This window comes from Modestobacter sp. SYSU DS0904 (genome assembly GCF_054051115.1).
Genome location: NZ_JBJHAQ010000015.1, coordinates 1 through 57,418 on the forward strand (window position 1 = coordinate 1; position 57,418 = coordinate 57,418).

The following is a 57,418-nucleotide window of genomic DNA, read 5'->3' on the forward strand; positions in this document are numbered from 1 at the left end:
GCCGAAGTGGCCACTTCGGCGCCCCTACGAGGGCCGGAGCCACCGCTCCGGTCCCCGGGGCCGCGCGCCCCAGGCGGTCAGTGGTGCGCGTTCTCCGTGTGGGTGAGGTCGCCGTAGTCGTCGGGGAGCTGGTCGAGCACGTGCAGGTACTCGGCACCAACCGCCTCACGAAGTCCGGCGGTGACCGCGCGGGCGTGCTGCCGCGCCTGCTCCGGCGTGCAGCCCTGGCCCTCGGCGTCGGCGACCCGGCGGTAGAACTCGGTCAGGTCGAAGCGCTCGACCGAACCGTCGGTGGGCATCGCCGAGGACAGCTCCGGCGGTAGCTGGGCGGCCAGGTCCTTCGCCTCGGTGGAGAGCCGCTGCCCCAGCACGGTGAGCGTGGCCCGGACAGCCTGCTCGGCGTGCTCGTGGTCGGGGATCCGGGCGGACTGCTGTACCGCGGACACGAACTCGTGCGCCTTCATCTGTTCCTCCCGTCGGATGCTCGGCCCGGCCGCGTCGAGGCGGCAGGGCCTCCTCGCGTCGTCGTCCGCTCGGGGCGTTACCCCTCGCGGCCGCGGGGCCTAACGTCGCGATGGACGGTTCCGGGCCGAATCGCCCTCAGGCGGCCTGCGCGAGGCGGCTGACGGTCGGCCAGCCGGGCGGGAGCGCCCGGGTCGCCTCGCCGCCACGGACGGCGAGGAAGGGGCGGGTCAGCCGCTCCTTCTCGATCCGGTCCCAGGCGGTGAGCAGCTCGGCCACCCAGCGGGCCAGGGTGAGCGCATCGCTGGCCAGCGGATCGCCGGCGGTCTCGCGCCGCGGCCGGGTCGGGATCCGCGGCCAGCGCGGGGTGACCAGGCTCCGCTTGGACGACGGCAGCGACGCGACGTGCGCGGCGAAGGCGGCGTCCAGCGTGCTGGTCTCCGCGACGATCGCGACGGCCAGGGCGGCGGCGTCGGCGCCGGGACCGAACCGCAGCGAGGCCTTCTCGGTGGGCACCAGGATCCGGCCCACGAGCAGCCGAGCGATCCGGTCGTCGTCCGTGGGCAGCACCCAGGCGCCGGCCATCGTCGACTCGAGCCCCTCGCCGACGTTGACGTGCCAGCCGACCACCCGGTCCTCGACCGGCTGGTCGATGACGACGATCCCGCGCATCCCGTACTCCTGACTCCAGTGACACCCGTGTTGCTGCGCAGCATCGAGGACGTTGCCGACAGAAACCGCCGGAACTGGGCGCCGTTGCGGAGTCGTCACACCATCCGTCCCGCGGGTCTCACGCGGCCCGCTGGAGTTGCGATCACTCGCAGGCGACCCCGTCCTCGTCGCGGTCGAACTTGTCCTGCCACCCCGGCTGACCGCGGTAGATCGGGTCCGCGCCGGCGGCCTTCACCTCGGTGCAGTTCGCGTAGAACGGGCCGACCGGAGCAGGCGCGGGTGCAGGTGCGGGAGCAGGGGCCGGCGCGGGAGCGGGAGCCGGTGCAGGTGCAGGTGCGGGTGCCGACCGGGGGGCGGGAGCCGGGGACGGCGCCGAAGCGGCCACTTCGGCGACGACGCCGCCGGGCAGCGGCTCGGCTGGGCAGGAGCTCAGCACGGTGGCGATGGCGTTGCGCTCGGCCTGCGTCATCCAGAGCGCGTAGCTGACCTTCACCGCGACCTGCCGGGCGACGTACGCGCAGCGGTAGCCCTTGTTCGGCGGCAGCCAGGTCGCGGCGTCGGCGTCGCCCTTCTGCATGTTCAGCGGGCCGTCGACGGCGAGCAGGTTCAGCGGGTCGTTGGCGAAGGTGGTGCGGCGGGCGGCGTCCCAGCCCTGGGCGCCGGTCTGCCAGCTGTTGGAGAGGGCGACGACGTGGTCGACCTGCACGTCGCTGCTGGTGTCCTGACCGCGCTGGAACGCGATGGTCGTCGCGGAGTACGGGTCGGCGAGGGAGCCGGTGAGCACGACGCAGTTGCGGGTGCCGGGCTTGAACGTCTCCCCGGTCAGGTCGCGGGCGAGGACGTCGTTGCGGGTGTCGCAGCCGTTGCCGTCGGTGTCGACCCAACCGGAGCCGAACGCGTCCCGGTCGTAGCCGGTCTTCGGTGCGCGCCCCTTGACCTCGACGGCGGCCAGTGCGGCGAGCGCGGTGGTGGGCGGAGCGGCGGTGATCGCGGTGCTGGCATCGGCGTCGGTGAGCAGCCCGGTGGTGGTCTCCCGGGCGTTGGCGGCCTCCTCGGTCTCGGCCTGCGCGAGTGACGCCTCGGCGGCGGCGATGGCGGCCTCGTCGTCGGCTGCGCTGGTCGTCGCCGGGGCGGAGGTGGCGGTGGAGTCGGCGCTGGCCGGCTGGGACTGCGTCGTCGGCAGCGAGACCGCACCCGCAGCGAGGACGGCGACGCCGGCCGCGGCGACTCCGGCCCCCATGGCGCGCGAGGCGATGTGCGCCCAACGCGCGCGGCCGACGAGGACGGCGGCGAGGCCGACCACCAGGACGGCGAGGCCGGCCATGACCAGCGCGCCGGAGAACCCACCGGAGGCGGCACCGACGATGACGAAGAGCAGCGCGACAGCGGCGACGGCGCCACGGACGGCGGTCAGCCGGTTCGGGCGGGGCTCCGCGGGGGCGAGCACAGGGGCCGTCGGCTCGGGGACGGACGGCGCAGTCGGGGCGGCCGGGAGCTCCGTCGTCGGCGGGGCAGCGGGCTCGCCAGCCGCGGCGGCGCGGAAGCCCTCGAGCACCTCGGCAGGGTCGGCGGCGGCGAACGGGAACTGGACGTCGCGGGGGCGGACGACGGCGCCCGGCATCCCGGAGGCGAGGTCCCGGACGCCCGCGCCGGCGGCGGTGAGGCGCAGCGCGTCGGCGTAGAGGGTGACCGAGCGCCCGGCCGGAGCCTCGTAGACCAGACGCAGGTAGCGGGCCGCGCCGGTCGGCTCGGCGACGGTGAAGCCGAGGTCGATCGCCTGCTGCACCACCGGCCGGACGGGGGTACCCGGGGTGCGCTTCTCCCAGGTCTGGAGGAGTTCTTCGATGGCTGACTCGGACCGTGACGACATGCTCAGACCCCCGTGGATGCGCTGTGCACCCATCCTGGGTGGGCTGATGTGCCCGCTCCGGCAGGACAGGCCGGGACGGCCCCGTCCGTCCCACCCACCCCAGCCCGCTCGCCGTGGGCGGGACACGTCCGCAACTGCACTCGGCTCAGCCCGTGCCGTCGAACCAGGCACCTCCCGCGCCTGGTGGCGACGCCTGTCGGGCGTTCCCGCGGGAACGCCCGACAGGTTCGGGGACCCAGATCCAGTCAGCTGGCTCTCCCGTCAGGGGCAGCTCTCCTCACGCTTCACGACGCCGAAGTTGATGACACCCTCGACGTCCCCGATCACCCGCTCCCCCGGTGCGATGTTCTGCGTGCAGACGATCCAGTTGGAGTCCACCGCCTGCATCCGCGACCCACGGAGGTCGTGCGAGATGCTGTAGAAGACCCCGTTCGTCTGCACCGTGTTCTGAGCCGTCTGCAGGTCCATGCCGACGAGTGCAGGCATGGCGAAGTCGACGACCGGCGCAGTGTCCACGCTCGGCGTCGGTGCGGACTGCACCTGGACCGGCGCCGCCTCAGGGGTGGGCGCGACCGGAGCCGGCGCCGTCTCGGTGACGACGACGGTTGTGGTCGCCGAAGCGGCCGTCGCTGCATCGGCGTTCTCGCCCGACCCGTCACCCACGGCAGCGCCCATGCCGAACGCGACGACCACAGCCACCACAACCCACGGCCACCGGCGCTTCGACTTCGGCTGCTCAGGCTGCTGGTCAGATCCGAAGGGCACGTCCGGGGGCATGGGTGGGACAGCGGCCGGCGAACTGAATGCCTGAGCTTCCGAATTCTGCTGTGGCGCACCGTAGCTGGGCACCGACGGTCGCGGGCTGCTGTCGTGCGGCTGACCTTGCGGCGACGGTGTGCCGAGAGGCGGCTGAGTCATGTCTCTCCCCGTGGATGTGTCCAGCCGATCCTTGAACGGTCGGCCCGACGTGTGAACCGGAACCCTCACACGACCCACTTCGCACGCCGCTCATTGCGGCCCCCAACCGTTCTCACTCCGCCCGCCAGCCCCTACAGCCACTCGGCGACCTGGGACTTCCGACGCCGAGCTTCTCGTGGTCGGCGATGACTTCCCATCCGCCGTCGAGTCACATCCTCACCACGGCCGTCCGCGCCGAGGCGGAGGGAAGGTGCGACATGAGCGAAGCGACGACCGCGCTCGACGAACGGTTCACCGCGCAGCTGGCGAGGAGCCCGGCGGACGGCGGGTGGACCTACCTGGTGTGGCCGGACTCGGTCGCGTTCTTCGGCACCCGCGGTCTGGTGACTGTGGCCGGGACGATCGACGGGCACCCGTTCCGGAGTTCGTTCATGGCCCTCGGCGATGGCCGGCACAAGCTGCCGGTCAAGGCCGAGCTGCGCGAGGTGATCGGCAAGCAGGCCGGCGGCACCGTCGAGGTGCACCTGACCGAGCGGATCACCACGGCTCACCCCGTCGGTTCCCGGGCCCACGCGACGAGCAGCTGAACTGCTCACCCCGGTCGGCCGTCCGACAGGCCGAGCGACCCCGTCACTCATGTCGTGACGGGGCCGCTCGGTCGTTGCCTGCTCGGGGCTACTCCTTGGCGAAGTGGCTCACGCAGGCGCCCTGGTTGCGGAAGACCGGGTCGGTGCTGGTCGCCCAGCCACCCTCCTTGCAGTCGTTCTTGCCGCTCAGCCGCACGTCCGGCTCGAAGTCGTAGGTGACGGCGACGCCCGTGCTGGTGGCGATGTGCAGCGCGTCGGCGGCCCCGACGACGCCGGCGTTGTACGAGCCCTGGTTGAAGCCGATGCTGCCGTTGTAGTCCGCACCCGCCGGCGGATTGGCGGGCAGGAGGCTGACCGGGTCGTCCTCCTGGATGACCGCGTTCGGGTAGAGCTCGAGCAGGCCGTCGATGGTGCACGGGGTGGCCTGCCGGCACTCGCTGATCTGGCCGCTCCACCACTGCGACTGCCCGTCGTGCCAGGCGTCCCAGGTCTGCCACTCACCGGCGCGGATGGCGGCGTTGCCGTAGAACGCGTCGTCCTGGTACGGCTCGTAGACCAGGTACGCGTCGACGTCCCCGTCGTCGTCCCGGTCGAGCCGGATGTTGAGCGCGGGCAGCCCGACGTTCGGGGTCGGCGCCTGGACCTGGTAGGTCGAGTAACCGAGCTCGGTGATGTCGCGGAGGTAGGTGCCGTCGTGGGCGTCGGTGAACAGCTGCACCTTCGCCGGGTTGCTCGGCGTCGCGAGGACGACGGCGCCCGCACCGAGGGCTCCGCCATAGGAGGTGGTCCAGGTGAGCGAGCCGTCGGGCCGGGTGTCGGCCGTGTGCCAGTCAGCACCCAGGTCCGACGGGTGCACCTGCTCGATCATCGGGGCCGCGGAGGCCGTTCCGGTGGACATCAGCACGGCAGCGGCGGCCGCTGCCGTGGTCATCGTGATGCGTCGAGCGTTCATCGTCGAACCGTCTCTCCTGGGGTGGCGCCGTGAGTGGGCCGGTGCAGCGAACCAGCCGGCGCTCACCCAGTCCAGCACCCTCGGGATCGCAGGGTCCTGCTACGCGGACACCAGCGGCAGCGACTCCCAGAAGACGGCTTCACCGATGACCCGGACCCCGAGCGCCCGGGCCTTCCGCGCCTTGCCCGACTGCGAGTCCGGGTCGGCGCAGACGAGCACGTCGGTCTTCCCGGACACCGAGCTCATCGGCTGCAGCCCGGCCGCCCGGGCGGCGTCCTCGAACTCCGACCGCGGTCGGGACATCTCCCCGGTGAAGACGATCCGGTCCCCGGCCGACAGCCCGGCGGGCTGCCGCGGCACGGCGACCCGGGCGCCGGAACGCACCATGGTCAGGGCCACGTCGACGTCGCCGGGCTGCAGCCCGAGGAGGACGGCGACCCGGTCGAGGTCGTGCCGCTCGGCGTCGGTGACGACGTCGTCGGCCAGCGCCACGGTCGCCAGCGCATCCAGGTAGAGCCGGTGCGCGGCCTGCACGTGCGCGGCGCCGCAGCCCAACTCCCCGGCCAGCGCGATGAGCTGCGTGGCCTCCCCGACGCTGACCAGCCGGTCCTCGAGCACCTGGTCCAGCACGGTCAGGTAGGGGGCCATGGTCATCGGGGCGCCGGTGATCTCGGGCAGCGCGGAGACCAGGGTCGCCAAGTAGCCGTCCCGCTCGCGCAGGCTCGCCGCGGCGGCGGACCGGGTGACGCTGCGACACGGGTCGACGAACGGACGGCGGCTGACCGCGACGTCGGTGACCAGCGCACGCCAGTCCCCCGCCGCCACGGACCGGGACCCCAGGTAGCTGCCGTCGAGGTCGAAGTCCACGGCGAGTGCGGCATCCAGCAGCGCGAGCTCGCCCAGCGTCTCGCGGAGCCGGGTGAGCGCGACGGCGGTGGCGCGGGCGTCCGCGAGGGCGGCGTGCGCCTGGTCGTTGGCGATGGAGAAGGCGTCGCAGATCGAGGCCAGCGACCGGAGCGACCGGTCGAACCGACCGGCCAGGCGCATGGTGCACAGCGCCGGCGACAGCTCGATCGGGAAGCCGGCGCGGCCGAACTCCCGGCCGAGGAAGCGCAGATCGAACAGGGCGTTGTGCGCGACGACGACCCGGCCGGAGAGCAGGGTGCCCAGGTAGGGCGCGATCTCGGCGAAGGTCGGTGCGCCGATGACGTCGGCGGCCCGGATCCCGTGCACCGACGTCGGCCCGATGTCCCGGCCAGGGTCGACGAGGGTGGCGAACTCGTGCTCGACCGCCCCGGCATCGTCGAGCAGGACGACGCCGACCTCGACCACCCGGTCGACGCTGGGCAGGACGCCGGTGGTCTCCAGGTCGACGACCGCGACGCTCACGCGCCTCGCTCCCCGCGCACGCTGATCAACCCTGCTCGCATTCCGAACCCCCGTTCTCGACGACGAGGGGCACGCTGCCACGCGGAACCCGTCCGGCCGTTGTTCCGCCGGGGTGTCGCCCTCACCGGCCACGAGCACCACAGCCGCCCCACCCGCGGGGAACGCTGCCCTCCGTCTCCCACCCCGGCGGACGTGCCGAGCGGGTCCTTCGACGGCTGGGTCACGCCTGGCCCCGGACGCCTGGTGACCACCGCCGCGCCTCCTGGCTCCGGCGGCCGGTCCCGCGTCCGGCTGACATGCTCGTCCGGTGACCACGACCGCGGTCGCTTTCAGCGACGTCAACGACCTGGTCGACGCGCTCGCCTGGCCACTGGTCGTCCTGATCCTGGTCCTGGTCTTCCGTCGCCCGCTGAGTGATCTGCTGAGCCGTGACCACGTCGAGGCGACGTTGCCCGGCGGCCTGAGCTTCGTCGCCCGCGATCCGCAAGCTGCGACCGACGCCCTCGTCGGCGCATCGGCAGGAAAGGGCATGGACGTGGACGAGGCATCGGCCCAGCGGGAGATCGAGGCTGCGACCACGGATCTGGTCAGCTTTCGCCGGCGCCCGCGGTTGCTCTGGGTCGATGAGCGCCCGAGTGACAACCGCTGTGAAGTCCAGGCGTTCGAGGCGCTCGGCTTCTCCGTCGAACTGGCCACGTCCACGGCCGAGGGCGTGGCGAAGGTGGCGCTGCACGGTCCGTTCGACGCGATCATCTCCGACATGGGTCGCCCGGCCGATGCACGTGGGGGATACACCCTGCTGGACTCACTCCGCCAAGCCGGCGACGCAACTCCGTACGTCATCTACTCCGGCTCGGACCGGCCCGAGCACTATGACGAGGCGGTGCGCCACGGCGCGGTGGGCTCGACCAACAACCCGGCAGAGCTGATCCGGCTCGTACGGCGCGCCATTCGCAGCACCGCGACCTCTCCCCCGGCACCGCGGAGCCGCAACGAGTCAGCGAGCCGTCACCCCGATCACCGAGGCCCGTGACCTCCACCGAGCCACTTTGCTGAACTGCTTCGCCAGAGTGGCCACTTCGGCGAACCGAGGGGCATCGGAGCCCAGCAAGACTCGGCGACGGCGACGAAGACCCGCGGGACCACTCCCCCAGCGCCGATCTCTGGGGCGCCGGAGCCCGGCTGCCGCGGCGCCTGCCCGGAGTGAGCCGCTACCGGCGCCGGGTGAGCCGGTCGTAGCGGCCCCGCAGTTCGTCGGTCCCGGCGACGTCGAACGCCTCAACCTCGATGCGGGTGACGGCACCGACTGAGGCCGCGCACGGCCGGTACCGCCACGAGACACCGGTCGGGGGCAGAATTCGGCCATGTCGACGTCCCGCGTGTCGAGCCCGTCGCTGACCTCCATTGCGGATCCGACCGCGGCGACGTCGGTCGACAAGGCCCTCCGCCTGCTGCAACTGGTCGCGGAGCACCGGGTCCTCCGCGTCGCCGAGGCCGCTGAGCTCCTCGACGTCGCCCGCTCCACCGCGCACCGACTGCTCGCCGCACTGCGCCGGCGCGGCTTCGTGGTCCAGGACCGGCCCAACGGCGCCTACCGGCCCGGACCGGCCCTCTACGAGATCGGGCTGGCCGCCGTCAGCCAGATCGACATCCGCCTGCTCGCCCGTCCCGTCCTGGAACAGCTACGCGAGCAGACCGAGGAGACGGTCAGCCTCGCGGTGCTGGAGGGCACGACCGTCCGCTTCCTGGACTGCGCCGAGAGCCATCGCTCCGTCCGCGTCGGCAACCGGACCGGCGTGGTCCGCGCCGCGCACGCCTCGGCGGTCGGGAAGGCGATCCTGGCCGGCCTCTCCGATGCCGAGCTCGAGCGCCGGTACCCGGACGAGCGACTGCCCACCACGACCATGCCCCCGGCGGTGGCCGACCTGGCGGGCCTCCGGGGCACGCTGAGCGAGATCCGAACCCAGGGCTACGCCCTGAACTGGGAGGAGAGCGTCGAGGGCGTCTGCGCGATCGCGGTGGCCCTGCGGGACACCGTCGGCCAGCCGCTGGCCGGTCTCGGCGTGGTCGCGCCCACCAGCCGGATGGGCAGCCCGGACGGGCTCCGCAGGTTCGTGCCCGCCCTCCGGGAGGCGGCGACCGTGATCGAGGCGCGGCTGGGCGAGCCGTCCTGAACCAGGTGGCGGGACTGCACTCCGGTCAGGTCGTGGCGCTCCCCCGGACGGTGGCGAGCACGGCGTCTGCGCGCGGGCACTCGTTCCCCACCCAGGCGACGAACTGATCGGGGCGCACGAGCACCAGGTCGGCCCCGTAGCGCTCGACGACGTCCGCGCCGACGTCGACGACGCGCAACGGGACGGCTGCCCGCTCCGCCGCCGCGATCAGGTCACCCCCCTTCCCGGCGGCACGCAGCAGCACGAACCCGCCACCGATCAAGCGGTCGAACAGGTCGACGTCCGTGCCCTCCGGCTGCGCCGCCAGGTGGTGCCCCGGTCGAGCGCGCGTCTCGTGCCGCCCCCGGGCGCTGGGCCGCTCACCTCCGCTCCCCACGATGACCGGTGAGCCCTCGTAGTGCGGTTCGAACGACCCGACCTCCATCGCGGCGGCCTCCGCGCGCCCCGCCCACGCGGTCTCGAACGCCTGACGATCGACCGCTGGGTCGTGGGTGGCCAGGAAGTCCCGGTCGACCTGGATGGAGCGGGCGATGAAGTCGTCCCGGGTCGAGGCGAAGACCGGGCGCCGCTCCAGGTCGTAGGAGTCGAGCAACCCGGGCCCACCCCAGCCCTGCACCGTGGCGGCGAGCTTCCAGGCGAGGTTCGCGGCGTCCTCGAAGCCGGTGTTGATGCCGTAGCCGCCGTAGGGAGGGTGGCTGTGCGCGGCGTCGCCGGCCACGAAGAGCCGATGGTTCCGGTAGCGGTCGGCCAGGGCGAACCTCATGTCCCAGAAGCCGACGTGCTCCACCTCCACGTCGAACTCGTCCCCGACCGCCCTCCAGAGCAGCGGCCGGAAGTCGGTGTCGGCGTCCGCGCGTTCGACGGGGGCGTGGAAGAACCACGTCCCGCGGGCGTCCACCCGCCCGAGGAACTGCCAGTAGCCCTCGAGGTCCGGGTGCAGGACGTTGAAGAAGGACGTGCCGGGGTGGCGCGCGACCAGCTCGTCCAGCCGTCGCGAGCGGAAGACGAGCAGGACCATCAGCTGCTCGTGGTCCGTGCCGTCCTGAGTGATCCCCGCCGCCTCCCGGAACACCGATCGGCTGCCGTCGCAGCCCACCGCATGGTCGGCGTCGACCTCCAGCACCTCGCCGGACCCGCTCCGAGCGACCACGTGCACCCCGTCCTCGTGCTGGTCCACCTCCGCCACGCGCCACCCGAGGTGGACCGAGACGGCGGGCAGCTCGGCGACCCGCTCCCGCAGCACCCGCTCGGTGGCGTACTGCGGAAGGCGCTCATTGTCGGCCGCGTAGAACCGGCGGACGGCGCTGCGCCGCAGCCACTCGTAGGAGTACTGCCCGAGCAGCGAGCCGTAGGCGGTGAGGCCCCGGGCCCCGGAGTCCGTCGGGACGGTGCGGCCCGCCCGGACCCGGTCCTCGACCCCCCAGGCGCGCATGTGCTCCATCGTCCGCTGGGTGAGGTTCTGCCCCTTGGGCACCGGTTGGGGCTGCGGCCGACGTTCGATCAGGGCGCACCGGACGCCGAGCTGTCCGAGGGCGATCGCCAGTCCGGTCCCCACCGGGCCGCCGCCGACGACGGCGACCTGGGCCCGGATCCGCCGGTCGGTCACACCGGCGAGGCGGCGCGCAGGCCGAAGACCCGTTCGGCGTTGGTCTGGAAGAGCATCCGCTTGGTCTCCGCGTCGACGTCGAGGCGGTCATGGGTGCGGACCTCCTCGACGTCGTACTCGTAGGGGTAGTCCATCGCGTACATGACGCGGTCGGCACCGAGCACCTGCTGGCAGAACCGGATGGCCGGCTCCCAGGCCATCCCGCTGGTCGTGATGTAGACGTTCTCGCGCATGTACTCGCTGATCGTCCGCTGCGTCGGCTTCATCGACTCGTACCGCTCCGCGCGGACGGAGGCGGCGTGCATGTGGTCGAGGCGGAAGAGCCAGAACGGCAGTGCCTCACCCGCGTGGCCGACCACGATGCGCAGCCGCGGGAACCGGTCGAACACCCCGGCGGTCATGATCCGCAGCAGGTGCAGGCCGGTGTCCACCCCGAAGCCGTAGATGGCGCCGTCGAGCCCGGCCTCCTGGAACGGCTGGAGCATGTTCGCCGGCAGACCGGTCGGGTGGATGTAGATCGGGACGTCGAGGTCCTCCGCGGCCTCGAAGATCGGCCAGAACTCCGGGTCGGACAGGTACCGGCCCTGAGTGTGGCCGTTGATGACCCCGCCGTGCAGGCCGAGTTGGGTCACGCCCCGGCGCAGCTCCTCGGCGGCCGCCGCGGGGTCCTGCGGAGCCACCGCCGCCAGGCCGCTGAACCGATCGGGGTGGCGGCGGCAGGCGTCGGCCAGCTCGTCGTTGCTGGCGGCGGCCAGCGCCACGCCCTCGGCACGGTCGAGCCACTGCACCCCGGGGGCGGTCAGCAGCAGCAGCGCCCGGTCGATGCCGGCGGCGTCCATGTCGGCGAGGCGCTGCTCCCCGAGGTCGAGCAGCCGCCGCTTGATGGTCCGGGGGCGCTCGGCCTGGCTGGTCGTGTAGAAGCCGGCCAGCCCGGCGAAGCCGGGATCGACGTCGGGCCGCTGCATCGTCCGCGCCCAGGCGTCGAACAGGTCCTGGGTGGCGAAGGCCTCCTCCGTGGCGATCCGGAGGTAGCCCTGGTGGCCACCGGTCGTGGGGGTGGCGGGGTCGGTGGTCATCGGTGCTCCTCGAGGAGAAGGGGAACGGGCTGGCGGTCGTACCGAGCCGGTCACCGGCGCAGCAGGTGCGCCACCACCCGTGCGGATCCGGACGGACCAGCGCCGTCCGGGAGTGACGGCGGTCTCACCACGGACAGGACCCTAGAGCCTGTACCGCTGGGTGGGCAGATCCCGCGAACAAGTTCTGTAGTACGGAATCCAGTGACCCGACCGGCTCGAGTTCCCGCTCGCCGGTGTCCGCACACCCAGACAGCACCGCAATGCACAGGCCACAGAACAGCAGCTTTGTTCGACAAGACGGAATTGTGGCGATCACGAGTCCACACACATGGACATCCAGAAAATCAGGGCCATAGTGTGGCCTAGGTCTCGCTGGCTCCCGGCCAGCCAGGAAGCCCCCTCCGGGGCTGTCCGTGGCAGCAGTCCCGACAACCCGCCCGACCGCCGTCCACGCGACCCTCACGACACCCAACGGAGGACTGAGTGCGTACAGGTCTGAAGGTCACCGCACTGGCCGCGGTTGTGGCCATGTCCGCCGCCTGCGGCAGCGACGACGGGGGCGGTTCCCCGTCGGCAGCCGGGGGCGGTGACGCCGACAGCGGCGAACTGACCGAGGTCACCGTGAACATCGTCCCGTTCTCGCCGAACGCCGTGCTCTTCATGGCGATGGAGAAGGGCATGTTCGAGGAGCAGGGCCTCGAGGTGAACATCGAGCGGGCGGCCTCGCCGATCCCGGTCGTCGCCTCGCTCGTGGCCGGCCAGGCGCAGTTCGGGTTCGTCACCACCCCCGTGCTCATCAACGCCAGCCGCGAGGGCACCGACATCAAGTGCGTCTCCCCCATCGACGGGCAGGTCAGCCCCGACCGTGACTCCAGCGCCCTCGTCGCGGCCGCGGACAGCGGCATCGACTCCCTCGACGACCTGTCCGGGAAGTCGGTGGCCGTCGTCCAGCTGGCCAGCATCAACCTGATCGGGGCCAAGAAGCTGATCGAGGACGCCGGCGCCACGGGGACCGAGTACGTGGCGCTTCCGTTCCCGCAGATGCCCCAGGCCCTCGCCGACGGGCGCGTCGACGCGGCGGTGATCACCTCGCCGTACGTGGAGCAGGCCCTCGACGCCGGTGCCGTGCCGCTCGCCAGCCCCAGCTCCGAGCTGTTCCCCGAGGGCACCATCTACTGCTACGCCGCCACCGCCGCCTACCTGGAGGAGAACCCCGAGGTGGCCGAGCGCTTCCAGGCCGCCATGGAGGAGGCGATCGTCTACGCCGGCGAGCACGAGGACGAGGCGAAGGCGACGCTCGTGGAGTACCTCGAGCTGACCGAGGAGCAGGCGCAGGCGCAGGTCATCCCGTCCAACTACGTGCCGGAGATCAACCTGGACTCCATCGCCGAGATCCAGGACCTGATGCAGGAGCAGGGGTCGATCGACAGCACCGTCGACCCGCAGAACCTGGTCTGGCAGCCGTAGGCCCAGCACCCGCACGTCGACGGGCTGGGGCGGGTTCCGAACACCCGCCCCGGCCCGTCCCCTCCCCGCACGAACCCCCCCGCCGACGACACAGGGACACCACCATGGAGCAGACGCCCACCGGCACCGTCCTGACCGAGGCCGACGACGCACTCCGGCAGGAGGCCAGCGTCCTGGTCGCCGGGCAGCGGCTCGCCTCGGACTTCCAGGACGTCGTCAACCCCGCGCGTCTCCACGAGGTCGTCGGCCAGGTGGCCAGGGGCAACGCCGAGCACGTCGACCGCGCCGTGGCCGCAGCCGCCGCCGCCTTCCCCACCTGGTCACGGATGACTGCCCACGAGCGCGCCGAGCAGCTGGCGTCCGCCGCCGCCGCGATCACCGCTGCCGCGGGCCCCCTCGCCGAGCTCCTGACCCGCGAGCAGGGCAAGGTGCTGTGGGAGTCACGGGTCGACGTCGGCGGCGCCGCGCACATCCTCGGGTACTACACCGGACTCGCCGACCGGCTGGCCGAGGACCAGGTGTTCCGCTCCGACGCCCGCGGGACCATCTGGTCCGGGCGCCGCCCGATGGGGGTCACCGGGGTGATCGTGCCCTGGAACAGTCCGGTCTACCTGGCCTTCCTCGGCATCGCCCCCGCCCTGCTGGCCGGGAACACGGTGGTCGTCAAGCCGTCGGAGCTGGCGCCGCTCACGCTGAGCGCTGTCCTCTCGGTCCTGGCCGAGAACCTGCCCGAGGGCGTGGTGAACGTGGTGCCCGGTGGTGGCGAGGCCGGCGCCGCGATCGCCGCCCACCACGGCATCCGGAAGGTCTTCTTCACCGGGAGCACCGCCACCGGCCAGCAGGTCATGCGCGCGGCGGCCGGCAACCTGAAGAACATCAGCCTGGAGCTCGGGGGCAACGACCCGGCCATCGTGCTGGAGAGCGCGGTGGTGGACGACCGGCTGGTCGACGAGCTCGTGCAGAGCGTCTTCACCGCCAGCGGGCAGATCTGCTTCAACGTCAAGCGGATCTACGTGCACCGGTCGCACCACGACGAGTTCGTCGCCCGGTACACCGCCGCCGTCGACCGGCTGGTGGTGGGCGACGGCCTCGACCCGCGCAGCACGATGGGGCCGGTCAACAACCGGCCGCAGTTCGAGCGGGTCACGGCCCTGCTGGAGCGCACCCGCGCCGAGGGGGCCACCGTGACCACCCTGGGCACCGCGCTGGACCCGGCCGGCTGGGAGGACGGCTACTTCCTCCTGCCCAGTGTCGTCACCGACGTCCGCCCCGGCGCCGAGCTGGTCACCTGCGAGCAGTTCGGCCCGGTGGTCCCCGTCCTGCCCTTCGACTCCGACGACGAGGTCGTCGACCTGGCGAACGACACCGAGTTCGGCCTCGCCGCGTCGGTCTGGAGCGAGGACCGGGAGCACGCGCTGCGGGTGGCCCGCCGGCTCGAGTCGGGCAGCGTCTTCCTCAACGTGCACCGCATCGGCGCATCGGACGTCTCCATGCCCTTCGGCGGCTTCAAGGGCAGCGGCATCGGTCGCGGCCACGGCATCACCGCGCTGGAGGCCTGCACCGAGCTGCAGACGATCGCCGACCACGTCGATGTCTCGGGGTTCCCCGGCCCCAACCGCTGACCTGCCCGATCCCCGACCACAGAGAGGACGGACCCGCATGCTCCCGCACGGGTTCCCGGACGTCCCCGGAGGACCGACGTGAACGTCGTCGACACCGGTTGGTTCCGCGCGCTCGCCCGGGTCGCGGTGGTCGCACTGGTGCTCGCGGGCTGGCAGGCCCTGAGCGTCACAGGGACGCTCGACGCCTCCTCGTTCCCCAGCATGACCGCCACGATGGCCGAGCTCGGCCGCCAGCTGACCGAGTCCGACCTCTGGCTGGCCGTCTGGGAGACCATCCGCGGCTGGGGCCTGGGCCTGCTGATCGGCTGCTCGCTGGCCATCGTCGTCGGCACGCTGCTGGGCCTGAACCGCTTCGCCTACCTGAGCGTCATCCCGGTCATCGAGTTCCTCAAGACCGTCCCGGTGATCGCGATCCTGCCCCTGGCGATCGTCGTCTGGGGCGCCACCCTGGAGATGAAGGTCTTCCTGGTCGCCTTCGGGGTGTTCTGGCCGCTGGCGATCCAGACCCTCTACGGCGTCCGTGCGGTGGACCCCGTGGTGCGCGACACGGCCGCCGTCCTCCGGGTGCGCGGGTGGCGGAAGTTCACCACCGTGACGCTGCCCAGCGCCGCCCCGTTCATCGCGACCGGCCTGCGCGTCGCGGCCGCGGTCGGCCTGATCCTGACCATCATCGCGGAGCTCATCGGCGGCGCGGAGGGCCTGGGGCTCAGCATCCTCACGTCCGTGAACGCCGGTCCCTCCCGGCTCCCGGCGACGTACGCGTTCATCCTCCTCACCGGCGTGGCCGGTGTCCTGGTGACCGGGGCGTTCGCCTACCTCGAGCAGCGCCTCCTGCACTGGCACGAGAGCCAGCGCAACGCGGCGTCGAAGGCGGCCTGACATGACCACACCCCCGGGCCCCGACGCCCCCACCCGCTCCCGGGCGGGCGTGACCGACTCCGCCGACGTGCCCTCGACGGCCGACCCCGTCGCGGCGGCCGGCACCACCCCCTCGCAACAGTTCACCGCCCGTTCGGCGAGGCGCTCCCGCAACTCCCTGAAGCGGCTGGCGAGCATCTGGCGGCTGTGGTTCTTCGCCCTGCTCCTCGTGCTGTGGTGGGTGCTGTCGGCGGACAGCACGTCGACGTTCTTCCCGCCGCTGCGCAACATCGTCCAGAGCCTGTGGGACACCTGGATCGTCGGGGAGGCGCGCAGCGACCTGTACTCCAGCCTCCGGCACTTCGCGGCCGGCTACACGCTCGCCGGCCTGCTGGGCGTCGGCATCGGGGCGCTGCTGTGGAAGTTCCACCGGGTCGGGCACGCGGTCAGCCCGGTCCTCTACTTCGTCTACGTGATCCCGACCGCGGCCCTGCTGCCCGCCATCGTGGCGATCATGGGCATCGGCTCGACGATGAAGATCACCATCGTCGTGCTCGCGGCGATCTGGCCGACGATGCTCAACACCCTCGACGGCATGCGCGGCATCGACCCGGTCAAGCTGGACACCGCCAAGGTCCTGCACATGCCGCCGTTCACCACGGTGCGCACCGTGGTGCTCCCTGGCGCCATGCCGCAGATCATGGCCGGGCTGCGGCACAGCCTGCAGATCGCCGTGATCATGATGGTGGTCAGCGAGCTCATCGCCTCCACCGAGGGCATCGGCTTCTTCATCCTCGAGGCGCAGCAGCGGTTCGCCATCACCACGATGTGGACCGGGATCATCGTCCTGGCCATCGTCGGGAGCGCCCTGACCTTCCTGTTCATCGCCGTCGAGCGCGTCGTCCTGGCCTGGTACATCGGCGCCCGCGCCGTCGAGCAGAAGGGTTGACCCCGTTGTCCCACCCCACCCGCGACCCCGTCGAGCCCGTCACCCGGGACGAGCCGGTGCTGTCGGTCCGCCAGCTCCGCAAGGCCTACAACGTGGGCAAGCCCGACGAGAAGCTGGCCATCGAGGACGTCACGTTCGACGTCGCCAAGGGCGAGTTCGTCTGCGTCGTCGGCCCCAGCGGCGCCGGCAAGACCACCCTGCTGCGCTGTCTCAGCGGCCTGCTGCAGCCGACCTCCGGCGAGGTCCGGTTCGAGGGCACGCCCCTGCAGTCGGTGCCCGACCGGCTCAGCGTCGTCTTCCAGGACTACAGCCGCTCGCTGTTCCCCTGGCTCACGGTCAACCGGAACGTCGCGGTGCCGCTCAAGGTCGCCGGGGTGGCCCGGGACGAGCGCGAGGCGCGCATCGCCGAGGTGCTGCACGCCGTGGGCCTGGGCGACGTCGGCAAGAGCTACCCGTGGCAGCTCTCCGGTGGCATGCAGCAGCGGGTGGCGATCGCCCGCGCGCTGGCCCACCAGCCGGACATGCTGCTGATGGACGAGCCGTTCGCCTCGGTCGACGCCCAGACCCGGTTCGACCTGGAGGACCTCATCCTCGAGGTACGCGCCCAGCTCGGCATCACCGTCGTGCTGGTCACCCACGACATCGACGAGGCGGTCTACCTGGCCGACCGGGTCGTCGTCCTGAGCGGCGCGCCGAGCGCCGTCGAGGAGATCGTCGAGGTGCCCCTGGAGCGTCCGCGCAGCCAGCTGGAGACCCGCTCCAGCGAGACCTTCGGCCACCTGCGCCGGCACCTCATGGAGCTGGTCACGGCTCACCACTGAGCCTCGCTCCACCCCCACCCGCTGAGGAGCCCGCATGTCCCGACCCGCCGCCGAGGCGCTGCTCGACGTGATCCGCGACTGGGGGGCGGACAAGCTGTTCACCTGCCCCGGGAGCACGGAGGCCGCCGTCCTCGACGCGCTGGTCACCCGCACGGACGTCGAGCTGGTGCTCACCACGCACGAGGGCGTCGCCGTCTCGATGGCCGACGGGCTGGCCCGGGTGACCCGCGAGCCCAGCGTGGCGTACCTGCACGCCAACGTGGGGCTCACCAACGGGCTCAGCCACCTGTACGCGGCCCAGCTGGCCTACTCGCCGGTCGTCGTGCTCAACGGCGTGAAGGCCAGCTCCATCCAGGCCCGGGAGGGCTTCACCACCGGCCGGCGGATGCGCGACCTCGTCCACCAGTACGTGAAGTCCGACTGGCAGTCCCTCACCACCGAGGCGATCCCGGAGGACGTCAACCGGGCCTTCCGGACGGCGGTGACCGAGCCGGCCGGCCCGGTGTGGGTGGCACTCGCCCAGGACCTGCTGGAGAGCGACACCGAGGTCAGCGCGCCGGCGGTGGCCGACTTCCGGTTCGACTCCCGCACGGCACCTGCTCCGGACGCCGTGCAGCGGGCCGCGGAGCTGATCGCGGCAGCCGAGCGGCCGCTGCTGGTGGCGGGCAGCGAGCTGGCCCGGGTGGGCGCGGTCGAGGACCTGGTGCGGCTGGCCGAGCAGCTGGGTGCCCCCGTCGTCCACGAGGACCGACGCGGCTTCGAACGGCCCGGCTTCCCGACCGACCATCCGCACTTCCGCGGCCAGTACGAGATCGGCCACCCGCTCGTGCAGCAGGCCGACCTGCTGGTGTTCCTGGGCGCCCGGGTGTTCAACGAGTTCGAGCCGGCCACGGTCCCGCCGCTGCCGGCGGGCGTGCCGCTAGTGCACAGCCACACGGACGCCCGGCACATCGGGATGATCTACGGGGTGACGGCCGGTCTGGTCGGCGATCAGCGGCTGGTCCTCCAGGCGCTCGCAGCGGCCGTCCCGGTCTCCGCACCCCGGGAGGTGCCGGCGGCTGCACCGGTGGAGCGACGCCCGCGGTCCGCGCCCGGCGGGCCGCTGCACCCGGCCGACGTCGTCGAGGTGGTCACCGAGTCGCTGCGCGGCGCTGCCCTGGTCGGCGACGCGACGACCGCCGGCGGCATCCTGCAGCAGCGGGCGCACCAGCACACCGGCGACGACTACTTCGTCTCGACGTCGGGCTCCCTCGGCTGGGGCATGGGGGCCGCGCTGGGCATCGCCATGGGCATGCCCGACCGCCAGGTCGCCGCGGTGCTCGGCGACGGCGTCTTCCAGTTCGGCCTACCGGCCCTGTGGTCGGCGGCCCGCAGCCGCCTGCCGGTGACCTACGTGGTCATGAACAACCAGAGCTACGCCGCCGTCGGGGCCGCGCTGCGCCGCTTCGGCGGGGTCGCGGTAGAGCAGCAGCAGTACCCGGGGGTCGACATCGCCGGCCCGGACATCGCCGGCATCAGCACCGCGTTCGGCGTGCCCGGCCAGCGGGTGGACACTCTCGCCGACCTCCGGGAGTGCCTCGAGCGCTCCCGTTCCGCCGACCACCCGACGCTGGTGGAGGTCATGACCGACCCCACCCAGTTCGGCCCCTGACCCGATCCCGACCCTGCGCCGCCGCTGCGGCGCGGGTCGCACAGGTCAGATGGCGGGCCGGGGCGGCGCCTCCGGCGGCAGGCCGGCAACGGTGGCCAGGAGCTGGTCGCCGAGCCGCGCCTCCAGCGACCGGCGGGTACCGAAGCGGGCCGCGAGAGTGGCGCCCCGCTTCAGCAGCAGGTGCAGCGGGTGCTCCCAGGTGAAGCCGATGCCACCGTGCACCTGCAGGCAGTGCCGGTCGGCGAGCGCGAAGGCGCGCCGCGCCGTGACCGCCGCGCACAGGACGCCGGTGGCGGCCGACGGGGTGCCCTCCTCGACCTCGCCGGCGGCGCTCCACACCGCGCTCCGGGCGAACTCGAGCTCGACGTGCACGTCGGCCAGCCGGTGCCGGACGGCCTGGAAGCTGCCGATCGGGACGCCGAACTGGGTGCGGTCGGTGGCGTGGGCGACGGTGAGCTCGAGCAGCCGACCGGTGATGCCCACCAGGTACGCCGCTCCCCCGAGCCGGCCCAGCGGTACCGCGCCCACGCCGGCGAGGTGAGGCAACGACCCCCCGGCGTCGCGATCGACGGACGCCGCCTGGAACGACCGCTCCAGCCGGTCGGCGGTCGGCACGGGGGTGCAGCCGGCCAGCGCGTCCGCCGGCACGACGTGGTCCCCGGCCGCACCGGGTACGACGACGGCGACGGCGCGGTCCAGGTCGGGGCCGCGCAGGTCCTCGTCGACGGCCGAGCACCAGCTCTCCCCGGTCAGCAGCGGCCCGAGCGCGTCCGCGCCCGCAGCGCCCAGGGCAGCCAACGCGGGGGCGGCCAGCCAGAGCGTCTCGACCACCGGGCCGGGCACCAGCGCTCGACCTGCCTCCTCGCTGAGCAGCGCGAGGTCCGAGGGCAGCAGGCCGAGCCCGCCCTGCTCCTCGGGGACGCCCGCGCCCAGGAACCCGGACTCGGCGAGCAGCCGCCAGGCCGAGCCCTCTCCCGCATCGGTCGCGGCCCGGGCCGCGGCCGCGAAGACGGCTGCCGCAGCCGACGTCAGCTCGCGCTGGTCGGCGGTGGGCCGGAACAGCCGCATCTCCCCCGCCGTCACCGGGGCAGCCCGAGGATCCGGTCCGCCACGACGTTGCGCTGTATCTCGGCGGTGCCGCCGTAGACCCGGCCGGCGCGCGAGTGCCAGAAGTCCAGGTACTCCGGGGTGCCCTCGGCCAGCCGGCGGTCACCGAAGAGGTCGACCCCGAGCTCGACCAGGTCCACGTCCAACTCCGACGAGTAGAGCTTCACCAGGCTGGACTCGACGCCGGCCGGTGCGCCCTCCCACTGCTCGGCGACCCGGCGGTGGGTGTGCGCGCGGTAGGCGTGCAGGCGGGCCGCGGCCGCGCCGAGCTCACCGGAGACCGCGGCGACCTGGTCGCCGGGGAGCTCCCGCACGACCTGCCCGGCGAGCGCGGTGAGGCGCTGCTCGGTGCGCACCGGTCCGCCGGTGTCGGGGCCCCGCTCGAAGGACAGCAGCGTCATGGCGACGGTCCAGCCGTCGTCGTGGGCACCGATGCGCTGGTCGGCCGGCACGTCGACGCCGGTGAAGAACACCTCGGCGAAGCCGGTCCGCCCGTGCGCCTGGCGGACCGGGCGCACCTCCACCCCGGGGCTCCGCAGGTCGATCGCCAGGCAGGTCAGCCCGCGGTGCCGAGCGCCGGCCGCACCGGTGCGGACCAGGGTGAACATCCAGTCGGCGAAGCGGCCGTAGGTGGTCCAGGTCTTCTGCCCGTCGACGACGTACCGGCCCTCGCGCAGCTCGGCGCGGGTCCGGACGCCGGCCAGGTCGCTGCCGGCCTCCGGCTCCGAGAAGCCCTGCGACCAGATGTCCTCGGCCCGCAGCATCCGGGGCAGCCACCGGGCCTGCTGCTCAGGTGTTCCGAACCGCATCAGTGTCGGGCCGAGGAACCGCAGCGAGGGGCGGGTGATCCGCACCGGACCGCGGGCCCGCTCGTACTCCTCGGCGAAGATCGCCTCGTGCAGCAGGTCACCGCCGGCACCGCCGTGCTCCGGCGGCCAGGAGATCCCGGCGTAGCCCGCTTCGTGCAGTCTCCGCTCCCACCTCTGGTGGGCGCGGAAGCCCTCCTCGGTGTCCGCGTCGGGCAGGCCACCGGGGAGCAGGTTCTCCGCCAGCCAGGCCTGCAGCCGCCGTCGGAACTCCTGGTGTCCCGGGGGCACGGCGACCCGCATCCCCGCCGGGCTCACGAGCTGGCTCCCGGCACGGTCAGCTGCCACTTGGCGATCTTTCCGGTCGCGGTGCGGGGCAGGGCGTCGACGAACCGGACCACCCGCGGGCGCTTGAACGCCGCCATCCGGCTGCCGGCGAACGCCCGTAGCTCCTCGGCCGTCGGCCCGGCACCCTCGGGGCTGGGCACGACCCAGGCCACCACCCGCTCCCCGAACCGCTCGTCGGGCTCCGCGGTCACGGCGACGTCCCGCACCTCCGGGTGCTCGCGGAGGACGTCCTCGACCTCCTGGGCGGCGATGTTGAACCCGCCGGACAGGATCATGTCCTTGCTGCGTCCGGTGATCGCCAGCCAGCCGTCCTCGTCGACCGTGCCGACGTCGCCGGTGTGGAACCAGCCGGCCTCGTCGGTGAACGGCGACGCGGCCGCCGCGCCCACGTACCCGCCGCCCACGGCGTAGGAGCCCGGTGCGCCGGACCGCACCAGGATCTCGCCGGAGCCGGTCGAGCTGGTCGTCCCGCGCTCCGGGTCGGAGACGGCGAGCTCGACGCCGGGCAGCGCCCGCCCCGACGACAGCGGGCGTGCGGTGAACTCCTCCGGTGGCAGGGCGGCGGCCAGGCCGGTCTCGGTGGAGGCGAAGAAGGTCCACAGCTCGGTCCCGGGCAGCATCGCCGCGACCCGCTGCCGCAGCTCGGCCGTCATCGCCTCCCCGGTCACGCTCAGCACCCGCAGGCTGGCCAGCCGCTCCCCCGGGTCGGTGCCGGAGAACGCCAGGTCACGGGCGATCGTGGGCACCATGCCGGTGACGGTGACCCCGTGCCGCGCCACGGCGTCGACGAGGGTGGCGGGCCGGGCGTCGGAGCTGAGGACGGTCCGCGCCCCGGTCAGCAGGCCGCCGAGCAGCCGCACCTGACCGACCCGGTGCCCCAGCGGGGTGGCGATCAGCACGGTGTCGGCCGACGTCATGGACAGCAGGGTCGCCGGCCCCAGGAAGGTGCCGAGGGCCTGGTTGGCCTGCGTCAGCCGCACGCCCTTGGCCAGCGCGGTGGTGCCCGAGGTGTACAGCACGGCCGACTCGTCGTTGACCTGCGGCCGGGCGGGGCCGGCGGCGGACAGCGCCCGCTCGTACGGCTCGCCGACCAGCAGCGTGCCGACGTCGCCGCGCAGGCCCGCGAGGGTGTCCCCGCGGTGGGCCTGCGCGTCGGAGAGGACCAGGGCGATGCCGGCGTCCTCGACCAGGTGCCGCAGCTCGCGCTCCTGGTACCGGTCGTTGATCGGCACGACGGAGATCCCGGCCAGCTGGCAGGCGAAGAAGGCCTCGGCCCACTCCCGCCGGTTGGCGAGGTACAGCCCGACCCGCCCGCCGGCCAGCGGCGCGAGGTGCCCGGCGAGGGCCTGCACCCGGCGCCAGAACTCACCGAAGGACTGCTGCCCGGCGGCGTCGACGATCGCGGTGGCGTTCGCCCGCCGGGCGGCCACCCAGCGCAGCTGCTCGGAGACGGTCCACGGGTGGGACATGTCGGTGGCGCCTTCCTCGGTGCCTCGGGCGGTCAGATCGTGCGGCCACCGTCGATGGACAGGATGCTGCCGGTCATGTAGTCCGAGTCGGAGGAGGCCAGGTACACCAGGCTCGGTGCGATGTCCTCGGCCGTCGCCCACCGGCGCAGCGGGATGAGGCTGAGGAACTTCTCCTCCAGCTTCGGGTCCTCCCGAACCTTCGCCGACATCTCGGTGGCGGCGATGGGCAGCAGCGCGTTGGCGGTGACGTTGTAGCGCGCGAGCTCCGAGGCGGCCGTCTTCACGAGCGCGACGACGCCGGCCTTGGCCGCGGCGTAGTTGCCACCGCCCATCTGGCCGCGCAGCGCCGCCGGTGAGGTGAGGGCGATGAACTTGCCGCGCTTGCGCGCGATCCAGTGCGGGAGGACGGCCTTGAGGCACACGAACGTGCCGCTGAGGTTGACCGACACGACCCGCTCGAACGACTCGAGCGTCATGTCCTTGAGCATCGCGGGCGCGACGATCCCCGCCGAGTGGACCAGGACGTCGACCTGGCCGCTCCACTCGACGGTCCCGGCAACCACGGCCTCGACCTGCTCGGGTGAGGTGATGTCGGCCTGCCAGGCACGCGCGCGGCCACCGGCCGCCTCGATCTCCGCGACGACCTCGCGGGCCGAGTCGATGTCCAGGTCGAGGACGGCGACGTCGGCACCCTCCGCCGCCATGGCGACAGCGCCGGCTCGGCCGATGCCCTTGCCCCCACCGGTGATGAGGACGGTGACGTTCTCCAGGCGGCTCATGCGGTGGTGTCTCCCCAGGTGTCGGCAATGCGCCCCGTGGTCGCGGGGGTCCGCTCCAGTGCCGGGGTGATCAGGGTCGTCGGCGCAAATTCTTGACAGCAGAACAACGTCCTGCTATCCACAACATGGCATAGGAGGCGTGCCAGGGTCAAGAAGGGCAGCGCGATGACGAGCACGGAGCCGGGACAGCCGGCGTATCCGATCGAGTCGGTGGGCAACGCCCTCCGCCTCCTGCTGATGCTGCAGGAGCGCACGCAGCTGCGGGTCTCCGAGTGCGCCGCGGAGCTGGGCGTGGCCCGGTCGACGGCGCACCGGTTGATGGCCATGCTCGAGCACTACGGGTTCCTGCAGCGCGATGCCGCCCGCCGCACCTACCGGGCCGGCGAGGTCCTGCTCTCGCTCGGCCTGGCCGCAGTCAACGGGCTGAACATCCGGGTCCGGGCCCGCCCGTTCATGGAGGCACTGCGCGACGAGGTCGACGAGACCGTCGTCCTCGTCATGCAGGAGGGTCGCAACGTCCGGTTCGTCGAGGCGTTCGAGACGACCAAGGCGCTGCGCGTCGGCGGCCGGGTGGGTCTCACGCTCCCCGCGCACAGCACCTCGGCGGGGCTGGCGATCCTCGCCGCCATGACCCCGGAACAGCTGCGCGCCCTGTACCCGGAGGACGCCGCACCCGGGCAGCCCGACGACCGGAACCCCTCGCCGGCGGAGCTGGAGTCGATCCTCGCCGGCGTGCGGCAGACCGGCTACGCCGTGGCGCACACCGAGACCGACGTCGACATCGGGGCGGTCGGGGTGGCGATCCCCGAGGGGGCGGGCACCCCGCGGGCCGCGTTGGCGATCGCCGCCCCGGCCAGCCGGCTCACCCCGGAGTCCACCGAGCAGTGGGGCGAGGCCGCCCTGAAGACCGCCCGCCTCATCAGCATGGGCTGACCAGCCGCGCCCAGGCGACAACTGCTTCTCGCCGAAGTGGCCACTTCGGCGAAGACCGGGCCGGCGTCAGGCGCCGCTCACCACATCCCCGGCCGGGGTCAGCGGCGGATACGCTCCCGGCCGCGGGTGAGCGAGGTGTAGCCGTGGGCGAACGGCCGGCCGTCCTCGTCGACCGCGACGAAGACGACCTTGTCGATGGTGAGGATGCTCGCCCCCGTCACGATGTTCCGCGCCTCGGCCCGCATGGTGAGGGACGTGCGGCCGAACTCGGTGGCGACCAGCCCGATCTCGATGATGTCGCCGAGCCGCGCGGAGCCGACGAAGTCGATCTCGGAGATGTACTTGGTGACCACCTTGGCGGTGCCGAGCTGGATGGCCGCGTAGACGACGGCCTCGTCGTCGATCCAGCGCAGCAGACTGCCGCCGAAGAGCGTCCCGTGTGCGTTCAGGTCCTCGGGCCGCACCCACTTCCGCGTGTAGAAGTTGATGCTCGGCTCGAGGTCGGCCTCCTCAGTGGTCACGGCGGCGACCCTATCCGCGCCCGATCAGGCCCCGCCGCGGCCGGCCAGAACCCCTCCTCTCGCCAAAGTGGCCACTTTGGCGAAAGAGCGAAAGAAGGAGGGGTCAGGCCCAGCGGGGGTCGGCGGGGAGGCGGGGGTTGAGCAGGTGCGCGACCAGCGCCGTCCAGCCGGTCTGGTGGGTGGCGCCCAGGCCCTCGCCGGTGTCGCCGTCGAAGAACTCGCTGAAGGTCGGGTGCTCCCGCCACAGCGGTGAGTCGCTGGACTCGATGCGCTTGCCGTCGGCGGGGCGCTTGCCGTCGACCGGGCGGAACAGCCGGGTCAGCGAGTTGTCGATCAGGTCCGCGGCCTCGATCAGCGTGCACCGGGTGCCCGAGCCGGTCGGGATCTCGATGGTGAACGAGTCGCCGTAGTGCCGGCCCAGCGTGCGCAGCTTGTCGGCCAACAGCACGTTCACCGGGAACCACACCGGCCCGCGCCAGTTGGAGTTGCCGCCGAACAGCTTGGTGCGGCTCTCCCCCGGCTCGTACTCGATCGACACGTCCCGCCCGCCGACGTTGGCGAACACCTGCCCGGTCGACTTCGACAGCGACCGGATGCCGAACGGGGAGAGGAACTCCTCGGTGTCGAACATCCGCTCGAGGATCCGCGTCAGCCGCTCCTTGCCGACCAGCGAGAGCAGCATCTTGCGCCCGTCCGGCGTCGACCGGCTGCGCAGCGGGCGCATCAGCTCCGGCCGCCGCTTCTGCAGCCACCGCACCCGGTCGGCGACGTCCGGCAACTGGCTCACCCAGGCCGGGATCTCGGTCGTGCCCAGGATCGGCAGCAACCCCACCATCGAGCGCACCCGCAGCGGCTCCGTCGTCCCGTCGGGGGCGATGAGGACGTCGTGGAAGAAGCCGTCCTCCTCGTGCCACAGCGACACCTCGTGCGAGCCGAACGCGTTCATCGCCTGCGCGATCGCGAGGAAGTGCTCGAAGAACTTCGTCGCGACGCCGTCCCACGCCTGGTCGGTGCGCGACAGCTCGAGGGCGATCTTCAGCATCTGCTGGCAGTAGAACGCCATCCAGCTGGTGGCGTCGGACTGCTCCAGCTTGTAGCCCGGTGGCAGCGGCGCGGACCGGTCGAACAGCGCGATGTTGTCCATCCCGAGGAAGCCGCCCTCGAAGACGTTCGAGCCGTCGGCGTCCTTGCGGTTGACCCACCAGCTGAAGTTCAGCAGCAGCTTGGTGAACACCCGGACGAGGAACTGCTGGTCGCGGTAGCCGTCGATCCGGTAGACGTGCCAGGCGGCCCAGGCGTGCACCGGCGGGTTGACGTCGCCGAACGCCCACTCGTAGGCCGGCAGCTGGCCGTTGGGGTGCATCGCCCACTCGCGGCACATGAGCAGCAGCTGCTCCTTGGCGAAGTCCGGGTCGACGTGCGCCAGCGGCAGGCAGTGGAAGGCGGTGTCCCACGCGGCGAACCACGGGTACTCCCACTCGTCCGGCATGGAGATGACGTCGGCCAGCGCGAGGTGCCGCCAGCCGACGTTGCGCCCCCCGCGCTTCTTGCGCGCGTCCGGGGCCGGCGCCTCCGGGTCGCCGTCGAGCCACTGGGCGACGTCGTAGCGGTAGAGCTGCTTGGTCCACAGCAGGCCGGCGTAGGCGCGGCGGGCGACGTGCCGGTCGTCGGCGGACAGGCTCGGGTGGATGACGTCGGCGTAGAACTCGTCGGCCTCGTGCTTGCGGGCATCGAGGACGGCGTCGAACCCGGGGCCGAAGGTGTCGTCGTCCGGGTCGGGCTGGCGCAGGCGCAGCTTGACGCTGACCGTCTCGCCGGGCTGGACGGCGTCCCACTGGTACCAGAAGGCGGCCTTGGTGCCGGTGTCGGCAGGATTGACCGCGTCGCGGTCGCCGTGGACGACGCAGCGGTTGATGCCGTCCTTGGTGTACTTCGTGGCGTTGCGGGCGGCGCCGAAGAGCTCGACGGCATTGGTCTCGTTGTCGCAGAACAGCACGTTCGGCGCGCCCTCGGCGGCGAGGACGTAGCGGCCGAGGAAGCCGTGCTCGGCCTCGACCGCCTCCAGGCCGTTGACGGCGAGGCTGGGGGCGAGCAGCTGGGTGAGCACGCCCTGGCGCTTGTCGCCGCCCCACGACCAGGTGTTGCGGAACCAGACCTGCGGCAGCAGGTGCAGCGGGGCGGCCTGCGGGCCGTGGTTGGTGGCGGTGACGACGATGCAGACGTCGTCCGGGGCGTTCTTGGCGTAGGTGACCTGGACGTCGAAGAACCGGTCCTCGTCCAGGACGCCGGTGTCGGCGAGCTCGTACTCCCGCTCGTCGCGGGTGCGCCGGGCGTTCTCCGCGCGCAGCTCGGCGTAGGGGAACTCGGCCTGCGGGTAGCGGTAGAGCCACTGCATCCAGGAGTGGGTGGGCGTGCCGTCGACGGCCCACCAGTACTCCTTGGCGTCCTCGCCGTGGTTGCCCTCAGCGTTGGTCAGCCCGAAGAGGCGTTCCTTGAGGACCGGGTCCTTGCCGTTCCACATGGCGACGGAGAAGTTGAGGAACCCGTAGCGGTCGCAAAGGCCACCGAGGCCGTCCTCGCCCCAGCGGTAGGCGCGGGCCACGGTGTGGTCGAACGGGAAGGAGGACCAGGCGTCGCTGTCGGCGGAGTAGTCCTCGCGGACGGTCCCCCACTGCCGACCGGCCAGGTACGGGCCCCACATCCGCCACGGGGCGGACATGTCGGCGGACTCGGCCAGGCGCGCGTGCTCGGCGCTGCGGGGTCGGTCGGTGTCTCGGGGAGCGGGCGCCGGTTCCGGATCGCGGAGCGGGGCGCCGGGGGTCGCGTCAGACACGTACCCCACGGTCCCATGAGTTCGTTGCCGGGTCGTGTCAGGCGGGACCGTCCGAGACCAGGGTCACCGCCGACCGTCCCGTCCGTCGCACCCGCCCCGGTCGCACGTCGTCGACCCCCTGGCCGTCAGGTCCGCGGCACCGGGACCACCGCGTCGATGTCGTGCGCCTGCGCCCCGGCTGCCTGCTGGTCGTCCAGCGTGTGCAGCACGGCACCGTGCCGGGCAGCCACGGCGAGGTGGAGGGCGTCCGCGGCGCGCAGCGGGGGCGTGGGCCGGGCCGACAGCCGGGCGGCGGTGCGGAAGTCGCCGCGGTGCACTCCGACGACCTCGACGTTCTCGGCCAGGAACCGCGACAGCGCCCGATCGACGACCACCCGATCACCCTCGGTCAGCGCACCGGTGCGCTGCTTGATCGACAGGCCGGACGCCACCTCGGTCAGCGCCCAGTCCGACGTCACGAAGACGTCGTCCGCGGCTGCTGCCCAACCGCGCAGCGCGACGCTGCGCGGCTCTGCCGTGACGAGCGCGATGAGCACGCTGGTGTCGAGGTAGAGCATCAGTAGCGCTCGTCGCGCATCCCGCGGACCAGTTCCCCGGAGTCTGCTGGACTGTAGGTGATCTTGGCAGCCTCCTCGGCCAGCCAGCTGAGGTCGCGCGCACCCGTCCGGGGAGACCTGGGACGCCCCCGGAGCTCGGCCACCGGCTCACCGCGCCGCGTGATCACCACCGTCTCCCCCGCCTCGGCGGCGTCGAGCAGCTCGCTGAAGCGAGCGCGCGCTTCCGCGACGCTGACAGAGCGCAGGTCCTGGTCACCCGACTCGCTCACGACGCCTCCCGATGTACATCGGACATGTACAAACGGTAGGTCGGAGGCGTCCGCTTGGCAAGCTCGTGCACGGGCCGGAGCCTTCCCCCCGCGGACTGGGCGTCACCCGCTGATGCCGCCACGCTGTACAGATGGCGGGGGTCTCGGACCGAGCGCGGTGATGAGGCCGTACTGCTCGGCGAGGGGGATGAACTCGTCCGGCGGGACGGCGCCGCGCCCGGGGTGGCCCACCGGACCAGCGCCGCCACGCCGCTCACCCGGGTCACGCCGAGTTCGACCACCGGCTGGAACACCACGCTGAGCTCCGCTACGGGCTGGGTCACGGGGCGCGTCAGCGGGGCAGCGCGTGCAGGGCGAGGGCGACCACCAGTGACACGTGCCGGGACGGCGCATGCACGTCCCCGATGAGCTCCTCGATGCGGGCGATCCGGCCGTGCACCGTCTGCCGGCGCAGTCGTAGCGCTGCCGACGTCTGCACCTTCGACGACGAGTTGCCCAGGTACACCCGCAGCGTGTGCACCAGGTCCGTGCCGTGCGCGGCGTCGTACTCGACCAGCCGGCCGATCTCACCGCGGACCAACTGCTCGGCCAGCGGTTCCGCGGTCAGCCCGCTGAGCAGCAGCTGCGCCGTCATCTGCCCGGCCAGCACCACCCGATCCCCGGCAGGGGCGAGGTCCAGCGCCCGCCGCGCCGCGGACAGTGAGCGGTCGGCGTCCTCCAGCCTGCCGACCACCGGCCCGGCCGAGACCCGGGCATCGTCCCGGCGACCGCTCGCGGGCACCCGGTCAACGGCGGCCAGCGCCGCACGAGCGGCCGTCAGCGCACCCGAGGTCCGGACGACGGCGACCACGTCGTCCCCCACGTCGGCCACGAGAGCCGTCCCGGCAGGCAGCGCCCCGCTGACCGCGCGGACGACCGCGTCCAGGTCGCTCGCGCCGAGCCCGGTCACCACCAGGGCGACGTAGCGACCCTCGGGGGTGAAGGGGAGGCCCAACACCCGGGCCCGGGCAACCAGCTCCCCGGGGGACCGCCAGCTCCGCTCGGCGAGGTCGGTGAGCAGTTGGGCGCGCCGCTGCCCGAGGTCGTCGCCGGCGGCCGAGCGCAGCAGGGCCAGCCCGAGCGCCTCGGCGCCGAAGCTGCAGACGGCGATCACCGCGGGATCCTGAGCGCGGGCCGGCGGCAGCACGGCCACCTGCCCCCAGTGCCGCTCCAGCAGGACGATGTCCCGGCGGACCACCGGCCGCCCCCGGCGCCGGGCCCCGGGGGACTCCAGACCCGCGGACACGACCAGCGCCCCGTCGGCGGTCGTCACGGTCACCGGCGCGCGGACCAGGGAGGAGAGCAGGGTGGTCAGCTCCGCCGGGCCGGCGCCGTCGAGCAGGGCGTCGGTGAGCACCTCGCGCACCTCGCGGTCCCGCCGCTGCGCACCCAGCGAGCTCTCGAGGATGGCCGACTGCACCTGCTCGGTGATCTCGACGAAGGGCACGACCTCCCGCAGCACCAGCAGCGGCAGGCCGTGCTCCCGGCACGCCGCGACCAGCGCGGGGGGCGCGGCGGGGAACGTCCAGCCCAGCTCGAGCGCCAGCGCCGCGGCCCCCCGCTCGGCCAGCGCCGCGACGTAGGCGGTCTCCCCCACCGCGCCCCGTCCGCCCAGGCCGAGCCCGGTGGTCAGCAGCAGCTCCCCGCCCTTGAGCAGGAAGGCGGCCTCGGCGAGCTCGCTGGTGTGCACCCAGCGCACGTCCCGCTCCAGCAGGTCGGCACCGACGATGACCTCGGGCCGGGCGCGGGCCAGGGCGTCGAGCCGCAGCACCTCCGCCAACGTCATCGACATGACCGGAGCAGACCAGGGACCGGACACAACGTCCAGTCGTACGCGGCAGATCGCACCACGACGTCCATGGCCTGAGTCCTGGTCGCCCCGGACGATGACGTCATCCGGTCCCCGCACCAGCGCAGGACCCACCCAGCGAGAGGAGCGCGGTGAAACCCGCAGCTTTCGACTACCGGCGCCCGGCGACGGTCGCCGACGCGCTCGCCGACCTGGCCCGGGCGGAGGGCGCCCGCGTGCTCGCCGGCGGGCAGAGCCTGGTGCCGCTGCTGAACCTGCGCCTGGCCACCCCGCCGGTGGTCGTGGACATCAACCGCATCGAGGGGCTCGACCACCTCACCGTCGGCGACGGCCGGGTGCACCTGGGGGCCACGGTCCGGATGGCGACCGCGCTCAGCTCGGACCTGGTGCGCGAGCACGCGCCGCTGGTGACCGCGGCGCTCGCCCGGGTCGCCCATCCGCAGGTCCGCGCCCGCGGCACCGTGGTGGGCAACCTCTGCCACCACGACCCGGCGTCGGAGATGCCCGCGGTGGCCCTGGCCCTGGATGCCGAGTTCACCGTCGTCTCCCCCGACGGCAGCGCGGCCACCGTGCCGGCCGCCGACTTCTTCCTCGACTCGTTCGCCGCCGCCGTCCCACCCGGCGGGCTGGTCACCGAGGTGTCGTTCCGCGCCGCACCACCGGGGACCGGCGCCGGCTTCTACGAGGTCACCCGCAAGGCGAAGGACTTCGCCCTGATCGCCGCGGCCGCCCAGCTGACCGTCGAGGGCGGCTCCGTCACCGATGCCCGGGTGGCGGTCACCGGGCTCGACCACCGTCCGGTGCGCATGACCGCCACCGAGGCCGCCCTCACCGGCGTCGCCCCCACCGCAGAAGCCGTGCAGGATGCCGCCCGGCTGGCCGACGGCGAGGCGCTCGCCGAGGTCAACACCCGCTCCCCGGCGGGCTACCGCACCCGCGTCCTGCCGGTGGTCGTCGCCCGTGCGGTGCAGGCCGCCCTCGCCGACCTGGAGGTCACCCCATGACACAGGCCCCCGCTCGCACTTCGCTGATCCCGATCAACCTCACCGTCAACGGCCTGCCCGTGGAGGGCGCCGTCCCCGGCCGGACGCTGCTGGCCGACTTCCTGCGCGACACCCTCGGCCTCACCGGCACGCACGTCGGCTGCGGCCACGGCACCTGCGGGTCGTGCACGATCCTGGTCGACGGCGAGGCGGTGCGCTCCTGCCTGCTGTTCGCCGTCCAGGCCGACGGCTGCGCGATCACCACCGTCGAGGGCATCTCCCCCGACGGCCGGTTGACCCCGGTGCAGCAGGCTTTCCAGGACAACCACGGCATGCAGTGCGGCTTCTGCACCCCCGGCTTCGTCTGCTCGCTGACCGGGCTGCTGGCCAAGGAGCCCGCGCCGAGCGAGGAGACGATCGTCGACACGCTCAACGGCCACCTGTGCCGGTGCACCGGCTACCAGAACATCCTCAAGGCGGCCCGTCAGGCCGCCGGCCGACCCGTGGAGGGCGACCAGTGACCGAGCAGCTCGCCCGTCCCAAGTACGTCGGCGGCGCGGTCAAGCGCCGGGAGGACCCCCGGCTGCTGCTGGGCCGCGGTCGCTTCGTCGCCGACATCAACCTGTCGGGCACCGTGTACATGGCGGTGCTGCGCTCACCGCACCCGCACGCCCGGATCGTGTCCATCGACACCTCCCGCGCGGAGGCGGAGCCGGCCGTCCTCGCCGTCCTGACCTGGGAGGACATCAAGGACGACGCCGGGCCGCTGCCGTGCATCGACCGGTACACCGACTCGCTGCCGGTGCTCCAGACGGCGCTCGCCGACGGCGTCGTCCGGTACGTGGGCGAACCGGTGGTCGCGCTGGTCGCCACCACCGAGTACGGCGCGGAGGACGCGCTGTCGCTGGTCGACGTCACCTACGAGCCGCTGCCGGCCGTCGTCGACCTGGACGAGGCGACCGCCGGGACGACGCTGCTCTACCCCGAGCACGGCACGAACGTGATGACGACGATCGCCCAGGACGCCGGGGACGTCGAGGCCGCGTTCGCCGCCGCCGACCGGGTGTACGAGGAGACGTTCACCATCCACCGGTATGTGCCGATGCCGATGGAGACCCGCGGGGTGGTGGCCGAGGTCGACCCGATCAGCGAGCGGCTGACGCTGACCACCTCCACCCAGTTCCCGCACCTGGTGCGCGGCTTCCTGTCCGGGGTGCTGGGCGTGCCGGAGAGCCGGATCCGGGTGGTCGCCCCCGACGTCGGCGGTGGCTTCGGCGCGAAGTGCGAGTTCTACTGCGAGGAGGTGCTCGCCCCGCTGTTCGCGCTGCGGCTGCGCCGTCCGGTCAAGTGGATCGAGGACCGCCGCACCTCGATGGTGGCCTCGTCGCACGCCCGCGAGCAGAAGCACACCGTGCGGGTCGCGGTGACCGACGACGGCACCGTCACCGCCGTCGACGCGCAGTCCTGGACGTCGAACGGCGCGGCCTACTGCACGCTGGCCACCACCCCGGCGTCCATCTCCAGCGCGATGCTCCGCGGGCCGTACCGGATCCCGCACTACCGGGCCCGGGCGCACTGCGTGGTCACCAACAAGACGCCGCTGGCGGTGTACCGCGGCGCGGGCCACCCGCAGGCGGTGCTGGTGATGGAACGGATGATGGACACCATCGCCGCGGACCTCGGCCGGGACCGGGTGGAGTTGCGGCTGCAGAACATGATCACCCCGGAGGAGCTGCCGCTGGACCGTGGCACGGCGATCGTGCTGGCCGGTCAGGTCGTCTACGACACCGGTGACTACGGCGCCTGCCTCACCCGGGCCGTGGAGATGATCGGGCTCACCCCGGACTGGCCGGCGGAGCAGGCGGCCGCCCGGGCAGAGGGGAAGTACCTGGGCATCGGCATCGCCTCGCTGGTGGAGGAGACGTCGATCGGGCCGTACGAGTCGGCCGTCGTCCGGGTCGACGGCGCCGGCAAGGTGACCGTGCTGACCGGCTCCTCGCCGCACGGGCAGGGGCACGTGACGACGTTCAGCCAGCTGGTCGCCGACGAGCTCGAGGTCGACATCGAGGACATCACGATCATCTACGGCGACACCGACGTCGTCGCCGACGGCGTGGGCACCTTCGCGTCCCGCTCGGCGGCGATCGGCGGCGCGGCGGCGCGGAAGGCAGCCGGCGTCGTCAAGGACAAGGCGATGGACATCGCGGCGCACGTGCTGGAGATCGACGTCGCCGACCTCGAGTGGCGCAACGGTGCGGCACACGTGCGCGGCGTACCGGCGCGGTCGCTCTCGCTGGGCGAGCTGGCCGGGGCGGCGACGGCGTGGAACGCGCCGCTGCCCGGCGGGATGGCGTTCAACCTGGAGGCGACCTACCAGCACCAGGCGGGCGGGATCGCGTTCTCCGACGCCACGCACGCGGCGAAGGTCGCCGTCGACGTGGAGACCGGCGAGGTGCAGGTGCTGGACTACGTGGTGGTGCACGACTGCGGCACGGTGATCAACCCGACGATCGTCGACGGGCAGGTGCACGGTGGGGTGGCCCAGGGGCTCGGCGGCACCTTCATGGAGGAGCTGGCCTACTCCGCCGACGGCCAGCCGCTGCCGGTGACGCTGCAGGACTACATCATGCCGACGGTCGGGGACATGCCCTGGATCCGCACCGACCACATGGAGAGCCCGACCCCGCTGAACCCCTACGGGATGAAGGGCGCCGGCGAGGGTGGCGCGACCGGGGCCCCGGGTGCGCTGGTCGGTGCGCTGCAGGACGCGCTGGCGGTCTTCGGGGTGAACCTCACCTCGGACGGGCCGTGGACGCCGGACAAGGTGCTCGCGCTGATCCCGGAGGACCGGGCATGAGCACCACCGTGCTGGCCGGGGCGACGGTGGTGACCATGGACCCCGCGCGCCGGGTGCTCACCGACGGGGCGGTGGCGTTCACCGACGCCGGGGTGATCGTGGCCGTCGGGGACACGGCGTCGGTCCGGGCCGACCACCCCGGGGCGACGGTCGTCGACTGCACCGGGCAGCTCGTCGTCCCGGGGTTCGTGAACACCCACACCCACCTGTTCCAGACCCTGCTCAAGGGCCTCGGTGACGACCGGGTGCTCTCGGACTGGTTCACCTCGATGACCGGGCCGTCGGCGGTGCAGCTGACGCCGGAGGACTGCTACGCCGGTGCGCTGCACGGGTGCGCGGAGGCGCTCACCACCGGGACGACGACGCTGCTGGACTTCATGTACGTGCACCCGCGCCGCAGGTTGGGCGACGCGGTGGCGGAGGCGATGGCCGACGTCGGGATCCGCGGGGTGATGGCTCGCGGGTACATGACCGTGGGGGCCGACGTCGGGGTGCCACCGGAGCTGGTGCAGCCGCTGGACGACGCACTCCTGGACGCCGAGCGGCTGATCGGGGTGTGGAACCGGCCCGACTCGCGGGTGACCGTGGGGCTGGCGCCGTGCATGAGCTGGTCGGTCGACCGGGAGACGCTGGTGCAGACCCGGGCGCTGGCCGACGCGACCGGGGCGCTGGTGACGATGCACCTGTCGGAGTCGCCGTTCGACGTCGAGGAGTCGCTGCGCCGGTTCGGGTCCCGCGACGTGCCGTTCGCGGCCGAGACCGGTCTGCTGGGACCGGACCTGCTGGCCGCGCACTGCGTGCAGGTCGACGACGCCGATCTGGACCTGCTGGCCGCGACCGACACGAAGGTCTCGCACAACCCCTGCTCCAACCTGTACCTGGGGTCGGGGTTCGCGCCGGTGCCCGCGATGCAGCGGCGTGGCATCACGGTGGGGTTGGCGTCGGACGGGCCGGCGTCGTCGTCGAACCACTCGATGCTGCAGGCGATGAAGTTCGCGGCGCTGCTGCACAAGGGGGTGCACCGCGACCCGGAGATCATGACCGCGGAGAAGGCGCTGGAGATGGCGACCATCGACGGGGCCCGGGCGCTGGGGATGGCGGACTCGATCGGGTCGCTGGAGGCCGGCAAGCGGGCGGACGTCGTGGTGCTGGACATGAGCAACCTGTGCGTGACGCCGGTGCACGCAGCGGTGTCGTCGCTGGTGTACAGCCAGCGCGGGGACGAGGTCAGCCGGGTCTACGTCGACGGCCGGCTGGTGGTGTCCGACGGTTCGCTGGTGACCGTTCCGGAGGCGGACGTGCGCTCACGCTCCAGCGCAGCCGCTGCCGGGCTGGCGGCACGGGCCGGCACCGACCGGTTCGCCCGACGACCGTGGCGGTCGATGGTCGGCGCGTGATGGGCCGCCCAGGAACCCCTGCACCGGTCGCAGCCGCTCCCCGTGGCGGCGCGGCCGGTGCGGGCCTCGATCACCCGGGACGGCGGCTGCTGTCCCAGTCCGCCGTAGGTCCTGAGCATGTCGTACGTGCTCCGGAGAAGTCCCGTGGCAGGTCGACGTGGGCGTAGCAGAGCGGGCGGATCGAGATGTCCCGGCCCACGGCGTCGGTTACCTGCCCAGGAAGCCGAGCACGGTGCGGGCGAGCACGCCTTCGGGGTCGGCGAGGTCGTCGAGGATGTGGAAGTGGTTGCGCTCCAACGTCCGGAACGCGACGTCCAGTCCGGCCACGACGCAGGCCGCGGCCCAGTCCCGGGACTGGCGCTCGAACTCGTCGGTCTCCTTCGTCCCGACGACGGCGAGGGTGGGCGGTACGACGACCGGCAGTGTGAGCTGCGGCGACAGCGCGACCGCGTCGCCCGGGCTGAGGTTCAGCCACGGCTGAACGAAGGAGTGGACGAGGGGCCGCAGGTCCATCACTGCGCTCACCGGCAGTGCACCGGCGAACGGCTGCGCCGGTAGTCCGTACTCCCCTGCCCAGTCGGTCGCCAGCAGTGCGCCGACCGCGTGCCCGCCGGCCGAGTGCCCGGCGATCACGATCCTGGACCGGTCGACGCCGAGGCTCTCCGCAGTGCGGTAGAGGTGCGCGCCAGCGCGGTCAGCGGGTCCGGTGCCAGCGCCGCGGCCACCGCGACCAGGCCGGTGGCCGCCGCGACCGGGACGTGGAAGGCCGCACGCGGCCAGCGGGGACCCCAGCGGCCGATCACGACGGCGCCGAGCAGTGCCCCCGACGCGATCGCGGCGACGGCCCAGCTATGGGCGGAGTGCGGCGTCGCACCCAGGAGCGCGAGCAGGCCGGCGATGCCGCCGAAGGCGTAGAAGACGGCGAGGATGCGCGTCGTCATCCGCGGCGTGGCCACCTCGGGCGCGCCCGACCGGACCTGCCGCACGAGCTCTCCTCCTCCGCTCTGGACTGCTCCGGAGCGGGGAGCTGTCTCACCCACGGTAGGCGGCGTTCAGGAGGAGAGCCTCACGGCGGGCGCGCAGGCCGGCGAGCAGTTCGGGCAGCGGCACGGGCCGGCCGTAGTGCCACCCCTGGGCGAACGTGCACCCCATCTCGCGGACCGCGGCCTCCTGTTCAGCGGTCTCCACGCCCTCGGCGACCACGTCGAGACCGAGCCCGCGGCACATCGCCACCAGGCTCTGCAGCATCTGGGCGCGGCGCGGCGCGCAGTGCACGGTCGCGATGAACCCGCGGTCGAGCTTGAGGACGTCGGCCGGCAGGGTGTCCAGGCGGCTGAGCGAGGAGTACCCGGTGCCGAAGTCGTCGATGGACACCTTGATGCCGGCGGTGCGCAGGGCCTGCAGGGTGGCGACGGCGGCCGACGACCCGCCCTCCAGCAGGCTCTCGGTGACCTCGAGGACGAGGTGGTGGGCCGGGAACCCGGTCTCGGCGAGGACGTCCTGCACCCGCTGCGTGTACCCGGGGTCGTTGAGCTCGCGGCCGGAGACGTTGACGCCCAGCGTGACCGGCAGCCCGACCGGCGTGCGCACGCCCGCCAGGTCGGCACAGGCGGTGCGCAACACGTGCGCCCCCAGCGCGAGGACCAGCCCGTTCTGCTCGGCCACCGCGACGAACTCCTCCGGCGGGACCGGACCGTGCTCGGGGTGCGTCCAGCGGGCCAGCGCCTCGACCCCGACGACGGCGCCGTCCGCGAGCTCGACGATCGGCTGGTAGTGCACCGCCACCTGGCCGTCGGCGAGCGCGACAGCGAGGTCGCGGGCGAGCGCGGACCCGGTGCCACCCTCGAGCTCGCACCGGCCACGGCCGGCGGCCTTGGCGTCGTACAGCGCGCGGTCGGCGCGGCGCATCAGCTCCGCGGCGCCCTCGTCGGGACGGCGCTCGGCCAGGCCGCAGGAGATGCCGATCTCCGGGTGCCGGGCGGCGATGCGGCGCGCCAAGGCGAGCGCGTCGGCGCCGGTGGTGCCGGGCAGCAGGAGGGCGAACTCGTCGCCGCCGTGCCGGGCGAGGACGGCGGACGGTGGCAGCTCGCGGCGCCACACGTCGGCGATCCGGCAGAGCACCCGGTCACCGGCCTCGTGGCCGGCGGTGTCGTTGATCTGCTTGAAACGGTCGAGGTCGAGCAACGCGGCGGACAGCGGCTCACCGGTGCGGGACGCTGCCGCGCGAAGCTCGCGCAGCGCGTCGTCGAAGCCGCGCCGGTTGGCCAGCCCGGTGAGCGGGTCACGGCTGGCACTGGACGCGCGGATGACCAGGCCGCGGACGACGGTGCCCAGCGCCACGATGACCGAGTCGAGAGCCAGCGCGAGGGACGCCGGGACGTCGCCCTGGGCGAGCAGCGCCGCCGTCACCGCGCTCAACCCGAAGGCCATGTGCAGCCCGGCCAGCGGCAGGGTGAAGAAGAAGAACGCGTCGACGGCGAGGAAGGCCATGACCGAGGCGGCGGCCATCGCGGTGGCCGCGTCGGGGCTGGCCGTGACCGCGAAGGCGACCAGGGCGCCGGCCGACGCGACCGGCCAGTGGAACACGTGCCGGGGCCAGCGCGAACCCCAGCGGAACGACACCGCACCGCACGCCAGCGCGACGAGCGAGACGCCGAGGATGGCCCAGCGCCCCTGCTCGCCGGCGCCCGGCCCGAAGACGGCGAACAGGCCCGCGATCCCGGCGGCGACGTAGAAGGTCGCCAGGACGCGCGCCATCAGACGCGGCGTTGCCGCCGCGGGCGCCGTCGACCAGTTCACGTGATGGTGGTCGGCCCGGTCGTGCACGAGATTGACAGCGCTGGCGGGACTGGCGGGTTTCGCTACCTCGCGGGGGTGAGACCCAGCCGGTCGTGTGGCTCGAGGGGGCCGCCGTCTCGTTCCCGGGGCGGGCTTCGACCGTCAGAGAGCGGGGGCGCAGGCTCCCGCGCCAAGCCGGCTCAGGCCGGTGAGGTCCCCGGCGGCGAAGTCGAGGACAACCGACGTCGCCGGGTACATGAGCTGGGTCGGGTCGTCCACGTGGTCCAGGCCCACCAGGTGCGCGAACTCGTGCAGCACGATCGCGCGGGCGACCGCCTGACCGCCCGGCCGGCTGAGGATCTCGGTGAACTGGGCGGCGTCGAGCTCGACCAGGCCGGTGACGTAGACGCCCGGCCCATTGCCGGACGAGACGGCGAGACTGCCGGCCAGGCCAGCGACGTCGGCGGCGAAGTCGGGCTGTTCGGCGACCGTGTCCCAGGTGACGAGCACGGGTGCCCAACGGTCGCCGTAGCGGTCGGGTTGGAAGGGACTGCGCTGATCACTCGGAGCCTCGTCGGTGGCGCCGTCGTGGACGAACTGCAGACCGGTGACCGCGGAGATCTGGGCGACGGCGTCGGCGATGAGCAGATCACCGCCGTACGGGGCGTTGTCCGGACGGACGACGTAGTGCACCGGCCGGCACGGGTCGTAGGCGACCGGCGTGACCCCGTCGTCCTGCACCTGGGCGAATTGGTGCGTCCCGCCGCCCGCCGGCGGGGTGAGAGGCGTGCCCAGCGGGTTGTCGGCCGCCTCGATGCCGGCCGTCGGCGCGGTGCGATCGGTGGCCGTCGCATCGAGGCCGGGCAACAGCCCGGCGGCGACTGCGGCGGACGCCACGACAACGACCACCAGCAGCGCTCCCCCGATGCCGGTCCACGCGCGCCGCTTGCGCGCGCGGCGGGTGGGTGGCTGTCCGGGCGTCCAGGCACGCCACGGCTCGGCCGGGCTGTCCCGACCGACGGACTCGTCGAGAACCCACTGCGGGACCCGACCTGTCGGTGAGGTGCGCAGTCCGGTGGGTAGGTGCGCCCGGTCGTCGTGCTGGCGCACTGCTCCCCCATCGTCGGCCGATCGTGTTCCGCTGCTGTTCGTAGCCGACCACCGGCCCCGCGTGGCGCCCTCGGGGAGCCCTCGTCGCCCGCACGGGTGAGCACGGACGTGGTGCCACCGGCGGCATCATGTGTGCATGGCCGTGCCCCTTCGCCTCGACCGCCTCGGCCAGTGACCTACCTCGACCTCGACGACCTGCCGCACGTGGCTGCCGGCCGAACCCGAACTTGATCGGCCGCGACCTGCGCCGAGCCAGGGATCAGGAGCCCGGGCAGGGCATCGGCGTCCAGCTCTTGCCGCCGGGCGCGTAGCTCCGGCAGCCGGTGTAGCCACTTGGGCCGGAGCTGCCGGACGTCTGCGAGGGAGCTGCCGTCCTCGGGGTACTCGATGAGGTCCGGGACGACGAGCCGGACGACTGTGAGCGGGCTCGGGCCGCCGCCGCAGCGTCCTCGGCTGCCTTCCGCGCGGCCTCCTGCTCAGCGACCTGCCGTGCAGCCTCCTCGGCGGCCTGGCGCGCCGCCTCCTCCGCCGCCAGGCGCGCCGCCTCCTCCGCAGCTCGCCGGGCCTCTTCCTCCTGTCGCTGCTGCTCGGCCGCACGAGCCGAGGCGTTGGCGTCGACGGCGGCGTCCAGGTCGGATCGGACGTCCTTCACCCGACGCTGCAGCCCGCTCAGCTCGGTGCCGGCCAGCGGCAGCAACGGAAAGGCGCCCGGGTCCCCGTCCAGGAGCGCGCCGAGCGCCCGGGCCGCGGTCAGCGCAGCGACCAGCTCACCGGAGTGGGCGTCGAACGCGGTCAACTCGGCCGGGGCGACAGGCTGCTCGGCGACCGTGTCGGCCGCTGTCTGCTCGAGTGCGGCCACCTGCGCGGGCACGGTGCACGTCACGTCGGAGGCGTAGAGCCCGCGGCCGGCCCCACGCGCCTCGTCCTGCGCCTGCCGCACGGGCGGGTAGAACCTCGAGTTCGAGCCGACCACCAGCGCCACGCCGAGGCCCTGCCGGGCGATGTCGGCGTTCACCAGGTCGTCGCCGAGGAAGACGGCGGCCAGTTCGCGGCCGTACCGATCGTGCGTCTCCTCGTCGTGCTCGAGCCGCACCTCGGTCCCGACGGGGAGGCGGCCCTTCAGGTAGTCGGTCGCCTCCGGGGCGAGGCACTCGACCGGCTTCGTCGGATCCACGGACTCCGGGGTGTCCACGTTGAGCAATCGCACCCGGCGCGTCTCGCCGTCGTACTGGACGTCGATGGTGTCGCCGTCCACCACCTTGGTCACCGTCGCGGTGACCGGTCCGCTTATTGCCTCGTGCACGGCACCCGCCCCGACCACCAGGGCGGCGGCGGCCACCATCGCGGCGATCTTGTGGGCTGCCACGATCGCGAGCAGGCTCTGCATTCTTCCTCCGACGGCCGGACACCAGGTGTCACCGGAGGACGCTAGGGAGTCGAGCGGTGCCCGAAGGCCGGCCAGCACCGGGCCACCCCCGGACGAGGTACCGGCCGCGAGCGGTGTCCCCCGATCCGGTGAGAGGCCGTGCCGTAGCCCCGATCTCCGTCGGTGGCCCGTGGTCGTCTTCGTCGCAGGAGCGGGACCCACCCGCTTCCGTGAGGAGGCGGCCCGGTGGAACAGGCGGCGGAGCTGTTGTGGCGGGCAGCGTTGCGGCGTCCGTGGACGAAGCGGCCGCTCAAGACCGACGTCGGGGCGATGGCCGCAGCTCTCGACCCGGGCGACGTCATCGACGGGGTGTTCCAGGCCAGGTGGGCGGGGACGTCCAGCGGCGCACTGGCGATCACGTCCGGAGCCTTGCTCATGGGGCAGGCACAACCCCGACAACACTTCACCGAACTGCTGCGGCTGGCCAGGCCGGAACACCGCCACGGTCCGCAGGCTCTGGTCATCCCCCGCTCCGGCATCCGCAAGGTCTCCCTGACGTCAGAGGGCGTCGCCGTGCACACCGATGACCAGGTCATCGATCTGCTGACCAAGAACGACTTCGTCCTGCGAACAGCCCTCTGCCGGCTGGCCCCGAGGTCCGGATCCGCTACGGACGTCGGCGAGCGGCGGGGCCGGACGAAGCTGCCGCACGACGCGCTCTGGAACACCCGCTACCCGCACGGGCGGAACCGGATCGAGCGCAAGACGCGGCCCGCTCCAACCGGGGTGATGGCCTCCGTCGAGTCCGCCGGACAGGCATGGCGGCGCCTCCCGCTGTGGAGCCGGTGGGTGCTGGCGGTAGCTGCGTTCGTCGGGCTGCAGGAACTCGCTGCGCCGGTCGGGGTGCTGTTCGCCGTCCTGCTGCTGACCCTCTTGGGCCTCACCAGCGAGGCCGCCGCCGAGCGGCGCCGTCTCGCTTGCGCCGGACCGGAGACCGAGCTGGCCGAGGCCGACTGGATCGAGGCGCGGGTGGCCGGTGCGGCGTGCCGGGCGTGGGAGGAGACGCTGCGGGAACCGTCGTGGTCCTCTCCAGCACTCGAAGCCACGCGCGCCGCGTTCGACGGCGACCGCGAGGTCGACGCCGTCATCGACCTGGCGGTGCGCATCCACGAGGCGCGCACCGATCTCGGGGCCATGCCGACGGGGCCGGCCGTGCACGTCTGGCAGGAACAGTGGACGGCGCTCGACGCAGCCGCCGCGCGACTGGGTGAGCGCGCCGACGCGCTCATCCAGCACCGCGACCAGGCCGCGCAGCTGTCCCGGGAGCTGGCTCAGCTGGCCGAGCTGGAGAGGTTCGAGCGCTCCGCGCTGGTCATCGACGACCTGACCATCGCGACATCGGTGGGGTCCGAACGCGCCGGGCTCAGCCCGGTGGCGGACGACATCGCCGGCACCAGGACAGCGGTGCGGGAGCTCATCGAGCTGATGACCCGCACCCGGGCGCCGCTGGCCGTGCCGGTCGACGGGCCCTAGTCACCACAGTCCAGTACCGGAAGCCGAGGTAGTCGTCGGCGCCGGCCCTGCACTCGAGCCGCTCGTGCCGGTACGGCCGAAGCGGACTCAGTAGCGGCTGCTGCCGCCCGGGCTCTTGCCGTTGCGCTTCGCCTGGAAGTCCGCGAAGGCCTTCTTGAGCTTCGCCCGGTTCTGCGGCTTACGGGCCTCCTGGATGACCTTCGACGCGACACCGGAGATCAGGAGCTTGCGGATCATGCCTGCCATGGTGGTCTCCCTCTGTTGAGCGGCCGGTGCTGGCCGCAATTTCTCGAACCAGTGCCCCAGGACACGAGATCCACGCCCGTCGGGTTCCCGAGGCTCAGTGTGCGCCGGTGATGCGGGCCAGGGCCTGCTCCAGCGCAGCGCGGGCGGCCTGCCGGCGTACCGGCTCGTCCAGTGCGGACGCGGGCACGTGCACGTGGTGGGTTGCCGCTGAGGTGCGTTCGAGCCGGAAGTCCGGGTGGTCGTCGGCGACCGTTCCTGCGGCGTCCGGGTCGAGTCCGACGGAGAGCGTCTGCGGCCGGGCGTAGGCAGCGACCCGTTCCTCCCCCACCGGCCGCACGGCCACGTAGTGCGGCATCACCGTGAGCGTCAGCGGCACCTGGGCGCCGACCTCGTCCACGAGCCGCTGGATCGCCGGCGCCACGGTGTGCGCGCCCAGCCCACCGAAGGTCCGGGCCGGACCCGCGTCGTCCACCGGCCGGTCGGCCCGGTTCCGCTCCTTGCGCACCGGGCGGATGCCGAGGCCGTCGGTCACGTCCCGGCTCTCCCCGGCGCGCCGGTAGAGCTCGGCCGGCTTGCCCATGACGCCCGCCCGCTCCTTGCGCGCGAACTCCCCGGTGGGCTGGATGAGCCCCTTGCCGACCATGTACCGCCGGAACGTGTCGATGGACGGCCGGCTCTCCCCCGGGCCGGGCCGTGGCGCCACCGCGTCGTGCAGCGCCTGCAGGGCCTTCAACGGAAATGCCTCGCCGAGGAGGCCGGCGGGGTCGGGCTGCAGCGCGTAGTCCTGCCGCACCCGGTCGACGGCCAGGCGCACGATCACGTCGTGGTCGAACGGCTGACCCACGGCGTCGTCCACCGGCACCACCCGGACGTCGTCCCGGCTCGCCACCACCAGTTCGACGTCCTCGGCGAGCAGCATTACGACGTGCGCGACGGAGAGGACCCAGGCCCGGTCATCGCGTGCGGGGTCCTCGAAGACGTGCAGCTGCTGCGGGCGCGTTCCGCGGAGGCCCACCTTCTCGGACAGCGAGCGGAGGACGGCGTCGGCCAGCGTCTCGCCCTCGTGCAGGGAGGTCCTGGGGAGCGCCCACTTCCCGCCGTCGGAGCGTTGGTGCTGGACGACCCCGAGAGCTCCGTTCCGTACGTCCACCGTCAGGACGGCGGTGTCCACCGCCACGGACGGGCGGGGATGGTCCGCCAACGAACGGTCCTGCTGGAGGTGGTGCGCACCCTGGTCACTCACCCCGTTGACCGTAGGGCGTGTGTGCGGCTGACTCGTACGCGGTTGCACGCCGTGCCACCGGGATGGAGGCCTGATGACCCAGCCCATGCCCCGCGACCACCGTGTCGCCGGTGCGCTGATCGGTTCCGCCGTCGGCGACGCCCTCGGCGCCCCGTTCGAGTTCGGCCCGGCCGGCCAGTTCTCCGCCTGCTTCCCCACCGACGCCCGGGGGGTCGCCACCGAGATGTGCGGCGGCGGTCCGCTGGTCCGGGAGCCGGGCGAGTTCACCGACGACACCCAGATGGCGCTGCTGGTGGCGGCGTCCCTGGTCGAGCGCGGCGGCCTGGACGAGGCCGACCTCTTCGACCGGTTCCGCACCTGGCTGCGCGCCGGCCCGCCGGACGTCGGGAACCAGACCCGCGCCGTCCTGGGTTCCGGGCGGCCGTGGGACGTCGCCGCGGCCGAACACCACGCCCGCTCGGGGCACGCGGCCGGCAATGGCTCGCTGATGCGGACGACGCCGGCCGCGATCTGGTTCGCCGGTCCGGCACCGCGGCCACCATGGACGCCGCCCGGCGGATCTCCGCCCTCACCCACGGCGACCCGGCGGCCGGTGAGGGCTGCGCGGTCTTCCACGAGCTGGTGCGGGTGGCGCTGGACGGCTGCGACCCGCTGGCCGCGATCCCCGCGGCCCTGGAGCTCATGGCTCCCGAGCACCGCGACCGCTGGGCGACCGTGCTGGCACCGGGCTGGACGCCGGACCAGGCGACCGAGAGCAACGGCGCGGTGTGGCCGACGCTCGGCTCGGCCGTGTGGGCGCTGCGGCACGCGGCCGACTTCGCCGGGGTGATGCGGCTGGTCATCGACCTCGGTGGTGACACCGACACGGTGGCCGCCGTCGCCGGCGGGCTGGCCGGTGCGGTGTTCGGCATCGCCGGCATCCCGATGCGGTGGACCTCCGTCGTCCACGGCCGGGTGCCGGGCTACGCCGAGAAGCGCTGGGATCTGGCCGACCTGCACGCGCTCGCCGCGACCCTGGACGGCCGCCCGACCGGCACGTAGCAGCCCGTAGCCCGCGGCTGGAACCGCGGGAGGTGCTGCCGGGTGTGTGGGCCGCCGACCTCGACGGTGCGCGGAACAGCTCCCGGGATCTTGCCGTCGTCTCGCTCTGCCGGACCGGCGAGTCGTTCGGGCACGACGTGCAGCGTTACGCCTACCTGACCGACGACGACGCGAACAGCGAGGTGGACGCCGTGCTGGCCGACGTCCTCGACGACCTCGCGGCGCTGCGCGCCGAGGGCCGGCCGGTGCTGGTGCACTGCCACGGCGGGGCGTCCCGCACCGGGCTGGTGCTGCGGGCGTGGCTGCGCCGGACGGAGGGCCTGTCGGCCGCGGAGGCGACGGCCAGGGTGCAGGACGTGTGGCCGTACCTCGGCCTCTGGAATGACAGCTTCACCGCCGCGCTGGAGCGCGTGGGCCGCTCGACCGGCGGAACGCGCAACTGAGGTTGCCGTGGACAGGTGCGCAGTCACGCGTTGAGATCCGGCCCATCCCGTCCGCCCGCGCACCATCCGTCCCACCTGCCACCGACACGGCTCGGCCTGTCGCTGCCGGCCGGTAGACAGGGCGCATGACCGACCCCGTGGACCTAGCGGGACATGGCGGCGGGAAGGACGGACGTGGGTTCCACTCGGCGAAGGTAGGTCAGCTCTTGACCACCGAGAGACTCCGACTGCAACGGCTCACCCGAGCCGTCTCCTTCGGCAACATCTGTCGCATCCGCCACGACGAGGTCACGCGGAGACCAGCGGCAGGGACTCCCAGAGACGGCCTCGCCGATGACCCGGACACCCAGGGCGTGGGCTTCCGCGCCTTGCCCCGCGGTGAGTCCGGGTCGGCACTGACCAGCACGTTGGTCTTCCCCGAGACCGAGTTCATCGGCTGCAGCCCCACAACACGGGCGGCGTCCTCGAAGTCCGACCGCGGCCAAGACGTCTCGCCGGTGAATCCGATCTTGCTGCCGGCGGAGAGACCGGGCAGGACGCCGGTGGTCTCAGATCGACCACCGCGATGCGCATGCCGCCACCGCCTCGGCCGTAGCGGACCGCAGGTCGTTCCTCCGATGCATCGGGCTCTCCCCGTGTTTGGCCACCCACTGCACGTTGCCATGCGGAACAGTCGTCCAGAGCGAGCGCAGCGGTGTCGCCCTCACGGACAGCGCACGCATCAAACCTCCCGCGCATGACTGCCTCGACGGGCACGCCGACTCGGACGTCAGCGGACCGGTGAGCACGAATGCCCCAGCCCGGACGACACGCGTGAATCGGCCGCTCGCCCGAAGCCTCCCTCGCTGCTGTGCGAGAGTCCGGCCGTGTCATCGCCACGGGGGAACGTCGATGTCCTGGTCCGTCACGAGGGCGGCGCGTGGTCCGCGCCGACCAGTTGCGGCTACGAGAAAGAGGCGGAGCTCCAGCAGTTGCTGCACCTCCAGCCGAGTCTCATTGAGGGCGTCAGCCAGGCCGCCGTCGCCGTGCGGGAGTTCAGCACCGGTGTGGGCCCGGCTGACCTGGTGATCGTCGACGCCGACGGCTCGATCACCGTCGTCGAGTGCAAGCTCGCCAGCAACGCAGACATCCGCCGGACGATCATCGGCCAGGTATTCGACTACGCGGCCCGCCTTGCCGAGCTCACGCCGGTCGACTTCACGGAGCAGTGGCAGCGGCAGAGAGGGCCGTCCCTCGATAACCTTTTCGACGGCCGACCCGACGACGCACGCCAGGCGCTGGAGGCGAACCTCTCGGACGGCGTGTTCACGCTCGTGCTCGCCGTCGACGCGATCAACGAGGACCTACGCCGCATCGTCCGCTACCTCAACGCGCACACCTCCGCCGGGATGCGGCTGCTGGCCATCGAACTGCGGCGAGCTGTGCACGGCTCGACCGAGATCCTCATCCCCACCGTGTACGGCGCCGAGTCCGCGGACGAGAAGAACGCCAAGCGGACTGGTGCCACTCCGCGCTGGACGCACGGTGACGTCGCCCCCTACCTCCGCGACAACGGCCATGCCGAGCTCGCGGAGGCGTTGACCGCGTTCGAGCGGGAGCTGGCCGAGGTCGGGTTTCGGGTGCAGGGCGGGGGTTCCGGGTCAGCTCCCAGCTACTCGATCTGGGGCGCAACCGTCGACGGCGTCGACATCGTCCCGTTCAGCGTCTACTGCAGCGACCAGTCGCTGGCGTGCAACTTCGAGTGGGTGTCCCAGGCGGGTCGGCCTGCGCAGGAGACGTTCCTGAGCGACCTGCTGGCGGCGGAAGCCCAACTACGGGCCGAGGTCATCAGGGCAGCCGACTTCCGCAAGCGCCCTGGTACCCCGCTGTCGATCCTGCTCGACCCGGCCAGGCGGTCGGCCGTCGTCGCCGCGGCCCAGCGGCTCACCCAGGGCCCGGCGGCCGAGTGACGAAGATGGCCGGAGCCGGTGGCGCTGCGGACGTGTTGGCCGCCTTCTCCTCGTTGCGGCAGCATCAGCGGAACGGTCAACGGTCGCCGCACAAGCCGTTGCTGGCGCTGCTCGCCTTGGGGCGGTTGGCCGCGACGGGTCGGAGCGACGTGCCGTGGTCTGTGGCTGAAGAGAGGCTCGCTGACCTCATCGCCGAGTTCGGTCCGGCGTCTCACACCGGCCGCGCGCAGAGCGCCGCGTACCCGTTCACCCGGCTGCGGGCAGACAACATCTGGGTGCTGGACCGCGAGGTGGACGACGACAAGGTGAGCCCGCTCCGCGCCGGGGTGACCGGTCGCTTCGAGGCGGCGCTGGAGGAGCGCCTGGCCACGGATCCGATACTGGTCCAAGCCGTGGCTCGAACGCTCGTCGACAGCCACTTCCCACCGACCGTGGCCGCCGACGTCCTGGTCGCCGTGGGCTTCGACCCGGAGGTCTCGCAAAGCGGGGCCGCCTCCCCGGGCGCAAGGAAGCGGAGCCAGACCTGGCGCATGGCCGTGCTGCAGGCGTGGGATGAGCAGTGTGCGTTCTGCGGCTTCGACGGCCGGGCCGGAGGCATGGCGATCGGCGTTGAGGCGGCCCACGTGCGGTGGTTCGCCCTTGACGGACCGGATGACCTGGACAACGGCCTTGCGCTCTGCGCGCTGCACCACAAGCTATTCGATCGCGGCGTGCTCGGCCTGGACGACGACTTGGCGGTCATCGTGTCCCAGCGGTTCACGGCTCGGACGACGTCCGGCCGGACCGTCTACGCCCTGCACGGCCGCCGACTGACCCCACGTCCCGGCACTGAGCCACCGGCGCTGGACCACGTGGGCTGGCACCGCTACCAGGTGTTCCAAGGTCTCCCGCTCGCTGGCTGACCCAACGCCCGCGGCAGCTCAGCAGAAGCGCTGGCAGGTGGAGAGCCCAGCGGTCATCCGCCCGCGCTACCCGCAGGCAGCCGAGGCGGTCTCGCCATCGAGCAAGTCGCAGTTGTAGCTCGACCTGCCAGGGGGCGTCGCCGGTCACGAGGCCTCCGACAGCGGCGATCAGCTCCTTCAATGGGAGGGCCACAGCAGCCTGCCCCGGGGCAGTGTCACTGCTCTCAGCCGACGCCGTCATCGCGTGGCGGCACGAACAGGCGCAGCTCGATCTCATCCGGAGCCACCCGGCGGTCGTCAGAGCTGAGTTCAGCCGCCCAGCGACCGAGCAGGCGAATGTACCTGTCGTACGTCGCGGCCGGCCAGCCCGTGATCCCGTTGAGCGACGTCCAGCCACAGGTCCGATGCAGTCGGCGCGCCACGCGCGCATCGAGGATGAGACATCCGTGGTCGGCCGCGCCGCCGCCGGCGAAGTACAAGTACTTTGTCGAGAAGGCCGGTCCTAAGCCAGCGATGGCGTTCCCCTTCGGATGCAGCAGCGAGTACCCCGCCGACGGATCGCGGCGCGCAAGGGCTGCGGCATCCGCCAGCAACTGGCCCAGCTTGTCGGGGTCGCGGGCCACCCCGGCGATGCGCCGACCGTTCCCGCGCTGGCTCGGTCCGGTGCCCCAGGCGCAGCTGGCCCACAACAGTCGACGGGCCGCCAGCGGGGAAGTGACCGACTCCTCACCCAGCAGGAACAGGTCGCGGCGGGACAGCTTGTCGTCGGCGAACAGGTCCGCCGACATCCCGCAGCTGTCCAGCCGGGCGTGCCACCACGCGCGACCGACGTCGAAGCCTTGCTGGAGCAGCTGATCACGCGAGGACGCCAGGACCTGCTCGCGCAGCCACTCGGGAACGGGCAGGGCGTCGACGTCGGTTCTCATCGGGGCCCCCCGGCCAGCCGGCGGACGACGGCCTCGCCACCGACCCGGCCGATCAGCTCCAGGTCGCCGCAGACGACCAGCAGGTCGCGCGCCCGGGATAGTCCGACGTACAACATCTCCCGCGCCCGCTCCTCGAGCCGGAACCCGTTGACGGCGAGCACCACGGCCGGCCGCTCCAGCCCCTTGAAGCCGAGAACGTGCCCGTAGAAGAGGTCCTCGTCGTCCCAGTAGCTCGCCCAGTAGGCGTCCTGCCCCTCCGCCTGCCGCTCCACCTGCACCGGGTGCCGGCTGTAGGTGGTCAGCAGCGCCACCGACTGCGGGGGCCACCCCTCGTCGAGCAGCGCGTCAGCGGCGTCGTCGGCGACCCCGACGGCGTCCTCGCTGGCGCACTGGATGAACCGCACCGGCACGCCCTGCTGCCCGCGACTGCGCATTTGCGCCGGCGCCAGGCTGGAGAAGGTGCCGGCGATCTGCTTGGTGTTGCGCAGGTTCTCCGTCAGCGGGATCGGCACCAGGTCGACCGTCGGCCGGCCCTGCCGGGCGAACACCCGCTGCCCCTCGTCGGCGAACACGTACAGGCAGCCCTCATCGGGGTTCTTCAGTGCGGCAAGGACGGCCGCCCACCAGCTCTGCGCGAAGTCCTGCGCCTCGTCGATGACGATCGCGTCGAACCGCTCCCCCACCGGCAGGTCGCCGGCGAGCGCGACCATGCGGTCGGGCAGCAGCTCCTCCCAGTAGCCGCTGTCGTCGTCCGAACCCACCGGCACCCCCCAGCCGATGCCGAGGTTGTGGAAGGTGCCGACGTACGCCGGCCGCTCCCGCCGCCGCAGCTGATGGGTCCGGCGGGTGAGGTACTCGGCCAGGCCGCGCGAGTAGCACATGAGCGCGACCCGCTTGCCCTCGTTCGCCAGCCGGCGGGCCTTCTCGATGGCCAGCCAGGTCTTGCCCGAGCCCGCGCCGCCACGGATCTCCACCCGGTCGAGCAGCGCCAGCCGGTCGAGGACGTCGGCCTGCTCCCGGGTCAACAGGTCGCAGGCAGCCTCCCGTTCGGCGAGGTCGGCGACCAGGTCCCGCTGCGGGATGGCCGCACCGGCCAGGCAGTCGACCAGCGCGTCGACGTCGGCGTGCGTGGGCGGCTCGGGGACGTCGACCAGCTTGCGCAGCGCCGTTTCGATGCGGCTCGCCGCATGGGGCAGGTCGGTCTGATCGACGACCATCCACCGTGGCAGGTCCGGCGCGCGGAAGTCGTCCGGCAGGGTGGTGGTCGGCAGCGCGACGAGGTGCCCGAGCCTGGCGTTGCCGGCCGACCAGCGCGGGTGCTCGTCGAGGTAGTCGCGCAGCAGGTACTTGCAGATCCGGGCCTGGTCGACCGGGTGGATCACCTTGTCGCGGGTGCGCCCGGACTGCCGCCACTCACCGTGCTGCAGGGACACGCTGCCGCCCTTGACCTCGACGACGGCGATGCCGACGCCGGGCCAGGCGACGATGAGGTCGGCCTCGCGGTCTTCCCGGCGGTCGCTGAACCGCTGGCCGCAGAAGACGACGGCGTCATCGGGCAGGTGGTCGAGCAGCGCGGCGGCGAACAACTGCTCGGCGTACGAGGCGAACGACGGGTTCTTCGGGAACCGCCGCGCCGTCACTCCTGTACTCCGGTCACCTGCATGACTCCCCGTGATCCTCGTTGGTTGCAGCACGCAGCATGGCACCGCCTGCGGGCGCCACCCGACCGCCACCGCCGGGCGCGTCCAGGCGAGAGGCCCACGGCGGTCAGTCGAGGACGTCCTCGTCCTCGACTGAGGGCTCGTCGTGCCCCCAGTTCAGTCCACAGCTGCGGCAGGTCAGCACCGGCTCGTCCGGCCCGAGCATGCAGCCACCCAGCGCGATGAGCCCTTGTTCGGCGAGCTCGAAGTCCCCGGGGCCGGGCAGCCCCCAGACCAGCGGGACGGAGTCCTCCCGCCCACACGACGGGCACGACTTCCCGACCTGCACACCAACCGGCTCGCTCATGCGCCCTCCCCGTGTCCTGGCCGTCCGTCCGTCCGACGACCGGGTGCGGAGTAGAGCAGCACCCACCGACGAGATGCTGCGTCGTCACCCGTCCGGATGAGCCGCCGAGGGCCCGGTACCTTCCAAACGATCTTGGGCCGATAGACCTGGCGTGACCCGCCGACCGGACACCTGCGAGCGAGGCCGCGTGCGATCACGGGCCTACCTCGTCGCCCTGCTGTGCCTCGTGGTGGTGTTCGCAGCCGGAACGGCGACGCAGCACGACGGGCCGCTGGCGGCGCTGCTCCTGGTGGTGGTGCCGTACAACGCGGTCTACCTGCTCGGGGCCCTGATCTGCCTCGAGAGCGTGCGCCGGAGCCGGGCCGAACGGACGGCGTGGCTCGCGGTGGGCAGCGGCCTGGCGCTGGCGAGCGTGGCCGCCACCTGGGACACCGTGGCGCTGCTGGGATCCACGACCCGGGCGTTCCCCTCGGCCGGCGACGCGCTCAACCTCCTGGCCCTGCTGGTGATCGGGGTGGGGCTCCTCGCCCTGCTCCGGGCCCGGGCACCGCGCACCTCGGCCAGCGTCTGGCTCGACGGGCTGATCGGGGCGCTCGGCGCGGCGGGGGCGGCCAGCGCGGTCGTGCTGCCGGCGCTGGGCGCGATCCCCGCCGATCTGTGGGTCGCCGCCGTCACCCTGGCCTATCCGGCGAGCGGCGTCCTGCTGCTGGTCGTGCTCGGCGTGGTGGGCGGGATCCTCGGGCTCCAGCGCGATCCCGCCGTCCTGCTGCTGGCCGCCGGCATCGCCATCAATCTGCTGGGCGACCTGGTCTACCTCGAGCACTCCGACGACGGCAGCTTCGAGTCCGGCGGGCCGGTGGACGTCGTCTTCCTGGTCGCCGTGGCCCGTGCTGCTCTCCGGCACCAGCGCGCCGGGGTTCGCCCGGTGGTGCGCACTGGGCTGCATCGCCGCGTCGGTCCTCCGGTCCGCGCTCACCCTGCACGACGTCCATGACCTGCACACCGCCCGCACGCTCGCGAGCACCGACGAGCTGACCGGGCTGGCCAACCGCCGGGCGCTCATGGTCGACGGCGCGCGCCTGGTGGCCGAGGCGTCGGCGCGGCATCCGCTGGCGCTGCTGCTGCTCGACTTGGACGGGTTCAAGGAGGTCAACGACACCCTGGGCCACCACGCGGGGGACGCGCTGCTGCGCCAGGTCGGCCCGCGGCTGGCCGCCGTCCTGCGCCCGGGCGACCTGCTGGTGCGACTCGGTGGCGACGAGTTCGCGGTCCTGCTCCCGGGCACCGGGCTCACCGAGGCCGCCGAGACCGCTCACCGGTTGCGCGAGCGACTGCTCGAGCCGTTCCCCGTCGCCGACGTGCGGCTGCACGTGGGAGTCAGCATCGGCGTCGCCGCTGCCCCGGTGCCCGCCACCGACCTCCAGCAGCTCATGCACCACGCCGACGTCGCGATGTACACGGCGAAGTCGCACCGGGACGGCGTCCGGGTGTACGCGCCGGAGCCCGGGAGCGGTACCGGCGACCGGCTGCAGACCATCGAGGAGCTGCGCGCCGGTCTGGCCCGCGGCGAGCTGGAGGTGTACCTGCAGCCGCAGGTCGCTGCCGCCGGCGGTGCGGTCATGGGCGCGGAGGCGCTGGTCCGGTGGCGCCACCCGGTCCGCGGACTGCTGGCACCGGCCGACCTGCTGCCGGCCGCCGAGCAGGCGGGCCTGCTGCGACCGCTGACGGACACGGTGCTCGACCTCGCTCTCGCCGCGGCCTCGGGTTGGTGGGCCGACACCCCGGTGCCGGTCGCCGTGAACCTGTCCGCGGCCAACGTCACCGACCTCGACCTGCCGGCCAAGGTGGCGGAGCTGCTGGACAGGCACGGGTTGCCGCCGGCCGCGCTGACCTTGGAGCTGGTCGAGGACACGCTGATGTCCGCCCCCGAGCGAGGGCGGACGGTGCTGGCCGGCCTCCGGGGCCTCGGCGTGCGGACGTCGATCGACGACTACGGCACCGGCCAGAGCTCACTGGCCCACCTGCGGCACCTCGCCGCCGACGAGATCAAGCTGGACCGCAGCCTCACCGCGGCCGTGACGAGCGACGCCCGGGCCGCAGCGGTCGTGCGGCACACCGTCGCCCTGACACACGACCTCGGGCTCGACGTGGTGGCTGAGGGAGTGGAGGAAACCGCGACGGCGACCACGCTGGCCGAGCTCGGCTGCGACGCCATCCAAGGCTGGTGCATCGCCCATCCGATGCCGGTCGCCGACTTCCGGTCCTGGCTCCAGCTCCAGCAGCGCCCACTGGCTGACGACGCCGCCGTGGTGTGAGCACGACTGACGAGCGTCAGCGCAACGAAGTCGACCAGAACCAATCGCTCAGCGACTCGCTCTTCCCCAAGGATTGGCGGCAGCTCCCGGTAAGGAATAGATCAGCTGCTGACCACGAACCCAGCGGACCCTGCGTCGGCACTGGAGTGTTCATGCCGACGGGCATCTCCTGGCACTGGGACACTTCACGGCCGTCACTCAGGCGCCCGTCGGGCGGCAGGCCCAAGAGTTGGACGTCGAACAGGCGAGCGCTGGATCATCCGGATGGTGTGGGCAACGGATCGCGGTTCTTCGGGTAACGAACCCCGTGCGGATCGATCGCGGCGACCACCCCGATCAGGCTCCGCTGCAGCTCCAACAGGCGTGGAGCTCGAGTCGCATCTCCCCCGAGAGCACGTACGTCCTCGACCAGCGGCGAGAACCACTGACTGAGCGGAGTGGCCGGGTCTGCCAGCAGCTCGACGAAGCGCGCATAACCCAGGCAGTCCGAGCGCTCGTCACCCGTGCTGCCGCGGCCCGTGACGACCATGAGTTCGCCCAACGCCCGCTGCTCAGAGCGAAACACGCGGAAGGCATCGCCCAGCGGTCGCTTGTCACTGGCACAGACCGAGGCGACTTGGTCGATCCGCCCCTGGACGGATTCCTCGTCGTCGCGTGAAGGGATGGGGAGGAACTGCGCCTCACGCCTGGTGATCTCCACCCAGCCGAAGTACTGACCGAACAGCCATGCCGTGCTCAGTGCCTTGTAGTCAGGGCCGCTGACGCCGTCACGGCCTGACGCCAAGAAGCCCTGTTCGATGATGTTGAACAGCCGAGACTGGAGGTCGTACGCCGCCCGGACGAGCGGTTCCTGGTAGCGATCGAGCAAGGCCTGCGTCTTGTTCTGCGTGTCCCTTCGCGCTGCGTCTGTGTCTCGGGATCGCTGACCTCGTTGCGTGATGAGCGTGACGACCACTGTGCCCAGCACACCTACCAATGCGGTGAGCAGCGGCACGAGCCACGTCGTCATGCACTGCGCCCCGAGTAGCCCAGCTCGGACAGGCGGGCGCGTGCTGTGCGCAACTCCTGATCGGTGAACAGTGGCGCCACCGCTGAGTCCAGCACTGCGGCTTCGATGCTGTGGTGCAGGAGCTCCTGCCGCTGGAGCCTCTTGAGCAGACGAAGCGGCTCATCGCGGGCCAGCAGCGCCCGCGCGAACTCGACACAGCCCAGCTCCTCCATCTTGCTCACGTACCACTCGCTGATCAGGTCTCCGAGCGCCTCGACGTCCCCTCGAACCCGCTCGTCGAAGACCCGCTCCATGTCTGACCCCGAAACTGTGCTCGCCTGCGGCTCGGCTCGGGTCGTATGGGCGAGAGCGTCACCGTGGCTCAGACCGCGAGCGGTAGCCGACGCACTCGTTCCGCCTGCACCGCGCATGGGGTGAGTCGTGTCTTGCGACTCGACGAGGACATAGTGAGTGCCCTTTGTCTGCCCCCGCCGCTCCAAGAGCCCGTCGTCGACCAGGGCGTTGAGCAGTCGACGCGCGGCGACTGCCTCCACCTGGAGGAAGCGCCGCACGATCTCAGTGGTCACCATGCCGTCCGCGGCCAGCTCCAACACGAGCTGCTTCTCCTCATCTGGCCCGTGCACAGATCGCCGCTCCGTCGCAGCAGCGGCCTGACGCGGCTGGGGCGCAATGACGTTCGTTTCCGCGGACGCCGGCGTTGGCGTCGGGACGACGGGCTGTAGCTCCGTCACCTTGGAAACTGACGTGAGGGGCACCTGCGCCTCCACAGGGGCGATGGCGACCGAGACAGGTGCCCCGGCCATCAGGACCGAGGGGGCTTCCAGTGCAAGCTCGTCGCCTTCCTCCTCGTCCGACAGCTCACCGGGCACCCAGTCACCGCGGTCATCGGCAGCGTCGATGCGCACCGGCCCGATCCCCCGCTTGTCCAGGGCCAGCCAGAGGTCGGCCAGCGCAGCGTCGGGGTCGAGGTAGTACCGCGACTCCCGAACACGCCAGAACTCCCACCCACAGCGGCGGAGCTCCAACTCGCGAGCGAAGTCGTTAGCGACTTGCTCGGGCGAGCTGTGCCAGGCATCGCCATCACACTCGACCGCCAGCTTGCCCTGCGAACCGGTCACGACCAGGTCGATCCGCCGGCCGTTGACCTCGACCTGCGGGGTGACGTGGTAGCCACGCTGCCGGATCCGCCGGAACACCCGCTGCTCGAACAGGCTGTCGAAAGCCGAATGCCGCTCATCGTCCCTGACGTCGTCAGGCATCGCGGCGGCCGGAGCGACGGGCATCGCCGTCATGTAGGTGAGCAGCTGAGCACGCAAGTCGGCGGGGCGCAGTTGGTCGCTCGTGACCGAGTGGAATAGCCAGAGTTGGTCGCGAGCCCGCGAGGCGGCCACGTTGTAGGCGCGCGCTGCATCCGTTCCCGTGAGCGAAGCGCGCTTGTGATCAGGAGCCGTCACCAAGCTCAGCAGGATGACGTCGCGTTCATCGCCTTGGAAGTCCGGCGGAGTGCCGACTCGGATTCGGCGGCGCTCCCATTCCTCCGTGTCGACGCGGCGGAACAGTGCATCCTTGATGATGTCGACTTGGGCCCGCCCTTGGAGGACGACGACGCCGAATGACTTGCCGTCGTACGCCGGATCCTGCAGACACCGCACCAAGTCGTCGACGATCGCCTCGGCCTCGACGACGTTGCGAAGCTGAGCGTTCTGCCCCTCGGTGTAAGCCGCCGGCACGTACGTCGTCTTCAATGGCGGAAGCCTGTCAGCACCGTGCTGACGCACCGGGATCAGCGGGGCGTCCCGATAGAACATCTGCGAAGACCACGTGATGATCTCCGGCATGCACCGGAAGTGCTCGCGCAGCCGGATCACCTGACCGAAGCGCGTACGCATGGTCGAGAAGACGCTGGACCGTGGGGTCAACGTGGCCCGCATGTAACTGGGCATGTCGTGCAGGAGCGTGTCGAGCCGGTCGAAGATCTTGTCCAGGGCGCCATGCTTGACCTCGGATGGGGTGCACTGCTTGTCATCGCCCACGACGATCACTCGCGGGGCCAACCACAACAGGAAGAGGTTCTCGATCCCGACCTGGCTGGCCTCATCGACGATGACCACGTCGAACGCGTTCTGGTGGGGCGGGATGGAGGCGAGGACTTCCTGCAGCGGCATGACCCACGCCGGCACCGCCCCTTGGGCTGCTGTCATGGCCTCGCGCGCCGCCAGGCGGTAGCGCTGGGCGTACTTGCCAGTGCCCTTGCCGACGTTTGCCATGTTGTCGCGGTAGGCCTGCAGTGCGGTGACCTGCCCAGCGGTCATCCGCTGCAGACACGACTTCCACGCCTGTGCAGCTGCGAGCTGAGCCGTGAGCTTGGCGAGATCCCGATCGATGCTCGCCAGGTCGCGGTCCAGAACAGCTTCGCGCCCAGGCGCTGTCCGCTCGCGGACGAAAGTCGCCGCACGAGCCCAGTCCCACGCCCGTTCGGCGTCAGGGAGACGCTGTTCCCAGATCGGTTCGACGGCCGTTTCGCGGAGCTGGCTGAGCAGTGCCGGTGCACCAGCGTCCAGGCGCTGTGAGAGCTCGTCGCACCGCGACTGGGCTCGCTGCTCACGACCAGCAGTGTCGAGCGCATCCGACCCGGCGGCGTAGGCGCTGGCATCAGCGTCGCGGAGCGCCGAGACCACTGCGGTCATCTCGGGCGCCCGCTTGCCCTTCTCAACGCTGGACTCGAGCGCCGCAGCCAGCGACTCGAGCTGGTCAGTCGCCCGCCGCGC

50 protein-coding genes and 1 pseudogene (1 of these 51 cut by a window edge) are annotated in these 57,418 nt (G+C 72.5%); 22 read left to right on the forward strand and 29 right to left on the reverse strand.

Features of this window, described 5'->3' with window-relative positions:
• Positions 1-77: 77 nt before the first annotated feature.
• The 4 genes from ACI79U_RS11660 to ACI79U_RS11675 all read right to left on the reverse strand — a co-directional run bounded on the left by ACI79U_RS11660 (position 78) and on the right by ACI79U_RS11675 (position 3,781).
• Entirely contained in the window at positions 78-464 is a 387-nt protein-coding gene (locus ACI79U_RS11660; RefSeq protein ID WP_457068057.1) for a DUF2267 domain-containing protein, read from the reverse strand.
• A 136-nt stretch (positions 465-600) separates the two neighbouring features.
• Entirely contained in the window at positions 601-1,134 is a 534-nt protein-coding gene (locus ACI79U_RS11665) for a hypothetical protein (protein ID WP_457068055.1), read from the reverse strand.
• Between the two features lie 142 nt (positions 1,135-1,276).
• A complete protein-coding gene (locus ACI79U_RS11670) occupies positions 1,277-3,004 on the reverse strand; it encodes a GmrSD restriction endonuclease domain-containing protein (protein ID WP_457068053.1) in 1,728 nt (575 codons plus the stop codon).
• Positions 3,005-3,265: 261 nt separating this feature from the next.
• A complete protein-coding gene (locus ACI79U_RS11675; RefSeq protein ID WP_457068050.1) occupies positions 3,266-3,781 on the reverse strand; it encodes a hypothetical protein in 516 nt (171 codons plus the stop codon).
• A gap of 398 nt (positions 3,782-4,179) precedes the next feature.
• Here ACI79U_RS11675 and ACI79U_RS11680 point away from each other — a divergent pair, with 398 nt between their 5' ends.
• The gene (locus ACI79U_RS11680) at positions 4,180-4,509 is read left to right on the forward strand and encodes a DUF1905 domain-containing protein (protein ID WP_457068048.1); all 330 of its coding nucleotides are present in this window, start codon (positions 4,180-4,182) and stop codon (positions 4,507-4,509) included.
• 88 nt (positions 4,510-4,597) lie between these two features.
• On the opposite strand, the gene ACI79U_RS11685 is transcribed toward ACI79U_RS11680, so the two are convergent.
• Positions 4,598-5,461 carry a hypothetical protein gene (locus ACI79U_RS11685; RefSeq protein ID WP_457068046.1) on the reverse strand — a complete coding sequence of 288 codons (864 nt, stop codon included), beginning with the start codon at positions 5,459-5,461 and terminating at the stop codon, positions 4,598-4,600.
• 99 nt (positions 5,462-5,560) lie between these two features.
• Entirely contained in the window at positions 5,561-6,850 is a 1,290-nt protein-coding gene (locus ACI79U_RS11690) for an exonuclease domain-containing protein (RefSeq protein ID WP_457068044.1), read from the reverse strand.
• A gap of 307 nt (positions 6,851-7,157) precedes the next feature.
• Between ACI79U_RS11690 and ACI79U_RS11695 the strand changes: the two genes are divergently transcribed.
• Both ACI79U_RS11695 and ACI79U_RS11700 read left to right on the forward strand, forming a co-directional pair.
• Positions 7,158-7,883 (forward strand): response regulator, encoded by a 726-nt coding sequence (locus tag ACI79U_RS11695; protein ID WP_457068042.1) that lies wholly within the window; start codon positions 7,158-7,160, stop codon positions 7,881-7,883.
• Between the two features lie 331 nt (positions 7,884-8,214).
• A complete protein-coding gene (locus ACI79U_RS11700; RefSeq protein WP_457068040.1) occupies positions 8,215-9,024 on the forward strand; it encodes an IclR family transcriptional regulator in 810 nt (269 codons plus the stop codon).
• A 25-nt stretch (positions 9,025-9,049) separates the two neighbouring features.
• Here ACI79U_RS11700 and ACI79U_RS11705 read toward each other — a convergent pair whose 3' ends face one another.
• Together ACI79U_RS11705 and ACI79U_RS11710 are read right to left on the reverse strand one after the other, a co-directional pair.
• Positions 9,050-10,630 carry an FAD-dependent monooxygenase gene (locus tag ACI79U_RS11705; RefSeq protein WP_457068037.1) on the reverse strand — a complete coding sequence of 527 codons (1,581 nt, stop codon included), beginning with the start codon at positions 10,628-10,630 and terminating at the stop codon, positions 9,050-9,052.
• Positions 10,627-11,706 carry an amidohydrolase family protein gene (locus ACI79U_RS11710; protein WP_457068035.1) on the reverse strand — a complete coding sequence of 360 codons (1,080 nt, stop codon included), beginning with the start codon at positions 11,704-11,706 and terminating at the stop codon, positions 10,627-10,629. The genes ACI79U_RS11705 and ACI79U_RS11710 overlap by 4 nt, the downstream gene beginning before the upstream one ends.
• A gap of 483 nt (positions 11,707-12,189) precedes the next feature.
• On the opposite strand from ACI79U_RS11710, the gene ACI79U_RS11715 reads away from it, so the two are divergent.
• The 6 genes from ACI79U_RS11715 to ACI79U_RS11740 all read left to right on the forward strand — a co-directional run bounded on the left by ACI79U_RS11715 (position 12,190) and on the right by ACI79U_RS11740 (position 19,074).
• Positions 12,190-13,173, forward strand: a complete 984-nt coding sequence (locus ACI79U_RS11715; RefSeq protein WP_457068033.1) for an ABC transporter substrate-binding protein — start codon at positions 12,190-12,192, stop codon at positions 13,171-13,173.
• 104 nt (positions 13,174-13,277) lie between these two features.
• Entirely contained in the window at positions 13,278-14,795 is a 1,518-nt protein-coding gene (locus ACI79U_RS11720; RefSeq protein ID WP_457068032.1) for an aldehyde dehydrogenase family protein, read from the forward strand.
• Positions 14,796-14,873: 78 nt separating this feature from the next.
• The gene (locus ACI79U_RS11725) at positions 14,874-15,674 is read left to right on the forward strand and encodes an ABC transporter permease (RefSeq protein ID WP_457068030.1); all 801 of its coding nucleotides are present in this window, start codon (positions 14,874-14,876) and stop codon (positions 15,672-15,674) included.
• Position 15,675: 1 nt separating this feature from the next.
• Complete coding sequence (locus tag ACI79U_RS11730) at positions 15,676-16,602, forward strand: ABC transporter permease (protein WP_457068028.1); 927 nt, start codon at positions 15,676-15,678, stop codon at positions 16,600-16,602.
• Entirely contained in the window at positions 16,599-17,423 is an 825-nt protein-coding gene (locus tag ACI79U_RS11735; RefSeq protein WP_457072797.1) for an ABC transporter ATP-binding protein, read from the forward strand. Before ACI79U_RS11730 ends, ACI79U_RS11735 begins: the two co-directional genes overlap by 4 nt.
• A gap of 34 nt (positions 17,424-17,457) precedes the next feature.
• The gene (locus ACI79U_RS11740) at positions 17,458-19,074 is read left to right on the forward strand and encodes a thiamine pyrophosphate-binding protein (RefSeq protein ID WP_457068024.1); all 1,617 of its coding nucleotides are present in this window, start codon (positions 17,458-17,460) and stop codon (positions 19,072-19,074) included.
• A 45-nt stretch (positions 19,075-19,119) separates the two neighbouring features.
• On the opposite strand, the gene ACI79U_RS11745 is transcribed toward ACI79U_RS11740, so the two are convergent.
• From ACI79U_RS11745 to ACI79U_RS11760, 4 genes are read right to left on the reverse strand one after another with little or no spacing between them, the layout of a single operon-like run.
• The gene (locus ACI79U_RS11745; RefSeq protein ID WP_457068021.1) at positions 19,120-20,157 is read right to left on the reverse strand and encodes an acyl-CoA dehydrogenase family protein; all 1,038 of its coding nucleotides are present in this window, start codon (positions 20,155-20,157) and stop codon (positions 19,120-19,122) included.
• A complete protein-coding gene (locus ACI79U_RS11750; protein ID WP_457068018.1) occupies positions 20,154-21,335 on the reverse strand; it encodes an acyl-CoA dehydrogenase family protein in 1,182 nt (393 codons plus the stop codon). Before ACI79U_RS11750 ends, ACI79U_RS11745 begins: the two co-directional genes overlap by 4 nt.
• Positions 21,302-22,804 (reverse strand): class I adenylate-forming enzyme family protein, encoded by a 1,503-nt coding sequence (locus tag ACI79U_RS11755; RefSeq protein WP_457068016.1) that lies wholly within the window; start codon positions 22,802-22,804, stop codon positions 21,302-21,304. Before ACI79U_RS11755 ends, ACI79U_RS11750 begins: the two co-directional genes overlap by 34 nt.
• A gap of 32 nt (positions 22,805-22,836) precedes the next feature.
• On the reverse strand, positions 22,837-23,583 hold the full coding sequence (locus tag ACI79U_RS11760; protein WP_457068014.1) for an SDR family NAD(P)-dependent oxidoreductase: 747 nt from the start codon (positions 23,581-23,583) through the stop codon (positions 22,837-22,839).
• 165 nt (positions 23,584-23,748) lie between these two features.
• On the opposite strand from ACI79U_RS11760, the gene ACI79U_RS11765 reads away from it, so the two are divergent.
• Positions 23,749-24,516, forward strand: coding sequence for an IclR family transcriptional regulator (locus ACI79U_RS11765; RefSeq protein ID WP_457068013.1), 768 nt, complete (start codon positions 23,749-23,751; stop codon positions 24,514-24,516).
• Between the two features lie 98 nt (positions 24,517-24,614).
• Here ACI79U_RS11765 and ACI79U_RS11770 read toward each other — a convergent pair whose 3' ends face one another.
• From ACI79U_RS11770 to ACI79U_RS11790, 5 genes are all read right to left on the reverse strand, one after another.
• Positions 24,615-25,037, reverse strand: a complete 423-nt coding sequence (locus ACI79U_RS11770) for an acyl-CoA thioesterase (RefSeq protein WP_457068011.1) — start codon at positions 25,035-25,037, stop codon at positions 24,615-24,617.
• Between the two features lie 103 nt (positions 25,038-25,140).
• Positions 25,141-27,870, reverse strand: coding sequence for an MGH1-like glycoside hydrolase domain-containing protein (locus tag ACI79U_RS11775; RefSeq protein WP_457068010.1), 2,730 nt, complete (start codon positions 27,868-27,870; stop codon positions 25,141-25,143).
• Positions 27,871-27,995: 125 nt separating this feature from the next.
• Positions 27,996-28,427, reverse strand: a complete 432-nt coding sequence (locus ACI79U_RS11780) for a type II toxin-antitoxin system VapC family toxin (RefSeq protein WP_457068009.1) — start codon at positions 28,425-28,427, stop codon at positions 27,996-27,998.
• Positions 28,427-28,696, reverse strand: a complete 270-nt coding sequence (locus ACI79U_RS11785; protein WP_457068007.1) for a type II toxin-antitoxin system Phd/YefM family antitoxin — start codon at positions 28,694-28,696, stop codon at positions 28,427-28,429. Before ACI79U_RS11785 ends, ACI79U_RS11780 begins: the two co-directional genes overlap by 1 nt.
• 331 nt (positions 28,697-29,027) lie before the next feature.
• The gene (locus tag ACI79U_RS11790) at positions 29,028-30,527 is read right to left on the reverse strand and encodes a PucR family transcriptional regulator ligand-binding domain-containing protein (protein ID WP_457068005.1); all 1,500 of its coding nucleotides are present in this window, start codon (positions 30,525-30,527) and stop codon (positions 29,028-29,030) included.
• A gap of 149 nt (positions 30,528-30,676) precedes the next feature.
• On the opposite strand from ACI79U_RS11790, the gene ACI79U_RS11795 reads away from it, so the two are divergent.
• The 4 genes from ACI79U_RS11795 to ACI79U_RS11810 are packed head-to-tail and all read left to right on the forward strand — an operon-like array spanning position 30,677 to position 35,782.
• Entirely contained in the window at positions 30,677-31,549 is an 873-nt protein-coding gene (locus ACI79U_RS11795; protein WP_457068003.1) for an FAD binding domain-containing protein, read from the forward strand.
• Entirely contained in the window at positions 31,546-32,049 is a 504-nt protein-coding gene (locus tag ACI79U_RS11800) for a (2Fe-2S)-binding protein (RefSeq protein ID WP_457068001.1), read from the forward strand. Before ACI79U_RS11795 ends, ACI79U_RS11800 begins: the two co-directional genes overlap by 4 nt.
• Positions 32,046-34,385 (forward strand): xanthine dehydrogenase family protein molybdopterin-binding subunit, encoded by a 2,340-nt coding sequence (locus ACI79U_RS11805; RefSeq protein ID WP_457068000.1) that lies wholly within the window; start codon positions 32,046-32,048, stop codon positions 34,383-34,385. The genes ACI79U_RS11800 and ACI79U_RS11805 overlap by 4 nt, the downstream gene beginning before the upstream one ends.
• The gene (locus ACI79U_RS11810) at positions 34,382-35,782 is read left to right on the forward strand and encodes an amidohydrolase family protein (RefSeq protein WP_457067998.1); all 1,401 of its coding nucleotides are present in this window, start codon (positions 34,382-34,384) and stop codon (positions 35,780-35,782) included. The genes ACI79U_RS11805 and ACI79U_RS11810 overlap by 4 nt, the downstream gene beginning before the upstream one ends.
• Before the next feature lie 207 nt (positions 35,783-35,989).
• On the opposite strand, the gene ACI79U_RS11815 is transcribed toward ACI79U_RS11810, so the two are convergent.
• The 5 genes from ACI79U_RS11815 to ACI79U_RS11835 all read right to left on the reverse strand — a co-directional run bounded on the left by ACI79U_RS11815 (position 35,990) and on the right by ACI79U_RS11835 (position 41,057).
• Positions 35,990-36,415, reverse strand: coding sequence for a hypothetical protein (locus tag ACI79U_RS11815; protein WP_457067996.1), 426 nt, complete (start codon positions 36,413-36,415; stop codon positions 35,990-35,992).
• The gene (locus ACI79U_RS11820; RefSeq protein WP_457067994.1) at positions 36,412-36,768 is read right to left on the reverse strand and encodes a hypothetical protein; all 357 of its coding nucleotides are present in this window, start codon (positions 36,766-36,768) and stop codon (positions 36,412-36,414) included. The genes ACI79U_RS11815 and ACI79U_RS11820 overlap by 4 nt, the downstream gene beginning before the upstream one ends.
• Positions 36,769-36,814: 46 nt before the next feature.
• Complete coding sequence (locus ACI79U_RS11825) at positions 36,815-38,539, reverse strand: putative bifunctional diguanylate cyclase/phosphodiesterase (protein WP_457067992.1); 1,725 nt, start codon at positions 38,537-38,539, stop codon at positions 36,815-36,817.
• Positions 38,540-38,722: 183 nt separating this feature from the next.
• Positions 38,723-39,457 carry a matrixin family metalloprotease gene (locus ACI79U_RS11830; protein ID WP_457067991.1) on the reverse strand — a complete coding sequence of 245 codons (735 nt, stop codon included), beginning with the start codon at positions 39,455-39,457 and terminating at the stop codon, positions 38,723-38,725.
• Positions 39,458-39,929: 472 nt separating this feature from the next.
• Positions 39,930-41,057, reverse strand: coding sequence for a thermonuclease family protein (locus tag ACI79U_RS11835; RefSeq protein WP_457067988.1), 1,128 nt, complete (start codon positions 41,055-41,057; stop codon positions 39,930-39,932).
• Between the two features lie 225 nt (positions 41,058-41,282).
• Between ACI79U_RS11835 and ACI79U_RS11840 the strand changes: the two genes are divergently transcribed.
• Entirely contained in the window at positions 41,283-42,569 is a 1,287-nt protein-coding gene (locus ACI79U_RS11840) for a hypothetical protein (RefSeq protein WP_457067986.1), read from the forward strand.
• 87 nt (positions 42,570-42,656) lie between these two features.
• Here the strand turns inward: ACI79U_RS11840 and ACI79U_RS11845 are convergent, their stop codons facing one another.
• The gene (locus ACI79U_RS11845; RefSeq protein WP_457067983.1) at positions 42,657-42,806 is read right to left on the reverse strand and encodes a hypothetical protein; all 150 of its coding nucleotides are present in this window, start codon (positions 42,804-42,806) and stop codon (positions 42,657-42,659) included.
• A gap of 103 nt (positions 42,807-42,909) precedes the next feature.
• Positions 42,910-43,965 (reverse strand): NUDIX domain-containing protein, encoded by a 1,056-nt coding sequence (locus tag ACI79U_RS11850; RefSeq protein ID WP_457067981.1) that lies wholly within the window; start codon positions 43,963-43,965, stop codon positions 42,910-42,912.
• Positions 43,966-44,143: 178 nt separating this feature from the next.
• On the opposite strand from ACI79U_RS11850, the pseudogene ACI79U_RS11855 reads away from it, so the two are divergent.
• The 5 genes and pseudogenes from ACI79U_RS11855 to ACI79U_RS11875 form a co-directional block, all read left to right on the forward strand.
• Positions 44,144-44,524 (forward strand): annotated as a pseudogene (locus tag ACI79U_RS11855) (ADP-ribosylglycohydrolase family protein); the annotation flags it as partial.
• A gap of 74 nt (positions 44,525-44,598) precedes the next feature.
• On the forward strand, positions 44,599-45,099 hold the full coding sequence (locus tag ACI79U_RS11860) for an ADP-ribosylglycohydrolase family protein (RefSeq protein ID WP_457067980.1): 501 nt from the start codon (positions 44,599-44,601) through the stop codon (positions 45,097-45,099).
• Between the two features lie 44 nt (positions 45,100-45,143).
• On the forward strand, positions 45,144-45,542 hold the full coding sequence (locus ACI79U_RS11865) for a protein-tyrosine phosphatase family protein (RefSeq protein ID WP_457067979.1): 399 nt from the start codon (positions 45,144-45,146) through the stop codon (positions 45,540-45,542).
• Positions 45,543-46,408: 866 nt separating this feature from the next.
• Positions 46,409-47,491: a hypothetical protein gene (locus tag ACI79U_RS11870; RefSeq protein WP_457067976.1), complete on the forward strand. Its 1,083-nt coding sequence runs from the start codon at positions 46,409-46,411 to the stop codon at positions 47,489-47,491.
• 5 nt (positions 47,492-47,496) lie between these two features.
• Positions 47,497-48,393 carry a phosphorothioated DNA-binding restriction endonuclease gene (locus ACI79U_RS11875; protein WP_457068062.1) on the forward strand — a complete coding sequence of 299 codons (897 nt, stop codon included), beginning with the start codon at positions 47,497-47,499 and terminating at the stop codon, positions 48,391-48,393.
• 224 nt (positions 48,394-48,617) lie between these two features.
• On the opposite strand, the gene ACI79U_RS11880 is transcribed toward ACI79U_RS11875, so the two are convergent.
• The 3 genes from ACI79U_RS11880 to ACI79U_RS11890 form a co-directional block, all read right to left on the reverse strand.
• Positions 48,618-49,319, reverse strand: a complete 702-nt coding sequence (locus ACI79U_RS11880) for an 8-oxoguanine DNA glycosylase OGG fold protein (protein ID WP_457067973.1) — start codon at positions 49,317-49,319, stop codon at positions 48,618-48,620.
• Positions 49,316-50,959 (reverse strand): NERD domain-containing protein, encoded by a 1,644-nt coding sequence (locus tag ACI79U_RS11885; protein WP_457067971.1) that lies wholly within the window; start codon positions 50,957-50,959, stop codon positions 49,316-49,318. The genes ACI79U_RS11880 and ACI79U_RS11885 overlap by 4 nt, the downstream gene beginning before the upstream one ends.
• Before the next feature lie 127 nt (positions 50,960-51,086).
• Positions 51,087-51,326: a hypothetical protein gene (locus tag ACI79U_RS11890; RefSeq protein ID WP_457067968.1), complete on the reverse strand. Its 240-nt coding sequence runs from the start codon at positions 51,324-51,326 to the stop codon at positions 51,087-51,089.
• 187 nt (positions 51,327-51,513) lie between these two features.
• Between ACI79U_RS11890 and ACI79U_RS11895 the strand changes: the two genes are divergently transcribed.
• Both ACI79U_RS11895 and ACI79U_RS11900 read left to right on the forward strand, forming a co-directional pair.
• Positions 51,514-52,320 carry a hypothetical protein gene (locus tag ACI79U_RS11895; RefSeq protein WP_457067965.1) on the forward strand — a complete coding sequence of 269 codons (807 nt, stop codon included), beginning with the start codon at positions 51,514-51,516 and terminating at the stop codon, positions 52,318-52,320.
• Complete coding sequence (locus tag ACI79U_RS11900) at positions 52,214-53,641, forward strand: putative bifunctional diguanylate cyclase/phosphodiesterase (protein WP_457067963.1); 1,428 nt, start codon at positions 52,214-52,216, stop codon at positions 53,639-53,641. Before ACI79U_RS11895 ends, ACI79U_RS11900 begins: the two co-directional genes overlap by 107 nt.
• Positions 53,642-53,897: 256 nt before the next feature.
• Here ACI79U_RS11900 and ACI79U_RS11905 read toward each other — a convergent pair whose 3' ends face one another.
• Complete coding sequence (locus tag ACI79U_RS11905; protein ID WP_457072798.1) at positions 53,898-54,635, reverse strand: hypothetical protein; 738 nt, start codon at positions 54,633-54,635, stop codon at positions 53,898-53,900.
• Positions 54,636-54,646: 11 nt separating this feature from the next.
• Positions 54,647-57,418, reverse strand: the 3' portion of a protein-coding gene (locus ACI79U_RS11910) for an AAA domain-containing protein (protein WP_457068060.1). The gene runs 2,487 nt beyond the window's last position; the window shows 2,772 of its 5,259 coding nt (coding positions 2,488-5,259); its start codon lies beyond the right edge, outside the window; it ends in the stop codon at positions 54,647-54,649.

What these genes read in the sequence shown, in the direction of transcription:
- ACI79U_RS11660 (WP_457068057.1), bottom strand. Translation starts at nt 464, where the DNA reads ATGAAGGCGCACGAGTTCGTGTCCGCGGTACAGCAGTCCGCCCGGATC.
- ACI79U_RS11665 (WP_457068055.1), bottom strand. Translation starts at nt 1,134, where the DNA reads ATGCGCGGGATCGTCGTCATCGACCAGCCGGTCGAGGACCGGGTGGTC.
- ACI79U_RS11670 (WP_457068053.1), bottom strand. Translation starts at nt 3,004, where the DNA reads ATGTCGTCACGGTCCGAGTCAGCCATCGAAGAACTCCTCCAGACCTGG.
- ACI79U_RS11675 (WP_457068050.1), bottom strand. Translation starts at nt 3,781, where the DNA reads ATGCCCCCGGACGTGCCCTTCGGATCTGACCAGCAGCCTGAGCAGCCG.
- ACI79U_RS11680 (WP_457068048.1), top strand. Translation starts at nt 4,180, where the DNA reads ATGAGCGAAGCGACGACCGCGCTCGACGAACGGTTCACCGCGCAGCTG.
- ACI79U_RS11685 (WP_457068046.1), bottom strand. Translation starts at nt 5,461, where the DNA reads ATGAACGCTCGACGCATCACGATGACCACGGCAGCGGCCGCCGCTGCC.
- ACI79U_RS11700 (WP_457068040.1), top strand. Translation starts at nt 8,215, where the DNA reads ATGTCGACGTCCCGCGTGTCGAGCCCGTCGCTGACCTCCATTGCGGAT.
- ACI79U_RS11710 (WP_457068035.1), bottom strand. Translation starts at nt 11,706, where the DNA reads ATGACCACCGACCCCGCCACCCCCACGACCGGTGGCCACCAGGGCTAC.
- ACI79U_RS11720 (WP_457068032.1), top strand. Translation starts at nt 13,278, where the DNA reads ATGGAGCAGACGCCCACCGGCACCGTCCTGACCGAGGCCGACGACGCA.
- ACI79U_RS11730 (WP_457068028.1), top strand. Translation starts at nt 15,676, where the DNA reads ATGACCACACCCCCGGGCCCCGACGCCCCCACCCGCTCCCGGGCGGGC.
- ACI79U_RS11740 (WP_457068024.1), top strand. Translation starts at nt 17,458, where the DNA reads ATGTCCCGACCCGCCGCCGAGGCGCTGCTCGACGTGATCCGCGACTGG.
- ACI79U_RS11755 (WP_457068016.1), bottom strand. Translation starts at nt 22,804, where the DNA reads ATGTCCCACCCGTGGACCGTCTCCGAGCAGCTGCGCTGGGTGGCCGCC.
- ACI79U_RS11760 (WP_457068014.1), bottom strand. Translation starts at nt 23,583, where the DNA reads ATGAGCCGCCTGGAGAACGTCACCGTCCTCATCACCGGTGGGGGCAAG.
- ACI79U_RS11765 (WP_457068013.1), top strand. Translation starts at nt 23,749, where the DNA reads ATGACGAGCACGGAGCCGGGACAGCCGGCGTATCCGATCGAGTCGGTG.
- ACI79U_RS11780 (WP_457068009.1), bottom strand. Translation starts at nt 28,427, where the DNA reads ATGCTCTACCTCGACACCAGCGTGCTCATCGCGCTCGTCACGGCAGAG.
- ACI79U_RS11790 (WP_457068005.1), bottom strand. Translation starts at nt 30,527, where the DNA reads ATGTCGATGACGTTGGCGGAGGTGCTGCGGCTCGACGCCCTGGCCCGC.
- ACI79U_RS11800 (WP_457068001.1), top strand. Translation starts at nt 31,546, where the DNA reads ATGACACAGGCCCCCGCTCGCACTTCGCTGATCCCGATCAACCTCACC.
- ACI79U_RS11810 (WP_457067998.1), top strand. Translation starts at nt 34,382, where the DNA reads ATGAGCACCACCGTGCTGGCCGGGGCGACGGTGGTGACCATGGACCCC.
- ACI79U_RS11825 (WP_457067992.1), bottom strand. Translation starts at nt 38,539, where the DNA reads ATGGCGCGCGTCCTGGCGACCTTCTACGTCGCCGCCGGGATCGCGGGC.
- ACI79U_RS11835 (WP_457067988.1), bottom strand. Translation starts at nt 41,057, where the DNA reads ATGCAGAGCCTGCTCGCGATCGTGGCAGCCCACAAGATCGCCGCGATG.
- ACI79U_RS11845 (WP_457067983.1), bottom strand. Translation starts at nt 42,806, where the DNA reads ATGATCCGCAAGCTCCTGATCTCCGGTGTCGCGTCGAAGGTCATCCAG.
- ACI79U_RS11860 (WP_457067980.1), top strand. Translation starts at nt 44,599, where the DNA reads ATGGACGCCGCCCGGCGGATCTCCGCCCTCACCCACGGCGACCCGGCG.
- ACI79U_RS11875 (WP_457068062.1), top strand. Translation starts at nt 47,497, where the DNA reads ATGGCCGGAGCCGGTGGCGCTGCGGACGTGTTGGCCGCCTTCTCCTCG.
- ACI79U_RS11880 (WP_457067973.1), bottom strand. Translation starts at nt 49,319, where the DNA reads ATGAGAACCGACGTCGACGCCCTGCCCGTTCCCGAGTGGCTGCGCGAG.
- ACI79U_RS11890 (WP_457067968.1), bottom strand. Translation starts at nt 51,326, where the DNA reads ATGAGCGAGCCGGTTGGTGTGCAGGTCGGGAAGTCGTGCCCGTCGTGT.